Origin of the sequence: Dechloromonas sp. ARDL1 (assembly GCF_051122455.1) — a bacterium.
In the GTDB taxonomy this organism is placed as follows: domain Bacteria; phylum Pseudomonadota; class Gammaproteobacteria; order Burkholderiales; family Rhodocyclaceae; genus Azonexus.
This window is the reverse complement of sequence record NZ_CP168939.1, coordinates 2,930,399-2,983,932: the sequence shown is the minus strand read 5'-3', so window position 1 is coordinate 2,983,932 and position 53,534 is coordinate 2,930,399. Positions and strand designations below refer to the sequence as shown.

At 59.6% G+C, this 53,534-nt stretch carries 66 protein-coding genes and 2 pseudogenes (1 of these 68 cut by a window edge); 41 read left to right on the top strand and 27 right to left on the bottom strand.

Annotated features, from left to right (window positions below):
* Nucleotides 1–10 precede the first annotated feature (10 nt).
* Together AB6Q56_RS14780 and AB6Q56_RS14775 are read right to left on the bottom strand one after the other, a co-directional pair.
* The gene (locus AB6Q56_RS14780; protein ID WP_434513842.1) at nt 11–1,009 is read right to left on the bottom strand and encodes a PstS family phosphate ABC transporter substrate-binding protein; all 999 of its coding nucleotides are present in this window, start codon (nt 1,007–1,009) and stop codon (nt 11–13) included.
* A 106-nt stretch (nt 1,010–1,115) separates the two neighbouring features.
* Nucleotides 1,116–1,721, bottom strand: a complete 606-nt coding sequence (locus tag AB6Q56_RS14775) for a hypothetical protein (RefSeq protein ID WP_434513841.1) — start codon at nt 1,719–1,721, stop codon at nt 1,116–1,118.
* Between the two features lie 130 nt (nt 1,722–1,851).
* Between AB6Q56_RS14775 and rpiA the strand changes: the two genes are divergently transcribed.
* The gene (gene rpiA / locus AB6Q56_RS14770; protein WP_434513840.1) at nt 1,852–2,520 is read left to right on the top strand and encodes a ribose-5-phosphate isomerase RpiA; all 669 of its coding nucleotides are present in this window, start codon (nt 1,852–1,854) and stop codon (nt 2,518–2,520) included.
* 61 nt (nt 2,521–2,581) lie between these two features.
* Nucleotides 2,582–3,112, top strand: a complete 531-nt coding sequence (locus tag AB6Q56_RS14765; protein WP_434513839.1) for a hypothetical protein — start codon at nt 2,582–2,584, stop codon at nt 3,110–3,112.
* 119 nt (nt 3,113–3,231) lie between these two features.
* Here AB6Q56_RS14765 and purT read toward each other — a convergent pair whose 3' ends face one another.
* On the bottom strand, nt 3,232–4,431 hold the full coding sequence (purT, locus tag AB6Q56_RS14760; protein WP_434513838.1) for a formate-dependent phosphoribosylglycinamide formyltransferase: 1,200 nt from the start codon (nt 4,429–4,431) through the stop codon (nt 3,232–3,234).
* A gap of 98 nt (nt 4,432–4,529) precedes the next feature.
* Here purT and AB6Q56_RS14755 point away from each other — a divergent pair, with 98 nt between their 5' ends.
* From AB6Q56_RS14755 to AB6Q56_RS14745, 3 genes are all read left to right on the top strand, one after another.
* Complete coding sequence (locus tag AB6Q56_RS14755) at nt 4,530–6,173, top strand: ArnT family glycosyltransferase (RefSeq protein WP_434513837.1); 1,644 nt, start codon at nt 4,530–4,532, stop codon at nt 6,171–6,173.
* Nucleotides 6,170–7,030 (top strand): phosphatase PAP2 family protein, encoded by an 861-nt coding sequence (locus AB6Q56_RS14750; RefSeq protein WP_434513836.1) that lies wholly within the window; start codon nt 6,170–6,172, stop codon nt 7,028–7,030. Before AB6Q56_RS14755 ends, AB6Q56_RS14750 begins: the two co-directional genes overlap by 4 nt.
* 137 nt (nt 7,031–7,167) lie before the next feature.
* Entirely contained in the window at nt 7,168–7,446 is a 279-nt protein-coding gene (locus AB6Q56_RS14745; protein ID WP_434517164.1) for a YnfA family protein, read from the top strand.
* A 41-nt stretch (nt 7,447–7,487) separates the two neighbouring features.
* Here AB6Q56_RS14745 and AB6Q56_RS14740 read toward each other — a convergent pair whose 3' ends face one another.
* A complete protein-coding gene (locus tag AB6Q56_RS14740; RefSeq protein ID WP_434513835.1) occupies nt 7,488–8,816 on the bottom strand; it encodes a heavy metal sensor histidine kinase in 1,329 nt (442 codons plus the stop codon).
* Nucleotides 8,813–9,495 (bottom strand): annotated as a pseudogene (locus tag AB6Q56_RS14735) (heavy metal response regulator transcription factor). The gene AB6Q56_RS14740 and the pseudogene AB6Q56_RS14735 overlap by 4 nt, the downstream one beginning before the upstream one ends.
* A gap of 145 nt (nt 9,496–9,640) precedes the next feature.
* Between AB6Q56_RS14735 and AB6Q56_RS14730 the strand changes: the two are divergent.
* The 13 genes and pseudogenes from AB6Q56_RS14730 to AB6Q56_RS14670 all read left to right on the top strand — a co-directional run bounded on the left by AB6Q56_RS14730 (nt 9,641) and on the right by AB6Q56_RS14670 (nt 23,472).
* A complete protein-coding gene (locus tag AB6Q56_RS14730) occupies nt 9,641–10,015 on the top strand; it encodes a hypothetical protein (protein WP_434513834.1) in 375 nt (124 codons plus the stop codon).
* Nucleotides 10,016–10,150: 135 nt separating this feature from the next.
* Complete coding sequence (locus AB6Q56_RS14725; protein WP_434513833.1) at nt 10,151–10,495, top strand: DUF2946 family protein; 345 nt, start codon at nt 10,151–10,153, stop codon at nt 10,493–10,495.
* Between the two features lie 124 nt (nt 10,496–10,619).
* The gene (locus AB6Q56_RS14720) at nt 10,620–11,939 is read left to right on the top strand and encodes a TolC family protein (RefSeq protein ID WP_434513832.1); all 1,320 of its coding nucleotides are present in this window, start codon (nt 10,620–10,622) and stop codon (nt 11,937–11,939) included.
* Nucleotides 11,940–11,954: 15 nt separating this feature from the next.
* Nucleotides 11,955–13,556, top strand: a complete 1,602-nt coding sequence (locus AB6Q56_RS14715; RefSeq protein WP_434517163.1) for an efflux RND transporter periplasmic adaptor subunit — start codon at nt 11,955–11,957, stop codon at nt 13,554–13,556.
* A 16-nt stretch (nt 13,557–13,572) separates the two neighbouring features.
* Nucleotides 13,573–16,773, top strand: a complete 3,201-nt coding sequence (locus tag AB6Q56_RS14710; RefSeq protein ID WP_434513831.1) for a CusA/CzcA family heavy metal efflux RND transporter — start codon at nt 13,573–13,575, stop codon at nt 16,771–16,773.
* Between the two features lie 69 nt (nt 16,774–16,842).
* A complete protein-coding gene (locus AB6Q56_RS14705; protein WP_434513830.1) occupies nt 16,843–17,142 on the top strand; it encodes a zinc ribbon domain-containing protein in 300 nt (99 codons plus the stop codon).
* 236 nt (nt 17,143–17,378) lie between these two features.
* Nucleotides 17,379–18,323 carry a cation diffusion facilitator family transporter gene (locus tag AB6Q56_RS14700; RefSeq protein ID WP_434513829.1) on the top strand — a complete coding sequence of 315 codons (945 nt, stop codon included), beginning with the start codon at nt 17,379–17,381 and terminating at the stop codon, nt 18,321–18,323.
* Nucleotides 18,324–18,351: 28 nt separating this feature from the next.
* Nucleotides 18,352–18,777 (top strand): hypothetical protein, encoded by a 426-nt coding sequence (locus AB6Q56_RS14695; protein ID WP_434513828.1) that lies wholly within the window; start codon nt 18,352–18,354, stop codon nt 18,775–18,777.
* 98 nt (nt 18,778–18,875) lie between these two features.
* Entirely contained in the window at nt 18,876–19,697 is an 822-nt protein-coding gene (locus tag AB6Q56_RS14690) for a UDP-2,3-diacylglucosamine diphosphatase (protein ID WP_434513827.1), read from the top strand.
* Nucleotide 19,698: 1 nt separating this feature from the next.
* Nucleotides 19,699–19,851, top strand: a pseudogene (locus AB6Q56_RS14685) (glycosyltransferase); the annotation flags it as partial.
* Nucleotides 19,852–19,961: 110 nt separating this feature from the next.
* Nucleotides 19,962–21,458 carry an IS21 family transposase gene (gene istA, locus AB6Q56_RS14680; protein ID WP_217021633.1) on the top strand — a complete coding sequence of 499 codons (1,497 nt, stop codon included), beginning with the start codon at nt 19,962–19,964 and terminating at the stop codon, nt 21,456–21,458.
* On the top strand, nt 21,451–22,248 hold the full coding sequence (gene istB, locus AB6Q56_RS14675) for an IS21-like element helper ATPase IstB (protein WP_217021629.1): 798 nt from the start codon (nt 21,451–21,453) through the stop codon (nt 22,246–22,248). Before istA ends, istB begins: the two co-directional genes overlap by 8 nt.
* 114 nt (nt 22,249–22,362) lie before the next feature.
* Nucleotides 22,363–23,472 carry a glycosyltransferase gene (locus tag AB6Q56_RS14670; RefSeq protein ID WP_434513826.1) on the top strand — a complete coding sequence of 370 codons (1,110 nt, stop codon included), beginning with the start codon at nt 22,363–22,365 and terminating at the stop codon, nt 23,470–23,472.
* A gap of 66 nt (nt 23,473–23,538) precedes the next feature.
* Here the strand turns inward: AB6Q56_RS14670 and AB6Q56_RS14665 are convergent, their stop codons facing one another.
* A complete protein-coding gene (locus AB6Q56_RS14665; protein WP_434513825.1) occupies nt 23,539–24,855 on the bottom strand; it encodes a carbohydrate porin in 1,317 nt (438 codons plus the stop codon).
* A 119-nt stretch (nt 24,856–24,974) separates the two neighbouring features.
* Between AB6Q56_RS14665 and AB6Q56_RS14660 the strand changes: the two genes are divergently transcribed.
* On the top strand, nt 24,975–26,108 hold the full coding sequence (locus AB6Q56_RS14660; protein WP_434513824.1) for a glycosyltransferase family 4 protein: 1,134 nt from the start codon (nt 24,975–24,977) through the stop codon (nt 26,106–26,108).
* Here AB6Q56_RS14660 and AB6Q56_RS14655 read toward each other — a convergent pair.
* On the bottom strand, nt 26,105–26,716 hold the full coding sequence (locus AB6Q56_RS14655) for a hypothetical protein (protein ID WP_434513823.1): 612 nt from the start codon (nt 26,714–26,716) through the stop codon (nt 26,105–26,107). The two genes, AB6Q56_RS14660 and AB6Q56_RS14655, sit on opposite strands and share 4 nt — an antisense overlap.
* 328 nt (nt 26,717–27,044) lie before the next feature.
* Between AB6Q56_RS14655 and AB6Q56_RS14650 the strand changes: the two genes are divergently transcribed.
* Complete coding sequence (locus AB6Q56_RS14650; RefSeq protein WP_434513822.1) at nt 27,045–28,220, top strand: tyrosine-type recombinase/integrase; 1,176 nt, start codon at nt 27,045–27,047, stop codon at nt 28,218–28,220.
* On the opposite strand, the gene AB6Q56_RS14645 is transcribed toward AB6Q56_RS14650, so the two are convergent.
* The 20 genes from AB6Q56_RS14645 to AB6Q56_RS14550 form a co-directional block, all read right to left on the bottom strand.
* Nucleotides 28,168–28,446, bottom strand: a complete 279-nt coding sequence (locus tag AB6Q56_RS14645) for a helix-turn-helix domain-containing protein (protein ID WP_434513821.1) — start codon at nt 28,444–28,446, stop codon at nt 28,168–28,170. The genes AB6Q56_RS14650 and AB6Q56_RS14645 overlap by 53 nt on opposite strands.
* A gap of 121 nt (nt 28,447–28,567) precedes the next feature.
* Entirely contained in the window at nt 28,568–28,825 is a 258-nt protein-coding gene (locus AB6Q56_RS14640; RefSeq protein WP_434513820.1) for a hypothetical protein, read from the bottom strand.
* Nucleotides 28,822–29,382, bottom strand: a complete 561-nt coding sequence (locus AB6Q56_RS14635) for a hypothetical protein (RefSeq protein ID WP_434513819.1) — start codon at nt 29,380–29,382, stop codon at nt 28,822–28,824. The genes AB6Q56_RS14640 and AB6Q56_RS14635 overlap by 4 nt, the downstream gene beginning before the upstream one ends.
* A 1-nt stretch (nt 29,383) precedes the next feature.
* The gene (locus AB6Q56_RS14630; RefSeq protein ID WP_434513818.1) at nt 29,384–30,385 is read right to left on the bottom strand and encodes a hypothetical protein; all 1,002 of its coding nucleotides are present in this window, start codon (nt 30,383–30,385) and stop codon (nt 29,384–29,386) included.
* Nucleotides 30,382–30,840, bottom strand: coding sequence for a hypothetical protein (locus tag AB6Q56_RS14625; RefSeq protein ID WP_434513817.1), 459 nt, complete (start codon nt 30,838–30,840; stop codon nt 30,382–30,384). Before AB6Q56_RS14625 ends, AB6Q56_RS14630 begins: the two co-directional genes overlap by 4 nt.
* A complete protein-coding gene (locus tag AB6Q56_RS14620; RefSeq protein WP_434513816.1) occupies nt 30,837–31,139 on the bottom strand; it encodes a hypothetical protein in 303 nt (100 codons plus the stop codon). The genes AB6Q56_RS14625 and AB6Q56_RS14620 overlap by 4 nt, the downstream gene beginning before the upstream one ends.
* Nucleotides 31,136–31,654 (bottom strand): hypothetical protein, encoded by a 519-nt coding sequence (locus AB6Q56_RS14615; protein ID WP_434513815.1) that lies wholly within the window; start codon nt 31,652–31,654, stop codon nt 31,136–31,138. Before AB6Q56_RS14615 ends, AB6Q56_RS14620 begins: the two co-directional genes overlap by 4 nt.
* A complete protein-coding gene (locus AB6Q56_RS14610; RefSeq protein WP_434517193.1) occupies nt 31,651–31,923 on the bottom strand; it encodes a hypothetical protein in 273 nt (90 codons plus the stop codon). Before AB6Q56_RS14610 ends, AB6Q56_RS14615 begins: the two co-directional genes overlap by 4 nt.
* Nucleotides 31,924–31,970: 47 nt before the next feature.
* A complete protein-coding gene (locus AB6Q56_RS14605) occupies nt 31,971–32,159 on the bottom strand; it encodes a hypothetical protein (RefSeq protein ID WP_434513814.1) in 189 nt (62 codons plus the stop codon).
* Entirely contained in the window at nt 32,156–32,827 is a 672-nt protein-coding gene (locus AB6Q56_RS14600) for a 3'-5' exonuclease (protein WP_434513813.1), read from the bottom strand. Before AB6Q56_RS14600 ends, AB6Q56_RS14605 begins: the two co-directional genes overlap by 4 nt.
* Entirely contained in the window at nt 32,824–33,669 is an 846-nt protein-coding gene (locus AB6Q56_RS14595) for a hypothetical protein (protein WP_434513812.1), read from the bottom strand. The genes AB6Q56_RS14600 and AB6Q56_RS14595 overlap by 4 nt, the downstream gene beginning before the upstream one ends.
* A gap of 2 nt (nt 33,670–33,671) precedes the next feature.
* Nucleotides 33,672–34,184 carry a hypothetical protein gene (locus AB6Q56_RS14590; protein ID WP_434513811.1) on the bottom strand — a complete coding sequence of 171 codons (513 nt, stop codon included), beginning with the start codon at nt 34,182–34,184 and terminating at the stop codon, nt 33,672–33,674.
* Nucleotides 34,185–34,272: 88 nt separating this feature from the next.
* A complete protein-coding gene (locus AB6Q56_RS14585) occupies nt 34,273–35,358 on the bottom strand; it encodes a RecT family recombinase (protein WP_434513810.1) in 1,086 nt (361 codons plus the stop codon).
* A gap of 11 nt (nt 35,359–35,369) precedes the next feature.
* Nucleotides 35,370–36,386 (bottom strand): YqaJ viral recombinase family protein, encoded by a 1,017-nt coding sequence (locus AB6Q56_RS14580; RefSeq protein WP_434513809.1) that lies wholly within the window; start codon nt 36,384–36,386, stop codon nt 35,370–35,372.
* The gene (locus AB6Q56_RS14575) at nt 36,383–36,559 is read right to left on the bottom strand and encodes a hypothetical protein (protein ID WP_434513808.1); all 177 of its coding nucleotides are present in this window, start codon (nt 36,557–36,559) and stop codon (nt 36,383–36,385) included. The genes AB6Q56_RS14580 and AB6Q56_RS14575 overlap by 4 nt, the downstream gene beginning before the upstream one ends.
* Nucleotides 36,556–36,780, bottom strand: coding sequence for a hypothetical protein (locus AB6Q56_RS14570; protein ID WP_434513807.1), 225 nt, complete (start codon nt 36,778–36,780; stop codon nt 36,556–36,558). Before AB6Q56_RS14570 ends, AB6Q56_RS14575 begins: the two co-directional genes overlap by 4 nt.
* Before the next feature lies 1 nt (nt 36,781).
* Entirely contained in the window at nt 36,782–37,033 is a 252-nt protein-coding gene (locus AB6Q56_RS14565) for a hypothetical protein (protein ID WP_434513806.1), read from the bottom strand.
* A complete protein-coding gene (locus tag AB6Q56_RS14560; protein ID WP_434513805.1) occupies nt 37,033–37,197 on the bottom strand; it encodes a hypothetical protein in 165 nt (54 codons plus the stop codon). The genes AB6Q56_RS14565 and AB6Q56_RS14560 overlap by 1 nt, the downstream gene beginning before the upstream one ends.
* A gap of 233 nt (nt 37,198–37,430) precedes the next feature.
* On the bottom strand, nt 37,431–38,555 hold the full coding sequence (locus AB6Q56_RS14555; protein ID WP_434513804.1) for a type II secretion system protein: 1,125 nt from the start codon (nt 38,553–38,555) through the stop codon (nt 37,431–37,433).
* Nucleotides 38,555–39,307 (bottom strand): S24 family peptidase, encoded by a 753-nt coding sequence (locus tag AB6Q56_RS14550; RefSeq protein WP_434513803.1) that lies wholly within the window; start codon nt 39,305–39,307, stop codon nt 38,555–38,557. Before AB6Q56_RS14550 ends, AB6Q56_RS14555 begins: the two co-directional genes overlap by 1 nt.
* A 76-nt stretch (nt 39,308–39,383) precedes the next feature.
* On the opposite strand from AB6Q56_RS14550, the gene AB6Q56_RS14545 reads away from it, so the two are divergent.
* From AB6Q56_RS14545 to AB6Q56_RS14445, 21 genes are all read left to right on the top strand, one after another.
* A complete protein-coding gene (locus tag AB6Q56_RS14545; protein WP_434513802.1) occupies nt 39,384–39,575 on the top strand; it encodes a helix-turn-helix domain-containing protein in 192 nt (63 codons plus the stop codon).
* 91 nt (nt 39,576–39,666) lie between these two features.
* Nucleotides 39,667–39,894 carry a hypothetical protein gene (locus AB6Q56_RS14540; RefSeq protein WP_434513801.1) on the top strand — a complete coding sequence of 76 codons (228 nt, stop codon included), beginning with the start codon at nt 39,667–39,669 and terminating at the stop codon, nt 39,892–39,894.
* Complete coding sequence (locus AB6Q56_RS14535; protein ID WP_434513800.1) at nt 39,891–40,118, top strand: hypothetical protein; 228 nt, start codon at nt 39,891–39,893, stop codon at nt 40,116–40,118. The genes AB6Q56_RS14540 and AB6Q56_RS14535 overlap by 4 nt, the downstream gene beginning before the upstream one ends.
* 108 nt (nt 40,119–40,226) lie before the next feature.
* A complete protein-coding gene (locus AB6Q56_RS14530) occupies nt 40,227–41,324 on the top strand; it encodes a DNA cytosine methyltransferase (protein WP_434513799.1) in 1,098 nt (365 codons plus the stop codon).
* Nucleotides 41,325–41,333: 9 nt separating this feature from the next.
* Entirely contained in the window at nt 41,334–42,179 is an 846-nt protein-coding gene (locus AB6Q56_RS14525; protein WP_434513798.1) for a YdaU family protein, read from the top strand.
* Nucleotides 42,169–42,699 (top strand): hypothetical protein, encoded by a 531-nt coding sequence (locus AB6Q56_RS14520; RefSeq protein ID WP_434513797.1) that lies wholly within the window; start codon nt 42,169–42,171, stop codon nt 42,697–42,699. The genes AB6Q56_RS14525 and AB6Q56_RS14520 overlap by 11 nt, the downstream gene beginning before the upstream one ends.
* The gene (locus AB6Q56_RS14515) at nt 42,696–42,878 is read left to right on the top strand and encodes a hypothetical protein (RefSeq protein ID WP_434513796.1); all 183 of its coding nucleotides are present in this window, start codon (nt 42,696–42,698) and stop codon (nt 42,876–42,878) included. Before AB6Q56_RS14520 ends, AB6Q56_RS14515 begins: the two co-directional genes overlap by 4 nt.
* Complete coding sequence (locus AB6Q56_RS14510; protein ID WP_434513795.1) at nt 42,878–43,333, top strand: RusA family crossover junction endodeoxyribonuclease; 456 nt, start codon at nt 42,878–42,880, stop codon at nt 43,331–43,333. Before AB6Q56_RS14515 ends, AB6Q56_RS14510 begins: the two co-directional genes overlap by 1 nt.
* Nucleotides 43,330–43,857 (top strand): terminase small subunit, encoded by a 528-nt coding sequence (locus AB6Q56_RS14505; RefSeq protein ID WP_434513794.1) that lies wholly within the window; start codon nt 43,330–43,332, stop codon nt 43,855–43,857. Before AB6Q56_RS14510 ends, AB6Q56_RS14505 begins: the two co-directional genes overlap by 4 nt.
* Nucleotides 43,854–44,201 (top strand): hypothetical protein, encoded by a 348-nt coding sequence (locus tag AB6Q56_RS14500; protein WP_434513793.1) that lies wholly within the window; start codon nt 43,854–43,856, stop codon nt 44,199–44,201. Before AB6Q56_RS14505 ends, AB6Q56_RS14500 begins: the two co-directional genes overlap by 4 nt.
* Nucleotides 44,201–45,553, top strand: coding sequence for a phage terminase large subunit (locus AB6Q56_RS14495; protein ID WP_434513792.1), 1,353 nt, complete (start codon nt 44,201–44,203; stop codon nt 45,551–45,553). The genes AB6Q56_RS14500 and AB6Q56_RS14495 overlap by 1 nt, the downstream gene beginning before the upstream one ends.
* Nucleotides 45,553–45,906 carry a hypothetical protein gene (locus tag AB6Q56_RS14490; RefSeq protein WP_434513791.1) on the top strand — a complete coding sequence of 118 codons (354 nt, stop codon included), beginning with the start codon at nt 45,553–45,555 and terminating at the stop codon, nt 45,904–45,906. The genes AB6Q56_RS14495 and AB6Q56_RS14490 overlap by 1 nt, the downstream gene beginning before the upstream one ends.
* Nucleotides 45,907–46,012: 106 nt before the next feature.
* The gene (locus AB6Q56_RS14485; RefSeq protein WP_434513790.1) at nt 46,013–48,253 is read left to right on the top strand and encodes a portal protein; all 2,241 of its coding nucleotides are present in this window, start codon (nt 46,013–46,015) and stop codon (nt 48,251–48,253) included.
* Nucleotides 48,250–48,492, top strand: a complete 243-nt coding sequence (locus tag AB6Q56_RS14480; RefSeq protein WP_434513789.1) for a hypothetical protein — start codon at nt 48,250–48,252, stop codon at nt 48,490–48,492. The genes AB6Q56_RS14485 and AB6Q56_RS14480 overlap by 4 nt, the downstream gene beginning before the upstream one ends.
* Complete coding sequence (locus AB6Q56_RS14475; protein WP_434513788.1) at nt 48,489–48,833, top strand: hypothetical protein; 345 nt, start codon at nt 48,489–48,491, stop codon at nt 48,831–48,833. The genes AB6Q56_RS14480 and AB6Q56_RS14475 overlap by 4 nt, the downstream gene beginning before the upstream one ends.
* Nucleotides 48,833–49,198: a DUF1353 domain-containing protein gene (locus AB6Q56_RS14470; protein ID WP_434513787.1), complete on the top strand. Its 366-nt coding sequence runs from the start codon at nt 48,833–48,835 to the stop codon at nt 49,196–49,198. The genes AB6Q56_RS14475 and AB6Q56_RS14470 overlap by 1 nt, the downstream gene beginning before the upstream one ends.
* Nucleotides 49,195–49,572: a hypothetical protein gene (locus AB6Q56_RS14465; RefSeq protein ID WP_434513786.1), complete on the top strand. Its 378-nt coding sequence runs from the start codon at nt 49,195–49,197 to the stop codon at nt 49,570–49,572. Before AB6Q56_RS14470 ends, AB6Q56_RS14465 begins: the two co-directional genes overlap by 4 nt.
* Nucleotides 49,572–51,362: a hypothetical protein gene (locus AB6Q56_RS14460; protein ID WP_434513785.1), complete on the top strand. Its 1,791-nt coding sequence runs from the start codon at nt 49,572–49,574 to the stop codon at nt 51,360–51,362. Before AB6Q56_RS14465 ends, AB6Q56_RS14460 begins: the two co-directional genes overlap by 1 nt.
* Before the next feature lie 5 nt (nt 51,363–51,367).
* Complete coding sequence (locus AB6Q56_RS14455) at nt 51,368–52,876, top strand: hypothetical protein (protein ID WP_434513784.1); 1,509 nt, start codon at nt 51,368–51,370, stop codon at nt 52,874–52,876.
* Between the two features lie 9 nt (nt 52,877–52,885).
* Nucleotides 52,886–53,365, top strand: a complete 480-nt coding sequence (locus tag AB6Q56_RS14450) for a hypothetical protein (protein ID WP_434513783.1) — start codon at nt 52,886–52,888, stop codon at nt 53,363–53,365.
* On the top strand, nt 53,331–53,534 hold the start of the coding sequence (locus AB6Q56_RS14445; RefSeq protein ID WP_434513782.1) for a hypothetical protein. 258 nt of this gene lie beyond the right edge of the window; only the first 204 of its 462 coding nucleotides appear in the window; the start codon lies at nt 53,331–53,333; the stop codon falls past the right edge of the window. The genes AB6Q56_RS14450 and AB6Q56_RS14445 overlap by 35 nt, the downstream gene beginning before the upstream one ends.

The following is a 53,534-nucleotide window of genomic DNA, read 5'->3' as shown; positions in this document are numbered from 1 at the left end:
GAAACAGGAATCAGAGCTTGGCTTCGCGCTTCATCAGTTCTTCGATGGTGATGCCGACTTCGTTCTTGCCGCCGAACACGGAGCCGTACTTCTTCTTGGCCACGTGCTCCAGGTTGCCGGTGTAGGCGGCGGCAGGCAGCGGAACGTACTTCACTTCCTTGGTCAGCTTGGCGGCGTTCTTCATGTAGAACTCGATGAATTCCTTCACTTCCGGCTTATCGAGCGACTTGGCCTTGATATAGACGAAGATCGGGCGCGACAGCGGCTGGTAGGTGGACTTGATCACCGACTCTTCCGACGGCTCGACGGCGGCGTTGGTCTTCGGATTGACGATGGGCAGGGCCTTCAGGCGGGCCTTGTTCTCGGCGTAGTAGGCGTAGCCAAAGTAGCCGATAGCATTGACGTCGCGCGAGACGCCCTGGACCAGCACGTTGTCGTCTTCGGATGCGGTGTAGTCGCCGCGCGAGGACTTGGCCTTGCCGACGACGGCTTCGGTGAAGTACTCGAAAGTACCGGAGTCGGCACCGGCGCCGAACAGCTTGATCGGGGCGTCGGGCCAGGCCGGGTTGACCTGGTTCCACTTGGTGATCTTGCCCTGGGCGGCGGGTTCCCACATGGCCTTCAGTTCAGCGACCGTGGCCTGCTTCAGGAAAGTGTTCTTCGGGTTGATGACGACGGTCAGCGCATCGAAGGCGACCGGCATTTCGACGTACTGCACGCCGGCGGCCTTGCAGTCTTCCATTTCCTTGGCCGTGATCGGGCGCGAGGCGTTGGAAATATCGGTTTCGTCGCGGCAGAACTTCTTGAAACCGCCGCCGGTGCCCGAAATGCCGACGGTGACCTTGACGACGTTCTTCTTCGCTTTCTGGAATTCCTCGGCGACAGCCTCGGTGATCGGATAGACGGTCGAGGAGCCATCGATCTTGATGACCTGGGCCTGGGCAGCCTGGGCGCCGAACATGGCGACACCGGCAACGGCCAGGGCGGAAACGAGCTTGGAATACTGCATGGGGATACTCCTGCACGGGTTGGGTTTGCTGATGTGTGCAGGTTACCGGCCGATTATTACAGCCATGTGACAGGCTGTAATAATCGGGATTTCTACGCCTCCCAGCTTACTTTTTCGGGCGTCCCGTCTTGATGCGCTCGATGCGGCCCATCACGGCCTTCAATTCGCTATCGTTGAGCGCAGCGAGCAGGGCGATGCCGCCGCGCAGCAGTTCGCTCTTCTTGACTTCATTGCCCAGTGCGGCCAGTCGCTTCTTCAATTCGCCGATACGGGCATGTTCTGCCTCGGGCATGGCATAGCTGTCGCGCACCAGCTTGATCTTCTTGGCCTTGGGCACTTTGTCGGCCTTGCCTTTTTTTGGCACTGCCTGCTGCATGACCTTCGGTTGGTCGTACTTGATCGCCTGCGCCTTGACCAAGGCATCGGCCAGGACCTTCTGGTGCTTGGCGACTGTTTCCTCCACGACGTTGGGTTTGCGCGATACGCGGGGCTTGCTCGCAGTGGGGGCGGCGGGCGTCTTTGCCGGTTTGGCTGCCGTCCGGGGGGCTTGGGTGGCGATGGGGCGGGGCGCGGGCTCGGCGTTTGCCCGAGGGGGGGGAGCGCTTGCCGCTGCCGGGGCAGCGGCCTTGGTGGCCGGGCGGGGCACCTGTTTTTTCGGCGCCTTGCTCGTGTTCGTTGGCTTGGTCGGTGCTTTCTTGATGGTGTCGTTCATCGTGCCTTCTCTCTGAAAAACGGTATGGCTAGTTTAGCGATTCGAGTTGTCCGTAGCGTTAAGCTTTTGTGACCGTTTGGTATTCCGGTGGCGGGGTAAAATGCGCTCCAAAATCATCAGGAGCGACAGCATGACCCAGGACGAACTCAAGCAGGCGGTGGCCCAGGCCGCCGCCGATTACGTGGCGCAGACGGCGCCGGCCGGCAGCATCATTGGTGTCGGTACCGGCTCGACGGCCAACTTCTTCATTGATGCGCTGGCGGCCATCAAGGACCGCTACAAAGGCGCCGTGGCCAGTTCCGAAGCCACCCGCAAGCGTCTAGAAAGCCACGGTATTACCGTTTTCGACCTCAACGACGTGAGCGACATCCCGGTTTATGTCGACGGCGCCGACGAGATCGACGGTGGCCTGAACATGATCAAGGGCGGCGGCGGCGCGCTGACGCGCGAAAAGATCGTCGCCGCAGTGGCTCGCGAGTTCGTTTGCATCTGCGATGCCTCCAAGCTGGTCGAGGTGATGGGCAAGTTCCCGCTGCCGGTCGAGGTTATTCCCATGGCGCGCGCCCATGTCGCCCGCGAACTGGCCAAGCTGGGCGGTATGCCGGTGCTGCGCGAAGGCTTCGTCACCGACAACGGCAATGTGATTCTCGACGTGCAGGGTTTGTCGATCACCGACCCGAAGGGTCTGGAGGTGCAGATCAACCAGATCACCGGTGTCGTCACCAACGGCCTGTTCGCCGTCCGCCCGGCCAACCTGCTGTTGCTCGGCACTCCGGATGGTGTGCGGTCGATTCGTTAGTCATCGTCCGGTCATCGTTTTTCTTTAGGCTGCCCGACGCGTTCATTTTCAGGAGATTCCCGTGTTGTTATCCGCACAAGAAATTTCTCTGGCCCGTGAACGCATGCTGAGCAACATGCTGGCGCTTTCTGTCGCCTGTATCGACTCGGCGCACCAGTTGTTGGTTGCCACAACGGCAGTGGGCCGTTCCGGTTTGCAACAGGGAGGGGCGCATTGCTCGCAACTGCTTGGGCTCTCTCCAGATATGGCCGCACAGCGCTCTACCGCCTTCGTGCTGGACCAGGCAGTACGGGCTGGTGCGCTGTTCGAGGAGGCCCTGTTGGTCGCCAGTGAAACGCAAAAGGTGGTGATTCGATGCAGCGAGACACAGGTGCGCATTCTGGATGCCATGGCAGTCGCCGCGATTGAGCGCCTCCGGAAAACCTCCCCGTGGGAGGCGGAGCCAGCGCTGGATGCCTTGACGGAATCCTTGGCCACGACCGAACGAGCGCTGCATCGGTTGAGCGGGGCCGCCATCGAGACGGTCGCGCATCTGGAGGGCGAGATGCGCGGTAAGCCTGGCGCCGCACCCGGTGGCAGGCTTTCGAGCTGACGGAAGCGCCAAGCGGCTCATCACCATCGGCATTGCCGCGGGAAAAGCCGCCTGTTGTTGTACGACAAAGATTTCAGCTGTGCCGGAGCCGGGCAGCCTGGCGGCTGGCCGGCTCTTTTTCACGCCTTGACAGGGCGCACCTTGCTGGCGGCCAGCTTGGCGCGTTCGCGGGCCTGCTCGGTGTCGTTGCCGTTGGCCACGGCAACGCCCATGCGGCGCTTGGCGAAGGATTCCGGCTTGCCGAACAGGCGCAGGTCGCTGCGCGGCACGGCCAGTGCTTCGGCCAGGCCTTCGAAGGCGATGCCCTTTTCTTCCATGCCGCCATAGACCACAGCCGAGGCACCCGGCTCGCGCAGCGCGGTGTCGACCGGCAGGCCGAGGATGGCGCGGGCGTGCAGTTCGAATTCCGAGAAGCGTTGCGAACAGAGGGTGACCAGCCCGGTGTCGTGCGGCCGTGGGCTGACTTCGGAGAACCACACCATATCGCCCTTGACGAACAGTTCGACGCCGAACAGGCCGCGCCCGCCCAGGTTGCCGGTGACGGCGGCGGCGATTTCCTGAGCCTGCTTGAGAGCGGCCGGAGTCATCGCCTGTGGCTGCCACGACTCGACGTAGTCGCCGCCGACCTGAACGTGGCCGATCGGTTCGCAGAAGTGAGTGACTACTTCGCCGGCTGTGTTGCGGGCGCGTACGGTGAGCAGGGTGATTTCGTAATCGAAGTCGATGAAGCCCTCGACGATGACCCGGCCCTGGTTGACCCGTCCGCCGCTCGCCGCGTAGTCCCAAGCCTTTTGCACATCATCCGGGCCGCGCAGCAGCGACTGCCCCTTGCCCGACGACGACATGGTCGGCTTGACGATGCAGGGGTAGCCGATGCCGTTGTCGATGGCGGCCTGCAGTTCGGCCAGCGAGTCGGCAAACTGATAAGGCGAGGTAGGCAGGCCGAGCTCCTCGGCAGCCAGCCGGCGGATGCCTTCGCGGTTCATGGTCAGCCTGGCGGCGCGGGCGGTGGGTATCACTTCAGCCAGTCTCTCCTTCTCGATCTCGACCAGCATGTCGGTGGCGATGGCCTCGATTTCCGGCACGATCAGGTGCGGCTTTTCCTGCTCGACCAGCCGGCGCAGCGCGGCACCGTCGGTCATCGAAATGACGTGGGCGCGGTGGGCGACCTGGTGACCGGGGGCGTTTTCGTAACGGTCGACGGCAATGACTTCGACGCCCAGGCGCTGCAGGGCGATGATGACTTCCTTGCCGAGTTCGCCGGCGCCGAGCAGCATGACGCGCAGGGCTGAAGGGGAGAGCGGGGTGCCGATTTTCATGAGATGTCCTTGCCGTGCTGTAAGCGGAAACGGGCGAATTTAGGCGTCGGGCATCGCATCGTCAAGCGGCGCCGGGGTGGTCGGCGGGCTGCCTTATAATGCTGGCCATGCGAGCCCATGCCCTCCCTTCCGCCATCGAGCGCTTCCTGCTGTCGCCGTTCAGCCTGTTACTGGCCGTGTTGATCGCTTTCGTGCTGAATGCCTACAGCCTGCCGCTGACCGACGTGGACGAGGGGGCATTCTCGGAGGCGACGCGCGAGATGATGGCGCGCGGCAACCTGGTGTCGCCGACGCTCAACGACGCGCCGCGCCACGACAAGCCGATCCTGATCTACTGGGCGCAGGCCGCGTCGGTCAGCGTGCTTGGCGTCAGCGAAATCGGTTTCCGGCTGCCGTCCATCGTCTTCGCCGTGCTGTGGATGCTCGCCCTCTACCGCTTCTGCGCCCGCCATGCCGACCGGCGGACGGCGCAGGTCGCATCGCTGGTCATGGTCTTGTCGTTGGCCGTCGGCTTCATCGCCAAGGCGGCGATTTCCGATGCCCTGCTCAACCTGTTCATCGCTCTGTCGATGTTCGGCATCTACGACTATTTTTGCGCCGAACGCGACGGCAAGCCGACGCGGCGCCTGCTTTATTACACCTACGCCATGCTTGGCCTCGGCTTCCTGACCAAGGGGCCGGTCGCCGTCTTCTTCCCGCTGCTGGTCAGCGGCCTGTTCTTCTTGTCGGCCGGCGCCTGGCGGGCCTGGCTGCGCGCCATCTTCTTCTGGCCGGGCTGGCTGGTTTTCCTGGCCATCGTCGTGCCTTGGCATGTGGCGGTTTTTCTCGATCAAGGCGACGCCTTTTTCCGTGGCTTCTATCTCAAGCACAACGTCAATCGCTACTCGAACACCTTCGAGGGGCACGGCGGCAAGTGGTATTACTACCTTGTCGTCGCTCCTTTTGTACTGATGCCCTTCTTCGGTTGGCTGCTGGCCATCGTCGCCAAGGTAGGCGGCCGGCTGCGCCGGACGCCGCTCGGCGCCAGGCGGGGCGACGGGCTGTTCGAACGCTTCCTGCTCATCTGGTTCGTCGTCGTCTTCGTCTTCTTCTCGTTTTCGGGTACGCAACTGCCGCATTACCTGCTCTACGGCTGTACGCCGGTTTTCATCCTGCTCGCTGCCTATCGGCCGGAAAACGAGCGGCGCTGGCTGGCTTACCTGCCGCTGATTCTCTTCGCGCTGGTTTTGGCGACCCTGCCGGAAATCCTTGCCTTGGCTGCCGGCAAGGCCGGCAAGCCGTTCGAGAAAACCCTGCTCGACGGCCTGGTACTGGCCTTTTCCGACGAAGCGCGCTGGCTGCTGCCGTTGCTGGCTGTCGTTTCCATTACCTTGGCGTTGTGGCGCAGCCTGCCGGTATGGCAGGGCGTGGTGCTGGCTGGCCTGCTGCAGGCGCTGATGGTTTCGGCAGTCATTGCGCCACGCGCCATCGCAGTCACGCAGGGGCCGATCCGTGAGGCGGCCCGCGTCGCCCAGGAGGCTGGCGGCAATGTCGTTGCCTGGCGCATCATCATGCCCAGCTTCAGCGTCTACCGGCAGGCGGCGACACCGACGCGCGTGCCGGTCGAAGGCGAACTGGTGCTTACCCGTACCGACCGCCAGCAAGAGGTGCAGGCCTTGCTGGCCCCAGGGCTGCGCATGACCAATCTATACCAGAAGAGTTTCGTCACACTGGCCCGCGTCGAGCGCGAGGAGCGGCCGTGAAGGACGACGCACTGCACGCCCGGCGTCCAGGCTTCGATGCCGGCCTGCTCGCCAGTTGCCTGCTGATGGCGATAGCGCTGGTCGGCGTCTGGTACGGCGGTAACTGGCAGGGTGGTTTCCTGGCCGGGCAGGCGGTCAGCAGCTATCTGCCGCCGGTTTTCTGGGAGTCATTGACCACGCTCGGCGATGCCCGCGTCCAGCTCGCCCTGGTGCTGCCCTTCTGTCTGCGTTATCCACGCGTGTTCTGGGCGCTGTTCCTGGGCGCATTGGTGGCTGCCGCCATCAGTCGCGGGCTCAAGGTGGCATTCTCCTTGCCCCGCCCGGCGGCCGTGTTCGATGCGGCACAGATCACCGTCATCGGTGCCAAGCTGACTGCGCACAGCTTTCCCTCCGGGCATACGGTATCGGCCTTCTCCTTCGTCGTCGCCTGGGTCGCACTGCTTGGCCGGCGTGCCGCGCCGCTGGTGCTGGTCGCCCTGCTGGCCGGATTCTCGCGCGTCGCGGTCGGCGCCCACTGGCCGGTCGATGTGCTGGCCGGCGCCATGGTCGGCCTGCTCGGCGGCTGGCTCGGCCTGCACCTGAGCAAGTATTTCCGTTGGGGGCTGGGCGTGCGCGCCCACTGGTTCCTGATCGTCCTTTCAGTCATTGCCGTGGCGACCTTGCCTTTCGATGGACAGGGCTATCCCGGCTCGCTGCCCTGGCGCATCGTCGCCTGCTTGTGGGGGCTGGGCGGGTTTGTCGCGGTTTATCTGCTGCCGCTGTACAAGAAGGGCTGGAGAGGGATCAATCGCGATTTGGCGGGGTTGTCTGCGGGAAGTGGAGAGAAGGCCGGCAAACTCGCCGGCGAATCTCGCTAGGTGGCGTTGATCGGGGTGAAACGGCTCAGGCGCACCGCTCGGCGCATGTGCAAGAATGGCATCCCGTCACGTTGGAGTGCTTCTTGGAACTGCTGCGTTTAAGCTTTTTGTTTGCCGTCACCGCACTGGCGGAAATCATGGGCTGCTATCTGCCGTGGCTTGTCCTTCGGCAGGGCAAGCCGCTCTACCTGCTGCTTCCCGCTGTCGTTGCATTGGCGCTGTTCGCCTGGCTTTTGACGCTGCATCCGGCTGCCGCAGGGAGAACTTACGCTGCCTATGGCGGCATGTATATTGCCGTCGCGCTGTTGTGGCTCAGATTCGTAGATGGTGTTTCGTTAACCCGCTGGGACATTTTGGGGGCGAGCATCGCGCTTGTCGGCATGGCCGTCATCGCTCTGCAGCCGGCGAGCAGCTGACAACCCAGGCAGGCGCCACGCCTGGCGGGGTGGCGATCACTTCATGCCAGACGTATGCCGATCTCGGTTTCGCCATGCCCCGATTTCGCGAATGCTTCCCCATCATGCATGCGGGCAATGGCGCTCACGATGGCGAGGCCCAGTCCGTGATTCTGGTGGCCCTGGCTGCGCGCGGTGTCGACACGAAAGAAACGGTTGAAGATATGGGGCAGGCTGGCGGCAGGAATCGGCTCCCCGCGATTGATGACCGAGAGTTCGACCTGCCCGTCCGCTTCCGGTCTGATCCGGATCACGATTGAGCTGCCGCGATAGGCATGGCGGGCGGCATTGTTCAGCAGGTTGGATAGTACGCGTCGCAGCAGCGCCGCATCGAACTTGCCGGACGCGTCGCCGTCGATGGACCATTGCAGGTCGGCTTCGAGCAATACGGCTTCGTAGTAGTCGGCTACTTCGGCGCACAGTTGGGCAAGGCTGGGAACGGGCGTCCGCCTGGCCTTGGCCCCCCTGTCGGCTTGCGACAGGAAGAGCATGTCATTGACGATGCCCGACAGACGGTGCATTTCTTCGAGATTCGAGCCGATGCAGTCACGCAGATTTTCATCGTCGTCGTGACTGCGCAAGGCCAATTCACTGCTGGCGATGATGTTCGCCAAAGGGGTTCTCAATTCGTGTGCCACGTCGGCATTGAAGCCTTCGAGCTGGCGATAGGCTTTTTCGAGCCGGTTCAGCAAATCGTTGAATTGATCGACGAGAACTTGCAGCTCGGCCGGGATTCCTTGGGTTTCCAGGCGTTTGTCGAGCGAGCGTATGGCGAGACTGCGCGTTTGCTCGGCCAAGGTCCGAATGGGGGAAAGTCCCAAGTAAACGATCAGATAGCCGCCCAGGGTGATCGCCGCACTGCCGATCAATGCGGCCGCCCAGAGGATGGCTGCGAGGCGGTCCAGAATCGCTTCGTCGGGGGCCGTGTCGAGCGCCAGTTCGGCAATCGAGAAATCGTTCTTGCGCGCTTTGTCGGGAAGCTCGAGCGAGTAAAAACGGGCTTTTGACGGCCACGATCCCGGTGTCGAAACGAAGTGAACCTCACCCGAACGATTGCGCAACCGAAGATGCAAGTCCCGGTTGATTTTCAGAAGATCGTCCAGGTCGTGTTCCAGGGTTCCCGGTCGCAAGTGCACCGGCGTTTCCTCGAACATGTGCCGAATTGCCGTACTGAATTTTTCGAGGCGCAGATCCTGTTGCGTTTCAAGATTGACCTTGACCGAGAAAAATACCCCGAGGCACAAGCAGCCGAGGACGCCCAGGCTCAGTGAGGCGAGCCAGCGGATAAGGCGCGCGCTCAGCGTCGCGTTGTTCCGATGGCCGAGCTTCATTCGCGCTTTTCGAGGACATAGCCCATGCCCCGTACGGTGTGCAGGAGTTGGTGGTCGAACGGGGTGTCCATCTTGGCACGAAGCCTTTTGATCGCGACCTCCACCACATTGGTATTGCTGTCGAAATTCATATCCCAGACCTGCTCGGCGATTTCGGTCCTGGACAATACTTCCCCCTGCTTTCTGAGAAACAGCGAAAGCAGCAGGAATTCCTTGGCGCTCAGGTCGATACGCTGGCCGCTCCTGGAAACCTTGCGGCGGGCCAGGTCCATTTCAAGATCGTGCAAGGTCAGAAGGTTTGACGGGGACTCCAGTTGATGCGAGCACGAGCGGCGCAGCAGCCCCTGAATCCGCGCGATCAATTCAGAAAAAGCGAACGGCTTGACCAGATAGTCGTCGGCGCCGGTCTGCAGTCCGTTGACCCGGTCTTCCACTTTTCCCAATGCGGTCAGCATCAAGACCGGCGTTTGCTTTTTTGTACGCAAGGCGGCCAGCATGGAGAGACCGTCCATGCCCGGCAGCATGGAGTCGAGAATGATGGCCGAATAATCGAATTCCAGACTCATGTGGAGTCCGGTTACCCGTCGTGGGCCAGGTCGACGACAAAACCCGCAGTGCCCAATCCCTTCTGCAGATACTGGGCAAGTTTCTGTTCATCCTCGACAACCAATAGCTTCATATCGTCCCAAATCGAAAGATGTCAATTTTGTAAACTTCCTGTCGGCGTTCTGTCAGTGCTCATTTTCTATAGTTCATCCATGCCGTTTCGTTATGCGGCATATCGCTAAACCGATGAACCGAACGATCAATGAAGGAGTTTTATCATGAACGTCAAACAAGCGCTTGCTTTCCCGGCTCTCTGTGCCGGACTGCTCCTGTCGGGCCAGGTATTGGCCGAATCCGTCATTCATGTCGGACCGGGTGGCTCGGTGAAATTCTATCCGGCGCACGATGCCGGTGGCAAAAGTGCCCAGCAGGTACAACAGGAGCTCGAAGCGTTCAAACGCAATCCGGTCAGTGCCGACGGCGTCTATCGCTATGTCGGTGGCGATCAGGGCTGGGTTATTGTTCCGCACGAATATGCCTACCGCGACGGGAAGTGGCAGCATGTCGACAAGCTTCCCCATAACACGCCGGCTCCCCGGCCGATGACGCCGGAAGAAAGGAAGCAGCGCGATGCCATGTACCCGCCCGGTTAATTAATGCGCTGCAAAGGGAAAGGCATGCCGCCTATCGACGAGGATCAGGGAGCACCTGATCGTCAGCGGCCTGTCTTTCCATGAGCAATCCGCCGCAGGCTTGCGGCTTGAACACCTTTCGGTCTCCTTGATTCCATGCGTCGCTGGCTCTCCATTTTCCTGCTGATCGTCTTGTCGCTCCAGATGTCGTGGGCGGTAGCGGCGAGCTATTGCCAGCACGAAGCGGGAGGGGCTCAGCACTTCGGTCACCATGAGCACACGCATCAGGCAGCGGGCGGCGAACAGCTTGCCGATGAAACGCCCTTGAGTGCGGACAATGATTGTCCGCTTTGCCATGCCGCCAGTGTCGCAGCCCTGCCTTCCTTTGGCGCCTCGTTGCCCGATGTCCTGACCGTGGCCGATTATCACCGGCGCGTCCGGCCCTTGCCTTCCATACCCGGTGAGCAGCCCGAACGTCCCAACTGGGATATCTCCGCCTGACCGGCGGGGCTTGGGGTTTTTTCCTGTCCTGAGCACTGCGGCCTGAGCCGCGCTCCCGTGCCATGCGCTTGTCGGATGGCGCCCCGCCGATTTCTCAACGTGTCTTTCATCACTGGAGAATCGGATGTATTCCAAAAAAAACGCTGCCGGGCTGGTATGCCGAACCTTGTTCGGACTCACGGTCTTTGCCAGCGCGCATCTCGCCGCACAAACGTTCGATGCGTTGCCGACGGCGCCCTCCCATGCACTGACCAGGGAGCCTGGCACTTCCTTGACCTTGCCGGCGGCGATTGATCTCGCCCTGGCATTTAATCCGGAATTGTCGGCCGCCGCCAACGAAGTGCGTGCAGTCGACGGGGCGGTTATCCAGGCGGGCATTGTGCCGAATCCGGAAATATCGACTTCCGTCGAGGATACGCAGAACAAGGCCACACGGACGACGACCATCCAGCTGAGCCAGCGGATCGAGCTCGGGGGCAAGCGTGCCGCTCGTATTGCTTCGGCCGAGCGGAGCCGCGATGTGGCGACCGCCGACCTGGCAGCCAAGCGGCTGGACGTGCGGGCCAGCGTGACCGGGGCTTTCTTCGACGTTCTGGTTGCCCAGGAGCGCATTCAGCAGGCCGAGGACTTGCTCGGCCTTGCCCGGCGCGTCAGTCTGGCGGCCTCGCGACGCGTGAGCGCCGGCAAGATTTCGCCTGTCGAAGAAACCAAAGCCCGTGTCGCCGAAGCCTCGGCGCTGGTGGAACTGAACCAGGCGCAACGAGAGTTGGTCGTAGCCCGCAAACGCCTGGCGGCAAGCTGGGGAAGTTCGAATCCCCGTTTCGCGCGGGTCGAAGGCCGTACCGACCTGCTGCCGGCACTTCTCTCCAGCGAAGAGATTGCTCAACGCCTGGGGGCGTCACCGGCGCTGCTCCGGGCGCGCCATGAGGCCGATCGTTTTTCTGCGCTCGCCGACCTGGAGCGTACCCGTCGGGTTCCCGACCTGACCGTCAGCCTGGGGTCGAAAATGGCCGAAGAGCTCGGCCGCAGCCAGACCGTCGTGGGGGTTTCGATACCCTTCCCGCTTTTCGATCGGAACCAGGGCAACGTGCTTGAGGCGCTACGCCGAGCCGACAAGGCACGCGACGAGCTGAGCGCGACCGAGGTTCGCTTGCGTGCGGATGTCACGCAAAACGAGGAGCGTCTGAAGGCGCTGGTCGTCGAGGCGGAGACCCTGCAAGGCGAGATCGTGCCGGGCGCGCGTAGCGCCTACGAGGCCGCCAGCAAGGGCTTCGAACTGGGGAAGTTCAGTTTTCTGGAGGTTCTGGACGCCCAACGCACCTTCTTCCAGGCACGAGCCCAATACCTGAGAAGTTTGTCCGATGCCCATCGGACCGCCGCCGAACTGGAGCGCGTCCTCGGTTCCGGCGATTCAGACCCGTCTGCAGCACCCCGCCGTCCGTAGGAGCATGCCGTGAAAATGAATTTCAAAAAGAACACCGTCAATCTCTCCCGAAAGCAAGGGTTCGCCATTGCCGCGATCCTGGCGGCCGGCATTGTCGCGGGTGCCTGGATACTCTTGGGCAGCGGTAGCGCGAAGCCGGCCAGCGAACAACATGAGCACGCCAGCCACGCCGAAGCCAAGGGGCATGCCGATGCCGAGCATCACGGCGGCAAGGCCGGTGATGGACACGATCACGCCCAAGGTCACGGGGATTCGGAACATCATGAGGAAGCGCCAAGGACGGGGCCGCATGGCGGCCGGCTTTTTGTCGAGGATGGTTTCGGCCTGGAATTGCTGCTTTCCGAAGATGGCGGCGAACCCAATTTCCGTGTCTGGTTGTTCCAGCAGGACAAGCCGCTTGCGCCCTCTGCGGCAAAAGTCTCGATGACCCTGACGCGACCGGGCGGTGAGAAGCAGGAGATTCTCTTCGCGGTCGAGAAGGATTATCTGAAGAGTACGAGTCAAATCGCGGAGCCGCATGTGTTTGAGGCATCCCTGTCGGTACTGATGGGCGGTACGCCGTTCCTCTTCATCGATAGCCGGGAAGAAGGAAAAATCGAACTGACGGACGAGCAAATCAAGGCCGCCGCCATCGGTATCCAGACGGCGATTCCGGCAAAAATCAAAACCGCCGCCCGGCTGCCCGGCGAAATCCGCTTCAACGAAGATCGCACCGCCCATGTCGTGCCGCGTCTGGCCGGGGTCGTCGAGAGCGTCCCTGCCAATCTCGGGCAGCAGGTCAAGCGCGGCCAGGTTCTCGCCGTAATCGCCAGTACCGGCCTTTCCGAGCAACGCAGCGAATTGTTGGCGGCCCAGAAGCGCCTTGCGTTAGCAAAATCGACCTACGAGCGCGAGAAGAAGCTCTGGGAAGAAAAGATCTCCGCCGAGCAGGATTATCTGCAAGCCCAGCAGGTTTTCAGGGAGGCTGAAATCGCCGTTGCCAACAGCCAGCAGAAACTGGTTGCGCTAGGCGCGGCTCCCTCGGTGTCCGGGAGTCTCAATCGCTACGAAATCCGCGCCCCCTTCGACGGCATGATTGTCGAGAAACACATTGCGCTGGGCGAAGCGGTGAAGGAAGACGCCAGTATTTTCACCATTTCCGACTTGTCTTCCGTATGGGCGGAGATCGTCGTTCCCGCCAAGGATTTGAGCGTCATCCGGGTTGGCGAAAAGGTTGTCGTCAAGGCGACCGCCTTCGACTCCAAGGCCGAAGGCAGCATCTCCTACGTCGGGGCATTGCTCGGGCAGGATACGCGCACCGCCAAGGCGCGGGTCACCTTGGCCAACCCGAAGATGGCCTGGCGTCCCGGGCTGTTCGTCAATGTCGACATCGTGTCCAGCGAGGCCGAGGTTCCCGTCAGCGTTCTCGCCGAAGCCATCCAGACGATTGACGACAAGCGTGTTGTCTTTATCCGGGTGCCTGATGGCTTCGTCGCGCAACCGGTGAGCTTGGGGCGTTCCGACGGCCAGTCCATCGAGGTGCTGAGCGGCTTGAAGGCCGGGACGCCGTATGCCGCCTCGGGCAGCTTTGTCCTGAAGTCGGAACTCGGCAAGGGTAGTGCCGAGCACAGCCACTGAGGCGAGGGAGAACGACATGTTTGAACGCATCATTCGCCTTGCCATCGAGCATCGCTGGCTGGTCTTGCTTGCCGCGCTCGGCATGGCCGGGCTGGGTATCTATAACTACCAGCGCCTGCCGATTGACGCCGTACCCGATATCACCAATGTCCAGGTACAGATCAACACAGCAGCCCCGGGCTATTCGCCGCTGGAGGTCGAGCAGCGGGTGACCTTCCCGGTCGAGACCGTCATGGCCGGGCTGCCTCACCTGGAGCAGACCCGTTCGCTGTCGCGTTACGGCTTGTCGCAGGTCACGGTGATTTTCAAGGATGGCACCGACATCTATTTTGCCCGCCAACTGGTCAATCAGCGGATTCAGGAGGCCAAGGAAAAGCTCCCCGAGGGAATCGCACCGGCCATGGGGCCCATCTCGACAGGGCTGGGGGAAATCTATCTATGGACGGTGGAAGCGGAAGAGGGAGCCAGGAAGCCGGATGGCAATCCCTATACGCCGACCGATCTGCGTGAAATCCAGGACTGGATCATCAAGCCGCAACTGCGCAATGTAACCGGTGTGACCGAGATCAACTCGATTGGCGGCTTCGCCAAGGAGTATCAGGTGGCGCCCAGCCCGGAAAAGCTGGCCTCCTACGGCCTGACGCTGCAGGACGTGGTGGTCGCCATCGACCGGAATAACAGCAACGTCGGCGCCGGTTACATCGAGAAACGCGGCGAACAGTATCTGATTCGGGCGCCGGGCCAGGTGCGCGGGATCGAGGATATCCGCAACGTCATTCTCGGCAACGTCCAGGGCGTGCCGATCCGTATCCGCGACGTAGCCGAGGTCGGCATCGGCCGCGAGCTGCGTACCGGTGCCGCCACCGACAACGGGCGCGAAGTGGTTCTGGGTACCGTGTTCATGCTGATCGGCGAGAACAGTCGCACCGTCTCGCGGGCGGTCGACCAGAGAATGGCCGAAATCAACCGCAACCTGCCGGATGGGGTCAGGGCGGTCACCGTCTATGACCGTACCATCCTCGTGGACAAGGCGATCAATACCGTCAAGAAGAACCTCCTGGAGGGGGCTGTCCTGGTCATCGTCATCCTGTTCCTGTTCCTCGGCAATATCCGGGCGGCTGTCATCACCGCCATGGTCATCCCGCTGTCCATGCTGTTCACTTTTTCGGGGATGGTGAGCTACCGGATCAGTGCCAACCTGATGAGCCTCGGCGCGCTCGATTTCGGGATCATCATCGATGGCGCGGTTGTCATCGTCGAGAACTGTGTTCGCCGCCTGGCCCATGCCCAGGCGCAACAAGGGCGGCCGTTGTCGCGGAGCGAGCGCTTCCACGAAGTCTTTGCCGCGTCGAAAGAGGCGCGCCGGGCGCTGCTCTTCGGTCAACTCATCATCATGATCGTCTATCTGCCGATCTTCGCGCTCACCGGTGTCGAAGGAAAGATGTTCCACCCCATGGCTTTCACCGTGGTTACCGCGCTGGTCGGCGCCATGATTCTCTCCGTCACCTTCATCCCCGCGGCCGTCGCATTGTTCATCGGCGAAAAGGTCAGCGAAAAGGAAAACTTCCTGATGCGGGCCGCCAAGCGTTGGTATGAGCCCATCCTCGCCGCAGTCATGGTGAACAAGCCGGTGGTGCTGGTGTTCACGACGGTCATGGTTCTTCTTTCCGGCTTGCTCGCTACCCGCATGGGGAGCGAATTCGTCCCGAGCCTGAACGAGGGGGATTTGGCGATTCAGGCATTGCGTATCCCCGGAACGAGCCTTTCACAGTCGGTGGCCATGCAGCAGACTTTGGAGAAACGGCTCAAGGCGGAGTATCCGGAAATCGAGCGGATTTTCGCGCGAACCGGTACGGCCGAAATCGCCTCCGATCCAATGCCGCCCAATATCTCGGATGGCTACATCATGCTCAAGCCCGAAACGGAGTGGCCTGAACCGCGAAAATCACGCGATGAGCTGCTGGCGGCTATCCAGAAGACCGTCGGCAAGCTGCCGGGGAATACCTATGAGTTTTCCCAGCCGATCCAGTTGCGTTTCAACGAACTGATCTCCGGGGTGCGCAGCGATGTCGCCGTCAAGATATTCGGCGACGACATGGATGTGATGAACGAGACGGCTGGCAAGATTTCCACCGTGTTGGAAAAAATCCCCGGCGCTTCCGAGGTCAAGATCGAGCAGACGACGGGTTTGCCGATGCTGACCGTGAATATCGATCGGGAGAAAACGGCGCGTTACGGACTCAATATCGCCGATGTCCAGGACGCGGTCTCGACAGCGATTGGCGGTCGGGAGGCCGGAACCCTGTTCGAAGGCGACCGGCGCTTCGATATCGTCGTGCGCTTGCCGGATACGCTGCGTTCGGACCTCGAGTCCTTGAAGCGCCTGCCGATCGCCCTGCCGAAGGGCGGCAGCGCCGGAAACGGGATCGATGCACGCACGGCCTATATCCCGCTGGGCGAGATTGCCAGCCTCGACATCGCCCCGGGGCCGAACCAGGTCAGCCGGGAAAACGGCAAGCGTCGCATCGTCGTGAGCGCGAATGTGCGCGGCCGCGATATCGGTTCCTTCGTCGGCGAGGCACAGGCGCGTCTGGCCGAGGTCAAGATTCCCAGCGGCTACTGGACGGCCTGGGGCGGGACTTTCGAACAACTGGAATCGGCTACGAAACGCCTGCAGATCGTGGTGCCGGTGGCCTTGCTGCTGGTCTTCACGCTGCTGTTCGCCATGTTCGGGAACGTCAAGGATGGGCTGCTGGTATTCACCGGCATCCCGTTTGCGCTGACGGGCGGCGTGGTCGCGCTCTGGCTGCGGGACATCCCGCTCTCGATCTCGGCCGGCATCGGGTTCATCGCGCTGTCCGGCGTGGCCGTGCTGAACGGCCTGGTGATGATTTCCTTCATTCGCAATTTGCGCGAAGAGGGACGTGCGCTGGATGACGCGATTCACGAAGGGGCACTGACACGATTGCGCCCCGTGCTGATGACGGCCTTGGTTGCCTCGCTCGGTTTCGTCCCGATGGCGATTGCGACGGGTACCGGAGCGGAAGTCCAACGCCCGCTTGCCACCGTGGTGATCGGCGGAATTCTGTCGTCGACGGCGCTGACGCTGCTCGTATTGCCGCTTCTGTATCGCCTTGCTCACGGCAAGGACGTCGACGAGGAGGACTTCACGCAATCGAAGGACAACTCGGCCAGATCAGGTGTTTCCCAGACGTGAGCGGGCTATGCGCCGGATTCGGCGAAAAGCGTCGGTCACCCATTCATTCACGCAAATACGGAGGTTGTTATGGGATTTTTTGAAAAACTCTTGCGCGGATTTTCCGGCTCGTATCGTAGCGACCATCACGGCCGCGACGGGAGGCGCGGACACCATGGCTGGGGAAATGCTTACCCCTCGCATTCCGCACCAACCATCATTGGCCCTGCTGGCGACTCCTCGTGCCCAAAGTGCGGCTCCGCGACCGCCCCTGAAGGACGCTACTGTGCCCAATGCGGCACAAATCTGGCACCTGGGAACTGTGCGAGCTGCAATGCGAGCCTCGCCCCGGGCAGCAAGTTTTGCCCGAGTTGCGGCAAAGCGTGCTAACCCAGGACCGATGGCCATTCCGCGATGCTCCAGCACATGAGCCACAGCCATCTTGAGTTCCAGTTCCTCATCCTTTCCCTGGGGCTGATGCTGACGTTTCTGGTGCTTTACGGATGGGTTTGCTGGCGGGAAGGCCGGCGCGGCAAGCGCCCAAAATATTCAAGAAACCTTAGGCGTCGTCTTCAGGCCGCGAGACAGAAACTGAAGCGACGCCATATCGATAAAGGAGGGAGTACATGAGTGCGAACCACACCCACATGCACCCGAGTACCAAGAATGAACGCGCACTGCGCTGGGCACTGGCGCTGACCGGCAGCTTCCTGATTGCCGAAGTCGTGGGGGGCGTGCTGACCGGCAGCCTGGCCCTGATCTCGGATGCCGCGCATATGTTGACCGATGCGGGCGCCCTTGCCATCGCATTGGCGGCGATACGGATTGCGCGACGGCCGGTCGATGGTCGACGCACCTTTGGTTACCATCGCTTCGAGATTCTGGCGGCAGCCTTTAATGCGCTGCTGTTGTTTGCCGTGGCGCTCTACATTCTGGTCGAGGCATACCGACGATTCACCTCGCCACCTGAAATCCATTCGCTTGGGATGCTCGTGGTCGCCAGCATCGGCCTCGTTGTCAATCTGATCAGTATCCGCCTGCTGAGTGGAGGGCAGGGGGAGAGCCTCAACATGAAGGGCGCCTATCTCGAAGTATGGAGCGACCTTCTCGGGTCGGTCGGCGTGATCGCGGGGGCGCTGGCGATTCAGCTAACCGGCTGGTCCTGGGTGGATCCGCTGATCGCGGTGGCGATTGGTCTGTGGGTATTGCCGCGGACCTGGATTCTGCTGAAGGACAGTCTGAACATCCTGCTCGAAGGTGTGCCTGATGGCATCGAATTGGGTGCGGTGGAGCAAGCCATGCTGGCCGTGCCCGGCGTGCTCGGCATCCATGACCTGCATCTTTGGGCGCTGACGACCGGTAAGACCAACCTGACCGCTCATGTGATTTACGACCCGGCCTATGCCCGCGAGGAAGCTTTGATACCCACATTGCGGGCGCTGCTGGCTGACCGTTTCAAGGTGGTCCACATGACATTGCAGTGCGAAATCACGCCCTGCGCTCGTCCCGCCGAAGCTTGTGCCTACGTCGGCACGTCATCCGCGCAGCGCGATACGCCTGATTTCCATTAACCATTTTATCAACCGACATGGAGCTACCATGAATCATTCCGCGACCATTTACGCCTTACTCCTCGCTTGTTTCATCAATCCGGCCTCCGCTGCGGACGACCACAAGGGCCATGCCCACAACGGAAAACCGGGGGCAGTCCACGCCCATGAAGCCACGGCGCGCTATGGCGGCGTCGTATCGGTCATCAAGGACATCAACTACGAGCTGGTGGCCAAGCCTGATTCCCTCACGCTGTACGTGACCGATCATGAGCAGCCTGTCGATGTCCGGAATGCGTCGGCCACCCTGACCTTGCTGTCCGCGGCGGACAAGGCAGAAGTCCAATTGCTGCCTGCCGGAGACAAGTTCTTGCGCGCCGTGGGAACGTTCAAGGTGCAGGCCGGTACGAAGGCCGTCGCCTTGGTCAAATTTGGTAGCAAACCCGCGCAGCAAGTCCGGTTCGTCCTGAATTAGGTGCTGCAAGGGCATGCATCTTGCCCATCCACGGTTCTGCCATCAAACCGTAATCCGCCCGTAACCGACGAGTCACGGGCGGGGCGTATCTTGGGTGCATGCCCAAGGTCAGATCCGTCTTTCTTTCCGACATCCACCTCGGCACGCGGGCGTGCCAGGCGGAACGTCTTCTTGAATTCCTGCGCGAGCATCCGGCCGAGCAGACCTACCTGATCGGCGATATCGTCGATTTCTGGGCGATGAGCCGCAGCATCTGCTGGTCGCCGGCGCAGAACACGGTGGTCCAGAAGCTGCTGCGCCGGGCGCGGCATGGCGAGCGGGTGGTGTTCATTCCCGGCAACCACGACGAGGCGCTGCGCGACTATTGCGGCGTCGTCTTCGGCGACGTCGAGGTGGTGGACGAGTTTGTCCATGAAACGGCCGACGGTCGGCGCTTCCTGCTCATCCACGGCGACCAGTTCGACCAGGTGACGCGCCATCACCGTTGGGTGGCGGTGCTCGGCGACAAGGCCTACGAAATGCTGGTCCGCATCAATGTCTGGCTGTCCTGGGCACGGCGCAAGCTGGGCATTTCCGGCTACTGGTCGCTGGCCGGCTACGCCAAGCGCAAGGTCAAGACGGCGCTCAAATTCATTTTCGATTTCGAGGAATCGGCCATCCACCACGCCCGCGAACGTGGCCTGGACGGCGTGATCTGCGGCCACATCCACTGGGCGACGATTCGCGACATCGGCGGCCTGAGCTACGTGAATTGCGGCGATTGGGTCGACTCGTGCACGGCCATCGTCGAGCACTTCGACGGCCGGCTGGAACTGGTGAACTGGGGCGAGCGGGCCTCGCGCCGCCTGCCGGCAGCGGTGCCGCCAGCACCGGTCGACATGCCGCTCGCTGCCCGGCTTGAAGAAACAATGGAGGCGTGACATGCGTGTGCTGATGGTTTCCGATGTGTATTTTCCGCGCGTCAATGGCGTATCGACCTCGATCGAAACCTTCCGTCGCACGTTGGCGGCGCAAGGAATAGCGGTGAAACTGGTCGTGCCGCGTTACGGCGACGAGCCGGAAGAGCCGGGTGTTGACGCTCGTTGAAAACTGACCAGAAAAGCGGGGTTGTGCGCGCTGAAAATTGACCAGGGTGATTAACTCACCTGCTCATTTTTTGAGCAGGGTTTTTGGAGATGATCACCATGAAGGATCTGGGCAGGATTCGGCGGTTGTTTTACCGGGACGGCATGTCGCTGTCCGAGATTTCGCGGAAGACGGGGTATAGCCGGAATACCGTGAAGCGATGGTTGCGGACACCGGAAGGGACGGAGCCGAAGTATGAGCGGCAAAACCCGAACATCAAGATAGCGCCGTATGCGGCGCGCCTCATCAAAGCCCTGGAAACGGATGCCCGTCGGCCGAAACGGGATCGGCGGACAGCGCTGAAACTCTTTGGTGAATTGCAGGCTGCGGGATTTACCGGCACCTACTGTCGGGTCACCGAATTCATCCGGCGCTGGCGGGCCGATGGGGGTGCGGCGGTCAGCAAGGCCTTTGTACCGCTCCATTTCGAGCTGGGCGAAGCCTTTCAGTTTGACTGGAGCGAAGAGCATCTGGTCATTGGCGGGGTGTGGCGGAAGATACTCGCTTCGCACCTGAAGCTTTGTGCCAGTCGGGCGTTCGTCGTTCAGGCCTACCCGACGCAGGGTCACGAGATGCTGTTCGATGCGCACACGCGTTCGTTTGCTGCGTTGGGCGGCATTCCTCGGCGCGGCATCTACGACAACATGAAGACGGCGGTCGACAAGGTGCAGAAGGGCAAATCCCGCATCGTTAATGCGCGCTTCTCTGCGATGGCGTCCCACTACCTGTTCGATCCGGACTTCTGCAATGTCGCCAGCGGCTGGGAGAAAGGCGTTGTCGAGAAGAATGTCCAGGATAGCCGGCATCGGCTCTGGCAGGATGCCAGCAAGGAGCGGTTCGGTTCGTTCGCTGATCTGAATGTCTGGCTGCTCGAACGCTGTCGCAGCCTGTGGCAGGAATTGCGTCATCCCGAGTATGCCGATCTGACGGTGGCAGAGATGCTCGAACACGAGCAACCGAGTCTGATGCCGATGGTGGCGCCGTTCGATGGCTACGTCGAAACCCTGGGCAAGGTCTCCAGTACCTGTCTGGTGACACTGGATCGTAATCGCTACTCCGTGCCGTGCGAGTTGGTGGGGCAGGCGGTCAGCCTGCGGTTTTATCCGGAACGGATCGAGATTGTGGCGCACGATATGCGTGTTGCCAGGCATCCCCGTAGCTTCAGTCGCCAGCAAACCCTCTACGACTGGCAGCACTACATTCCGCTGATCGAACGCAAGCCGGGGGCCTTGCGAAATGGCGCGCCGTTTGCCGACATGCCGGAGCCCTTGCAACGATTGCGCGGTTTGCTTCTGCGCCGGGAAGGCGGCGATCGGGTGATGGCCAAGGTGCTGTCGGCGATTGCACAGTTCGGTCTGGAGGCCGTTCTGGTCGCGGTTGATCTGGTGCTGGAATCGGGTTTGCCCAGTGCGGAGCACATCGAGAACATGCTCAACCGGCTCAAATCCGGCCCCTTGCCGCCACCGGTGGAAACTGTGCTCACTGTCAGCGAAGTGCCGGTTGCCGATACTGGACGGTACGACCGGCTGCGTACGGAGGTGACTGATCATGCGTGAGCTGCTGAGCGAGTTTAAGGAACTTCGTTTGCATGGCATGGCAGGCGCCTGGGAGGAACTGTCGGCCAATGGCGGAATGGGGATTGAATCATCACGCTGGCTGATCGAGCATCTGCTTCAAGCCGAGCACACCGACCGGGTGATGCGTTCGATTGGCTATCAGATGCATGCCGCCCGCTTCCCGGTGCATCGGGATCTAGCTGGCTTCGACTTTGAGCAATCCAAGGTCGATCAGAAGCTGATCCGGCAACTGGCCGACCTCTCCTTTGCCGATGAGGCCCAGAACGTCGTGTTCATTGGCGGCACGGGCACCGGCAAGACACACCTCGCTACGGCGCTGGGCGTTTCGGGCATTGCGCATCACAGCAAACGCGTGCGCTTCTTCTCGACGGTCGACCTGGTCAATGCCCTGGAATTGGAGAAGGCTGCTGGCAAAGCCGGGCGGATTGCCTTGGGGCTGCTGCGCATGGACCTAGTCATTCTCGATGAGTTGGGCTACCTGCCATTCAGCCAGGCCGGCGGTGCCTTGCTGTTTCACCTACTGTCGAAACTCTACGAGCACACCAGCGTGATGATCACGACCAATCTGACCTTCGCCGAATGGCCGAGCGTGTTCGGCGACGCCAAGATGACCACGGCGCTGCTCGACCGGCTGACACATCACTGCCAAATCGTGGAGACCGGCAACGAGTCGTTCCGTTTCCGACACAGTACGGCCACCGCCAAGTCGAGGATCAAGGCACGAGAACAGAGCAAGCGGGGCGCTCCCCCCGAGGAAGGCGTGTTCTGATCGGGGCCGCGTTGGGAAATCCGTTCCGGACTTCGTCCTCCACGGCTTTCCCAACGCAATCATCGTGGCTCGAAAATCGGTTGTTCTGAGCTACACTTATCCACAAGCCAACCTATGTCAGGTGGCTATCACCCCTGGTCAAAATTCAACGCGCACAGGTGGTCAAATTTAAACGCGCGCCGACAGCCGGGCATCGTCCGGGTCGCCGGGCGTCCGGTTCCCGGCGATCCTGAGGACCGCATGGTCGGCTGGCGCGCCATGCACCGCGCTGTGCTGGCCGAGGCGGCGGATTGCGACCTGATCCATGTTCAGACGCCGTTCATTGCGCATTACGCCGGGCTGAAGGCAGGGCGGAGACTCGGCCGGCCGGTCGTGGCGACCTATCACACCTTGTTCGAGGAATACCTGCAGCACTACGCGCCCTTCCTGCCCGCCGCCTGGCTGCGCGCGCTGGCGCGGCGCTTCTCGCGTCGGCAGTGCAATGCGCTCGACGCGGTGATCGTGCCATCGACCGCCATGCGCCAGCGCCTCGAAGCCTATGGCGTGACGGCGCCGCTGCACGTGCTGCCTACCGGCATCCCGATGGCGCAGTTCGCCGACGGCAACGGCATGGACTTCCGCCTGCGTCATGGCATTGCCGAAGACCGGCCGCTGGCCTTGTTCGTCGGCCGCGTGGCGCATGAGAAAAATATCGGCTTCCTGCTTGAGGCGATGGTGCATGCCCGGCAGCGGCGTCCCGATTTATTGCTGATGATTGCCGGCGAGGGGCCGGCGATGGGCGATCTGCAGAAACAGGTGACGACGCTTGGCTTGACCGAATCAGTGCGCTTCGTCGGCTATCTTGACCGCCGGCAGGGGCTGCCCGACTGCTACGCGGCTGCCGATGTGTTCGTTTTTGCGTCGCGTACGGAAACCCAAGGCCTGGTCCTGCTAGAGGCCATGGCGGCGGGGCTGCCGGTGATCGCGCTGGCCGAGATGGGGACAATCGATATCCTGGCGCCCGGCCGCGGCGCCTTTTCGCCGCCTGGCGACAGCAAGGCCTTCGGTGAGACACTGGGACATTTCGTCGATCATCCCGCAGCCTGGCGGCATCTGGGCGACGAGGCACCGCTTTATGCGCGGGAATGGAGCGATGAGGCGATGGCCGGGCGTCTCGCCCAACTCTATCGCCAGCTGGCTGGGAAGCCGAGCGCTGCGTTGTCGCCGCTGACTGCTGCGGCCTGAGCTAACGACCCGCTTGCGGGCCAGCCGACACCTTTGCTGCGGGCTGGGCGGCCCCGCCCGTGCCGCTCAGAACTCGGCGTGCATGCGCAGCGAATAGATGTTCGCCGGGCCGCGGTCGGCGTTGTAGGCAGGATTCCCGATGTGCTGATAGTTGGCGGTCAGCCACAGGCCGGCCAGGGCCTTCCAGCTGTAGTAGGTTTCAAAGATGTGTTCGGGGCCGTAGGCCAGCTTGCCATCGCCGATGAAGAAGGAGAGTCCGCCCCGGGCCAGGTAGTCGCGGCGTTCGCTGGAAATGGTGTTGCGCATCCAGGCGATGCCGATGGTGTCGTCGGGCCGGTTCCAGCGCCCGCCCTTGAGCGACAGGCCGGTCGAGAAGGAGCCGTCGGCCTCGGTGAAGGCATAGGTTTCGGTGCGTCCGTCGGCATGCATGGCGCGCAGGAACCAGCCGAGATCGTCGGCAACTTCCTGCTCGAGGTTGATGCCGAAACCATATTTGATGCGTTCGCCGTTGCGCACGTGATTGATGGCCTGCGCGTCGACGCCGGGGTTGGCGGCAAGCCAGTCGCCGGCTTCGGTATAGGCGGCGAGCTTGGCACGGTTGCGGAAGGCGAGCAGGCGGACTTTGCCGGGACGCTCGGCGATCTTGTGCGCGTGCTCGATTTCGATCTGGTCGCCGTAGTGGCGCAGGATACGGAAGTCGACTTCGCTGCCGTTCGGCAGCTTGGGGCCGGTCATGCGCCCGAAGCGCAGCACCCAGTCGCCCTTGTACCACTCGGCGGCGAAGCCCCAGCCGAAGCCGCGCGCGTCGGCGGCGTAGTCGTAGGCGGTGTGCGCCATGTTGCTCCAGTTCATGAACTGGGTGCGCGGGTCCTTGGCGTAGGCGTTGTCGTCGAAGATGTCGAGGACGGAAAAGTTGCCGACCGTTAGCACGAAGCGATCCTTCGCGACGCGGCCTGCCATCTGGTTGAAATCGGATTCCTGGTATTCGGTTTCATCGCCCAGGCCCCAGGTCTGGCGAAGAAACAGGCGCTGGCGGTAGGCCCTGATGCTGTTGCCGGAAACGCGGGTCGCTTCCCCGTTGGAAAAACCACCCAGGCCGACCAGTCCGGACATTGGGTCGCCCTGGCCGGCCTCGACGTTGAGGTAGGCCTCGGCCCCCTTCCATAGCCGCGCGCCGAGAAAGGCGGTTGACGTGAAGGTGTAGCTGCTGTCGCCATCGCCGTTCAGGCTGTTCTTGTCGCCGTAGGACGAGCGGAAGCTTTTGAGTTTCTGCCCGATATACGTGGCCTGGCCCTTGAGCTGCCAGTCTTCGTGGACTTCTTCGGCGGCTTGAGCGATGGTTGCGATGCTCAGGGCGAGCAAAAGGGCGGAATGGGTGCGCATGGTGAAACGGAAAATCGCAAACCGCGAATTATAGGGTTTGAACGTGACAGCCGGGTGACGAATCCTGTCATCGGACTGTAGTGCTGGCTGGCTACGCTTTCGGACAACCGGGAGCCATCATGCCTACGTCGAATTCGCTCGAAATCGCCTTTGTCACCGAAACCTTTCCCCCTGAAATCAACGGCGTCGCCATGACGGTCGGCCGGCTGGTCGGCGGCTTGCGCGAGCGGGGCCATCGCGTGCGCGTAATCCGTCCACGCCAGGGACGGGGCGATATCGGCGGCGAGCATGAGCTGGCCCTACCAGGCCTGCCGCTTCCCGGTTATGCCGGCCTGCGCTTCGGATTGCCGGCGGGGGGGCGCTTGCATCGCGAATGGAAAAGGCTCCGGCCGGATCTGGTGCATGTGGTCACCGAGGGGCCGCTCGGCTGGTCTGCCGTCAATGTGGCGCGCCGGATCGGCATTCCGGTGACATCCGGCTTCCATACCAATTTCGACCGCTATAGCGTGCATTACGGACTGGGCTGGATGCGGCCGGCCGTTGCCGCCTATCTGCGCACCCTGCATCGGCGCACTTTGGCGACGATGGTGCCGACCGCGGCGCTGGCCGCCGACCTGGCCGGCGAGGGTTTGAACGGGGTGCGCGTCGTCGGTCGCGGTGTCGACACCCGGCTTTTCGACCCGCGACGGCGCGACATGGCATTGCGCGCCGAGTGGGGTGGCGGTGCCGACGTGCCGGTCTGCCTCTATGTCGGTCGGCTGGCGCCGGAAAAGAACCTGAACCTGGTCGAGCGCTCGTTCGCGGCGATTCGCCTGCAGCATCCCCGGGCCGTCATGGTCTGGGTGGGCGATGGTCCCTCCGCCCGACAGCTGGCGATCGATCATCCGGATCACCACTTCGCCGGCATGCGCACCGGTGCCGACCTGGCGGCACACTATGCCAGCGCCGATCTTTTCCTGTTTCCCAGCCTGACCGAAACCTACGGCAACGTGGTGGCCGAGGCGATGGCCAGCGGCTTGCCGGTTCTGGCCTACCGCAGCGCCGCTGCCGCCGAATTGATCGTCGACGGCGACAATGGGCGCCTGGTGGCGCCCGGCGATGGCGAGGCCTACATCAGGATTGCTGGCGAGATGGCGATGAGCGCAGAAAAGTGGCCGCGCATGGGCGTCGCCGCCCGCGCGTCGATGCATGCGCATCGCTGGTCGTCTGTCGTCGAACGTTTCGAGACGGTGGTGCGTGAAGCGATGTGTTAGGGCCTGTTCACCCTGAACACTTCGACGATCCCATCCTTGTCGGCGTTCAGGATGCGTTCCACCCGATCCTGCCAGAGTTCGCGGAAGAGCTGGCTTTCCGCCGCGCTGGCCGTGCCGAGGATGACATTCGGCAACAATTCGCCCAGGCGCGGGTCGCCTGCCACCTTGTGCAGACGTGTCACGCAATCCACCGCGACGCCGGTGTCGCGACGCGTGAGGCGGATGCCGGCGACGCCATGCACGCCGAAGGAAAGCAGGTTGCGCCGCCCGTACTGGCCGCCGAGCCCCTTGAATCCGCCGGCCGCCGCCGCCCCGGTGAGTAACGTCGCAATGCTGGCGATGACCCCGGCGACGCCTGCGTCGACCGTCTCCGGCAGGGCTACGGCGATGTCGCCGCGAACGGGTGTTTCCCGGCCGTAGAGGGCTTGCAGTCCAGCGATGGCAGCCAGCCAGGCGCCGGCCACCGTCGGGCAGGCGTGTCCGGCCAGTTTTACCGCATCGGCAAAGCTGTAATCGATCAGGCCGGCTTCGGCGGCCCCGAGCACTTCCGCCAGCGGATCGCGCAGGGTGATGACGGGAACTCGGGCAATGTAGTCGGGCAATCGCATGGCGGTCTCCTTTGGCCGGCATTGTTCCGCATTGCCGAAGGCGCCGCCTTGATGTGGATTGCCCGTGGTGATTACGCGCGCTGTATCAGTTCGATCTTGTAGCGGACGGGGTCATTCTGAATAAGTCGGTAAGTTACTGATTTAATGGCAAAACGCGAATTAGCGCCTTGCTGAAACCCGCCTCAAATACCCTGAAAATCGGTATCAGACGCCACAAAATGGCGTCTTAGCCGCCAGTTGACCGATAGAATAGCCGTCCGGTTATTTCGATTCAGGGGCGGACATGGCACGGGCCAGACAGAAACCATCCGGCAAATGGGAGATAGGTTTGCGGCATCCTTCCCTGCCTGGCGGTCGCAAGTATTTCACATTCGACACCGAAGCCGAAGCCAATGCCTACGGCGAACAATGGCACCTGATGAAGATGGCCAACATTGCCCCTCCGGATGAATTGCTGAAGCCTGCACCGGTTGCCAGCAAGTCATTGGGGTACGTCATCCGGATGTGGGCAAGCAGCGGCTTGGCGGCACCTTCACAGCAGTCTCCGCTTGGCTCGCTGATGTCCGAGGTCGGCGACGTGAAGTTGTCCGATGCAACCTATGCATGGCTGTCAGGCTATGTGCAGCAACTCAAGGTTAAGAATAACCTCGCGCCGAATTCGATCCGCCATCGCATCCAGGCGCTTGGCCGTGCGATCGATGAATACCTGCGCCACAATCCGGACGTGGTCATGCAGAACCCGGTGCGCCTGCTACCAAAGGGGTACAGCAGCTATACAGACATGGATAAGCGTCTGGCCGAGGCGAATGGCGGTAAGCACAAGATCGACGTGACACGGGATCGCCGGCTGCATGCTGGAGAAGAACAGAGGATCATTGCCGTGATGCAAGGTCATAAGCCAGAGGGGCGCCGATGCGCGCTGCACCTGCAAGGCGGTAATGCCCTGGTGACCATGTTCATCATGATCGTCTATTCAGGGCTGCGCCTTCGCGAGGCCTATACCCTGAAGCGCGGACAGATCGATCTGACGAACAAGGTGATGCGCGTTCAATGCTCTAAGCAGTGGCGCGGAAAGGTAGTATTCCGTGACGTTCCGATCAGGCCCGAGGTGCACAAGGCACTGACCGACTATCTAGCTACGCGGCATCTGTTGCCAACGGCCAACCTGTTCCCGTTCATGGAAGAAGAACCCGACATGACGCTGAAGAAGGTGACGCAGCGCTTATCGGAGCGCTTCAAGTCGGCATTCGACTTTGCCGGATGCCAAGGACTGAACGAGCACGACCTCCGGCACGAAGCGACTTGTCGCTGGCTAGAACTGCGTGATGCAAATGGGAATTGGGTTTTCCGGCTTGAAGAGATCAACCGGATCATGGGCTGGTCGGCAAACTCGACCATGGCCCAGCGCTACGCCAGTTTTCGTGGGACTGATCTGGCGCAGCGCATATGGGCTATTCATGATTCAAAGCCGGCAGCGCCGGAGGTTGCCGACGGCGCGGCTTGATGTCGGGAGAGCGGTTCATTACTGGCTGACGCTTCGCGCGGCGCTCCTGTGCTTCGGCCCTCGCTTTCTCGGCAAGATATGACAGCAGGTCAGAGCGGACGAACAGCCAACCACGGCCAAGCTTCAGACCCGGAATCTCACCGGACCGGGCCAGTTCTTCGACCTGTTCAGGTGTGCAGCGGAGAAGCTCTGAGCATTCCGCTGAATCGATGGTTTCGCCCATCATTTCAACAACTCCTTAACTGCATTCTCAACATCATCGGATGAGCACATCATTCCTGCAAAGAACCATCCGAAAGCGAATAGCGGAGAAAGAACGCAGAACGCCGTGACTTTTATCCACTTCATCACTTCCCATCGCTTTCTTTGATGGTGGAGATGGTGGCGTCCATGAAATCAAACAGAGTTTCAGGACTGTGCATCATCCAAATCGTGTCGACGATGCCGCCGCCGGGGCTATCGTTGGCAAACTGCAGCGCTTCACGAGACTTTTCCAACGCCTCAACCGCCAAGTCACGCTGGCGGTTCAGGGTGGCGATTTGCTTTTCGTATCGTTCGCAAAGCTCTGAAAGCGCAGTAATCGTCTTTCTAGCTTGTTCGCTCATTTCATCGCCTCCTTCACCTTCTCCGCGACATAGGCATCGAGTGCTTCGGTTGAGATCGGTGCCGTCAGCAAGGCTGCCAGCTTTGGGCGGTATATCTCGGCACGGGGGCCATTGTTCCAGTCCGTGCCATAAGATAGTCCAAAAACAGAATCAAACCATTGCTTCTCGCGTAGAACCGCCGCAGCCTGATCGGCTTCGAGTTCCTTAATCCGATCTGCTTGTTTCCGAGTTGTTTCATTAGCAGTTGCCTGCCCCTGCAAGTACGCGATGTGCAAGGCTTCAGGATCGGATTGGGCTTCGAGTTCGGCGATGCGGGCGCGGAGTTGTTCGATTTCAGAGGGTTTGTTATCGACAAAAGCCTCGACCATCCCCCAGACCTGCTCATACATCGGCCAGTCTGCAGCTACGCAAACATACTGTTGATCCTTCTTGCCGTCGTGAAGCCTACCGACACGGATGCAAGTGACCAGAGCATCGAACTTCATCTGCTTATCATCATTGAGGTACTTTTCGATGTCGGCGATTTTGAGCACCAAATATTTGTTGTAGCGTTCCATCTCACTCTCCCTTCATGAACTTGCGGTATTCGCTGCGCCGAACGCCATCAGTAAATTCGTATCTATAGAATCTGCTGCGGTCACAAAGATATTCAGCAAATTTGGCACAAGCCTCAGCGACTCGCTGCTCTGCCGTTGCGAGTTGGTCGTGTGAATTGCGGATATTCTTGATCCAATCGACGTAATTCCCTGTTCCCGGCATACGTGCTGCCATCTTCAGAGAATCGGAAAGCTGTTGCTCAAGCTTGATGCTGCGCTTCAACCGTTCGATTTCTTCCTGTGCAGCGACAAGTTGTTCTCCGCACTGCGTCAGGTTCAGCATGATTAGTTTGTTTTCTTCCTGCGCCGCAACGAGTTGGGCACGTAACTCCTCGTTATTTGCATCAAGCTGATTCATTAAATTAAGCCTGCGATCGGATTCTGTAGACTTATCAGCGAGTTGGGTGTGTAGCTCCGCAATGACCGATGCGTCAGTACCAACAAGCTCTTGAAGTCGCTCAATCTCTTCCTGCGCGGCGGCGAGTTGTGTTTCTACCGTCTTTAGCGCAGACCAAATGTTTTCCTTAGTCTCTTTCAGTACGGCAACCTCTTCCTCCAGCGGCTTAGTTGCCTTTGCCACGGCTGCGGCTACTTGGTCGGAGGTGAATACTGGAAAGGCTTCGCTGCCGTCATCGCCTTCTTTATTGCTTCGTGTTACTTCAAAGCCTTCGTCGTATTCAATATCCCCACGCCCTGAGTAATATTGACCAGCCCAAAAGCGTAGGTGAGCAACCGGCTCCCCGGCTTCCTTCAGCAATTCCGCCTTGTAGGCGGCGATTGCTGCTTCATCGCGGATCACAGCCTTCCCGTTGATTTCATCCGCAATCTTCTGCGCGGCATCAACATTCCAGTCTCCGCAACCCAGCCACTCACGGGCTTTCACGCCTGCTACATAAAGCTCAACGCTTACGTTAGTCGTCTTGACCTCGGCAAGCGCAAGGATTTGCTCTCTGCTAATGTTCATGCTGCCTCCTTCAGTCTTTCCAGTTCTGTGGCGATCCGTACCGTGTCGAGAATGTCCTGCGCCTGATCGAGCGTGAGCTTCAGCGCTTCCCGTTTGCAGGAGTCGATTGATTTCTTGGCTGCCTCGATGTCCGACTCGAAGAGCGGCGAGGCATATTCAAGCTTCTTTGCCAGTCGTTCGATTCCGGATGTGTCAGCTGACAGGCCGTGTCTCTGATTGGCGAGCTTGTGAAAATCGACGATCCCTTCCATAGCCGGCGCCATTTCGTACCACTCGCCGCGCATGCACTCGTTGAATACGGCCTTGCCCTGGATCACGTCGACCGTGCCGTCGCTCTCGATCTGGTGCAGGATGCGATCGAGCGGGTAATAGACGGCGGTGATCTTCCAGGGGCAGCACGCGAGGCGCAGATTTCCGGTCGTGCGGATGCGGCGCTTGCAGGTTTTGCGGCTCATTTTGAACCGCCTTCCAATTTGATCTTGATGCACGCGGCAAGGCCGCCTTTGTCGCCGTAGCAATCCTTCCATGCCGGCGTCTGTGTCGGCGCGTTGTCCAAGCGGTAATCGACGACCTCGCCGAACATGCGGTGCTTCTTGCCGTAGCCAAGGCTCAGAACGACGCGACGCCCGATGCGGCAGGTCCGGGAATTCCATCGAGGGCCTTCTTGGCGGAATTCCCACTCTTTGTCGCCGCGCGCGAACTGTTCGAAATACTCGCGTTTCAGCGGGATAAATAGCGGCTTCTCGTTGCTCACGCTGCACCGCCTTTCGCGCTGGCGATGGCGGCTTCTGCTTGGTTGATTGCTGGCATCAATTCAAGGCCGTACTGACCGGCCGAATCAACGGCTTTCATGTCGCGCAACATGACCTCCAGCGCCGCCAGCAGATCGTCGCGCTGCTTCTTGAGCCTGTCGATGATCTCAACCGGCATCGAATCTTCTTCGATCAGATCGTGGCGCACGGGCGGGAGCATGTTGTCGTTCCAGTTTCCTGCGTGCCACATATCCAGGATCTCAATTCCGCGGCTGACGGTCAGCTCACCCGCCTGCATGGCTCGGAGCATTTCGCGCATTTCGCGGAAGTCGGGGCGCTGCACGATCAGCTCGGCAGCCATAGCAATGGCGAAGCCAAGCTCTTTGGGTTCCGGCTGCTCGATGGTGTCATCACCACGGCGCCAGGCGTTGTAGCGGCGCAGGTAGGCCGCGCACTCGGCTGGGCTGGACGGAAGGAGGTGCGCATCGCTGCCGTCGAATTGTTTGTCAAAGCTCATGCTCTTTCCTCAATGCTCAGTGAAACGGTGACGCCCAGCGCCGCGCATTCAGCAGCGGCAGCCTTGAGCGATTCGATTGCGGCCTGTCTCACCTGGTCGAACAGGTCGGGCGTCGCACTGCGTTGGGTATTCGTGGCCAGCTCGGCTTTACGCTTGGCCGGCCGGGGTTTGATGCGCTGCCAGTCCTTCAGCTCCTCTAGCGCTTCGAGGGGAGCCGTGCCGGCCTTGACCGCGCGGCGCAGGCAATCCGGCCAGAGGCCGTGCTGCATGCTGACCGGATTCGTTAAAGGGCGTCGGCAGGCCTGGCAGCGCACTATCAGGACTCCTTGCTGAACGTGCTGACAACTTCGATGGGGAGGTACATGTCGCTGGCGCTAGTACCGGCTTCGCGGCGAATCCAGAGCGCGGCAGGTACCGACTCGTGGCTGTTGCGTTCGGTGAAGCGCCGGCAGTTCTTCGCGCTCGGGCACTTGCTTCCTTCGCAGGTGGTAAAGGTCGAGCTCATGACAACTCCCCGCGCAGCGCCTTAACAAGGTAGGGATCAACGTCGGGCTGGCGCAGCAGCCATGCCTTGTAGTCGATGGGAATGTTGGCGATTGCCTCTCCCTTGTGTTTGCCGAAGGTCATCACTGTTGGGATGCGGGCCTTTTCGCTGAAAAGCCACACGTCCTCCCAGGTGGTTTCCTGCGTTGCCCCCATCTTGTCGAGGACAACATCAAGAATGATCCGGCAGTTCTTCACGTCATCCAGCGCGGCGTGCGCGTTCTTGAGCTTGTCGCGGGCAGTGGCGCGCCGGAACAGGTAGATCATGGCCGACTGGCTGTGGCTGTCTGCCTCAGGGAACAGGTGGCGGCACAGCGCCAGGGTGCAGATGCGCTTGACTGGTGGCTCGCCGATCACCTTCCAGTCGTAGTCGACGTTGTGGCCGATGATGTACTCGATGCCGTTCGGCAACCGGAATTCTGAGGACGGCGGGCAATCGTCCAGATCCTCGTCGAGGATGTGGTGGGTGGCCAGCGCGCCGAGCTCGATGCGCTTGCTCGGCTTGAAACGCTGGCAATACTCGGATGTGATTCCAAGCGAGAACGGGTTGAGGATCGACAGGAACGCGGCCTCGATAACTTCGGGCTCGTTGATGCCGGTTGTTTCGGTGTCGAAAATGATGGCGGTCATGCCGCGCGTTCCTTGAACTCGACGGCTCGAATCTGCTTACGGGTGGCGACACCGACAGGAACCAGGGCGAAGACTTCGCCGCGCCCGGTGGCCTTCGCTGCGGACTTCGCGCGGGCGACGGCGCTCTCAGCCTTCATCAGCTTGGCCGGCTTGCGCTTCGGGGCGCAGACCAAATAACCGCGAGCGGCATCCTTCACGTCGACCGCTTCTTCGCCGGCCATCAGTTGCTCATTGAGTGCGTCGATCTGGATGCGGGCATGGCCGAGGTCAGACTGCAGCGTAGAAATGGCGCGCGATACCGATCCGACGCCATCCTCACCAACCATCTTCATCATGGTTCGTTCCCACAACATAACATCGTCGCGGTGGCTGTTTCGGTCAGCAATCAGCTTTTCGATCTCGCGATTGCGCTGGCCGATCTCTTCTTCGAGCGCTTCGATGCGCTGGTTCTTCTCGCCCAGATATTCGAGCATGCGGGTAGCGTCGAGCTCGAGTTCACTGATCCGGTTGCGCAGCTCGGAAACCTCCTGGCTTGCCGTGGTTGCAACAACCTTCGCCGCGTTGCAGCACTCCTTGTCGATCGGCATCTTCGGTTCAGTTGTCCGGTTTTTCCGGATAACTGCCATCTGTTCTTGAAATGACTTGTCGACCAGCTTGTATTCCTTTGCCGGCATGCCGTTGTCCATCTTCTTGGTGGGCGAGGTGCGATGCTCTACGCCGGTCATTTGCTTGAGCGCAAGTCCGACATGCGCCGGGCTGCGCCACTTGCCCTTGTCGGCCAGTTCGCTAGCAGTCATCCAGTCTTTAGCGACGGACAGGATTTCGATAATTTTCTCTTGCATGATCAAGCAGCCTCGCCAAACAGTTGCTGAACAGTTTCGACTTGCGGCTCGATCAGCGACATCTCGACTTCTTGCTGGATCATTTCGCACAGCCGCCCCAGTTCGGTAGGTTCCGGGTGGGCGATGACGCGGAACGAAACCGTTACCGTGCCGCCGTCCTGGCAGTCAAAGCGGAAGTTGTCGACCTGGCATTCCAGCATGGTGATGTCCTGCGCACCGCTGACGCCGTAGTGAATGATGGTGTTGTATCCGGCGAAGTCTTTGCCCCACTTGATGGCGCCCATTTCGGGAAACTTCAGGGCGGGAAGATGGCCGGGTTCGTCGATCAGATCGCCTTGAGTTTCGCCCTTCTTGTAGAGCGCCGACTTCAAAGACGGATCGAATTCGGACAAGACATCATTCGAAACCTTCACCTCAAATTTCAAATCCACAGCCATCTTGCGATCCTGGCCGTGGATTTCCGCGCGGGGATTCACGCTTGCGAGTTTTGCTTTTTGATGGGCAAGAGAAAACATTCGATTGGCTCCTTGTGGTGGTATTGGGTGGCCCCTACTGACGCGGGGTCAGGGTAGGAAGGGTTGCGCTTTCGGGGCCGAAACTTGGTTACTGCGCCTTGAACTCAGCCAGGCGGCGCTTGACGATGTGACTAAGTTCGTCGCGCTGGGTGGCGTTACCGACGTGCTGGATCAGGTCACAGGCGGCGTCGAAGTCATCTTTGTTCTCGGCTTTCTCCAGTGCGCTGGCGACTTCGGCGTAGTACATTGCTCCGCTTCCTTGCTCGACCTGGCGCAGTGCGGCGTCGTCCGGATCGATGACTTCACCGGTCGCGGTATCAACACCGTGAGCAGCGGCCTTTAGTTGCTGCAGGCGTGCCGTGTAAGCGGCGCCAGCCTTTGCCTTATCGTCGCCGGACAGCGCCTTGGCTTGCTCGGCAGCGGACAGCAGTTCGTCCGGCGTATTCGCGGCATTGAGGCCTGCGATTACTTGCTCAAGCGTGATGGAGCCCTTCTTCTTGCTGGCGCCAAGGTGGGATTTCAAGGCTTCGGTACGGGTGTTGCTCGGAGTAATCGGATCGCCGACCACTTCGGCATTGCCCATGTCGCGTAGCGGCAGCACTTCGAGTTCGTCATCGGAATAGACACCTAGGATTGCGCCCGGGGTATGGGCGCGCGCCCAGTTCTTGACCTGCAGATAACCGAGTTGCTGCTTCGGATTTGTCTTCCACAGCGGAGAGTTCTTGGTCGTTACGCTGGCGGCAGACAGGAATTCGTTCCAGGTGATTTCCTTCTCGCCCTTGATCACAGCGCCGACTCGGCAAGCCACGTTCGCGCCTTCGCCTTGGTATTCGTAGTGAAAGCGTCCAACGATGGCGCCGCAAGCCTGAACCACGGCATTTACCAGCTGCGCCTCGTATCCCAGCGTGCCATTGACGACGTGGGTCTTCTGCGCGACGGCGAATGGGTTCATTCCCCATTGCGCAGCCTGCATTACGACGGCCAGGCAGTCACCAGTCTTACCGGCCAGGTGGGCCGGAACGGTAACTTTTGCAGTCGCCATGATCTCGGCCAGCGACTGCATGGCACGGACCTTTTCAAAGTCCATCAGCAAACCTTGGCTTCCGAAATCTTGTTGCGGTACAAGTGCGCTGCTGGTTTCCTCGTGCAGCACTGCGACGTTATGTTGGTTCATGGTGTGAATCCTCATTTCAGGGTGAAGGTGCGGCCAGGTTCGCCACGGGTGGTGAAGGTGCGCTTTGCATCTTCGATAAACAGGGAGCGTTCGGCCGGATTGGCGCCGGGGCAGAGGTGGCCGACGAAGGCATCAAGATCGAACGTCGTGCGGCCCTTGCGGTTGCCCCATGTGGCGAGCTTCTTTCCGTCCGGACCAAGCAGCGTGTCGGCGTGGCCCATGAAGCGCTTGATCGCGATGGCGTTTTCTTCGGCGATCTGTTCAATCTGCGCCATGGTTGCCTTGCATTCGCGGAGCATCTGGATGCGGCGTATGGCTTCATCGTCCGCCTCGATCTCTTCCTTCTGCTTGGCCTGCGGATAGAGCAGCGCTACGTCGTCCTCGCTGCGCGGCTCTGGCGCTACATCCTTGGCGACGTGGGTATCCCACCATTCCTGAGCGCGGGAGAAGATTTCTTCTTCAAGATCGATGTCGCGCACCATGTGATAGATCGGTAATGCGCTATCGCCTGATCCTGAACCGACCAGCGCGGCCAAGTCCCAGCGCCGGCAACCGGTAAGCCCCATGTAGGTAGTGGTCTGAATCAGATAGCCGGTCGGCACTTGATCGGTTCCGGGCTCGCCCCATTCGCCAGAGGTGCGATAGACGAAAGAATCAACGGTCTTGGCTTCAAGGCCGCGATCAGTTCGAATTTCGCCCTTGTGGGCGGCGATCTTCGCGCCGGCCGGGATGACCAGGCGGTCGACGTGGCCGATGATGTTCTTGTACTTCGGATGGCGCAGCATCGGGTTGAAGCGCTGTACCCTGAAACCAGTCACGCGCTCGTATTCCTTAGCAACAAATTCTTCGTTGTGCTGGCCGAAGCGCAGGCGCATTGATTCGGAGTCGTCCGCCAGGCGTCCGGTCTTCTTCAGATACATCTCGACCGGTGAGCAGTACGGGCTGTAGCCGAGAACTGCGGCGATGTCGGATGCACCGAGGCCGGTCATACGCTCGGCCAAAAACATTGCGCGATCAGGTGCGTTCATTGCGTCACCTGTTCAACGTTGGTGATGGCATAGGAACCGCAGCCTTCGAAGTCGGAAGCAAAGCGAGCAGCGGCGGCAGCCTCGTCCTTCGTGTTCGCTTGGACGCGGATTTGATGGCTGTCGCCAATAGTCGGAGCGCAGGCGATGGCTTTTAAGGTAGCAATCCAGATCATGCCGCCCTCCGTGCTGCCTGTTCTTCAACGGCGATTTCGCGCAGGTACTCGTCGAACCAGGCGCAGCAGTTGGACTCAACAACGGCGCCGATGGCGTTCTTGGTTTCTTCACTGAGAACTTCGGTTACGTCCGTTCCGCCGATGTAGATGGTGTCGACATCACCGGCCGTGTCGAACTCAACCTCGAAGTCGACCCCGTGCATTTGAATGGTGCGTTGCATGTCAGGCTCCGGTTGCCTTGGCGATGGCGGCGCGGGCCTGTTCAACGATTGCGGACTTCAGGCATACGCTTTCGTCTGTAATCGCAATAAGAGCATCCAGCAACTCAGGCGCGGCGGCGATCAGTCTGGCGTCTTCGATACGATTTCCGATGTTTGCCGGACATTCGGCTATCAAGTAGCCCCCGTCCTTCATCGGGCCGTGCACTACGTTGCTGATTGCTTCCCACGGCCCAGGTGTGTGCTTGGTATCCATCACGCAATACCCAAGAAACCGATGCACAGAATAAAGAAGAGGAAGGCCAGGAAAATCCAGCCAACAACTTCCATGAAGCTCGGCACCATCTCGAGCTCATCAACGGAAAACGGAATATTCGGGAACGGGTCTTTGCGTTCGAATTTGTCGGCTGCGCGTTGCATGGTGAATCTCCCCTGATTCAACGCAGCGCCGGTTTCACTCTCCGGCTTCCGCCTGCACTGGCTGTCGCTTGTCGCCCTGTGGGCTGGCCGCCGGTGCTTGGCGTCGGTTTGGTTGCTGCGTTGATTAATTATTAGACATGTCGAAATAAAAGTAAACAACTATTTTCGGTTAGTCGAAATATGTGGGCGAAATAAAACCGCCTTTCGGCGGTCGTTTATTTGTCATGGATTTATCAGAATCCTGTTTTGGCTAGGTACTGCTGAAGTTCTCCGGTGCTGATCTGGCGCTTGATATCGTCGGTTGACGATCCGCCATCGCCATCGGGCCCCTGTGAATTGAAGGTGATTGCAATCCCTGTTGGTGGCGATGCTGCGCAAATACTTAAAGGACTGCCCGAGCCGATAGTAGAGGTGATTTGAGTTCCCCATGGATCATAAAATATTCCGGTTGGGGTGGTGACGTTGTAGCAACGATTGGGCGAGCCTGGAAAGGAATTCCCGGTTGTCGCTGCAACCGTAGCCCCCAGCATCGCGTCAAATGTTGCGTTCAATACCGCTCGCGCATCCTTCACGGTTCCGTTCTTGGTCAGTTGATCAAGCAAGTCATTCGGCGTCAGCGCAAGCAATAGGTCGTCGAAATCATTCGTCCCGCCTGCTATTTGGTCACGACGAACGAATGCGCCGTCATCGTCGGTGTTCGCCTGTTCGTCGGCACTGGTTGGCATGGCGATTCTCGTGCCTGACGGCGTGAAAGCACCAAGCCCGTTTTTGCCGTGGGAAACGATTACAACGACAGCTGCACATGGGTTGTAATTTCCAAGTGGGCAGAAGTTTGTTTGGTTGCCCGCTGGAGCAAGACCGACAGTTGTCGGCGTGCCAGAATGCACCGTGATGTAGCCGCGCATGCCTGCCGGCATTTGCACGCCTCCGGGCGCGGTAGGCGCTGTCGCCGATACGACGACTTGATAGGTATAGCGGTTGAAGTAGCCATCAGACGCGATGTCCTCATTCAGTCCCAGCGAAACGAATGGGACAATTCCGGTAACAACAACAGCCGGTGAGGTACCGACGGAAGCAGCGCCAGTACATACCCCGGGATTTGACGCCTCGACGCCATATCCAACAGATCCTGGCGCGAGCGTTCGAACTGCAGGGCAGGGAAGACGGCCGTTACGGGATATGAAGTTGGTCAGCGCCTGCTGAATAATTTCATGATTCTTCCGCGTGGTAGATAGCCTGACCGTTTCATATTGGGTTGTCAGGGCGGAAACGCCGACAGTGAGGACCAGGGACATGATGACGAAAACAATCGTCATCTCGACCAGAGAAAAACCCCCTGACAGGCGCCGCGTCTGCATCAGTAATCCTCACTTTTCCAAGCCTTCAGAACACGCCCAAAAACCTCGAAGTCCATGCCCGGCCGGATGGTCCAACTTTCGTAGGCCTTGTTTTCGGATATCGCCCTGATGCCTTCACCCGGTATGCGCTGAAGGCGCTTGATGAATCCTTCACCATCAACCCTGAAAAAGTAGATTCCATCGAAGTCGACTGTTTTAACTCCGGTATCAACAATAAGCGGGTCTCCCGGTTCGAACATTGGGCGCATCGAATCCCCGAACCCTGTAACGAGGCATAGGTTCGATGCTCCAGAATGGCTTTTCACGTTTTTTTGAAGCCATTCATGCGACACGCGCCAACTCTGAATAACGCCAGGCTGATCCCGTAACAGCACACCAACTCCCATTGATCCGCCTGTATTGAATTGGCGAATTTCTATGTCATCACTTGCTGGCTTTGAGTATGCCAGCGATATGACTTCCGGGGTATCTGGCGAAAGTGATATGGAGTGCTCATTGGCACCCGCTTCGTCTATTCGGTTCGATCTGCGTTCGCGTGGACCAATACCGTGCTGAAGCCATAAAACCTCAACCCCCAGCGCATACGCAATTGTCGGAAGCTGCGGCGAATCCTTGATGGTGCCGTTTTCTAACTCAGTGAGTGTGGACGCCGACTTGAGCCCTGCCGCGCGGCGAAGATCGGATTTTTTCCAGCCTAGCCTATCCCTTGCATCGATCAGGCGGTCACGTAGCGTAATCAGTTCTTTTTGCATGTTCGAATAGTCGCACTCTTGCATTTCGAAAGGGCGAAGCCTATTATTTCGACTAGTCGAAACGAAAGGCATTGGTATGGATTGGAAACAACTTGTTGCAGACATCAAGTCAGCAGGCATGACGCAAGAGCAAATCGCCTCCGAAATCGGCGTTTCTGTTGGGTCGCTCTCCGAATTGATCAACGGAAAAATCGGCGAGCCAAAATGGTCGCGCGGCGATGCGTTGATTGCGCTTCATCAACGGGTTTTCCAGCAGAAAGCCGCCTGATGCCATTGATATCTCCCCTCTGCGGCCACGTCGCCGCGCTTGGCCCCGGAATCCAACAGGAAACCGGGGCGTCTTTTTGAGGTAACCAGCCATGGCCCGCCCCAAAACCGAGTACCTGAACGAAATGAAGACCAGGGTTCCCGATCCTGTATTCGAAGGCGTCAAAGCCTTCCAGGAAGAGAACGGGTTTGATTCTGAGTCACGTGCCATTTCGAAGCTCCTTGAGATTGCCCTGTTCGGGACAGTTGGAACTTTGCCGACTGATCATCTCCAAAGCAGCCCCGGAGTGTCCCAATCTGGGCCATTAATTCGCGCATGAAAAAGTCCAAGCAAATCATGGAAGTAGCGCTTTCAACCCCGGAAGCGGCTGACCTCACAAGCAAGGCCGCACAAGCCGGGATGCCGACTGCTGAATTCCTTGGAATTCAAGTACTGGCGGGCGCTTACGGCAGTCAGCACCCCGAAGTTAAGGCGTTTCAGAAACGGGTCAGATTGGGAATTAATGGCCCAGAAACTCAGAAGCCACAGGAGGACGTGCAATGAGCGCGGCCGATATCGACGAACTGATCATGGCCGCGCTGTGCGTGTCGCCGTTTGTTGCGGTGATTGGATTGGCGGTCTGGGCGTTGGTGGCGGATAGGAAGGCGGTCAATGAATGAGCTGGCTCTACCTGCCCTCCACGGTATCGAGCTCTTTTCCGGGGTCGGAATGCTTGGTGAAGGACTGCGAGCCGGGCTCGACTATCTGGGCATCCCGTATCGCGCCGTTTGCCACGTTGAGCGGGAAGCTCACGCAGCCAGCGTCTTGGTTGCGCGCATAGAAGAAGGCTCCGTGGATGCAGCTCCTATCTGGTCCGACGTTACCACCTTCAATGCTCGACAGTGGCGTGGAAAAGTGGATTGCGTCGTTGCCGGATTCCCGTGCCAAGACCTATCTGTTGCCGGCCGGCGCGCAGGACTCGATGGCGACCGCTCCGGGCTTTTCTTCGAGGTCGTCCGCATTGCCGACGATTGCGGTGCGTGGCTCCTCGTTCTGGAGAACGTCGCAGGCATCGTTTCTGCCACCGCCTCCGTTATGGACCCGGAAGAAGGCGAGCTCGACGAACGTGCGGCCTCCCGAGTCTTGGGAGAACTGGCCGACCGCGGGTGGAATGCGGAATGGCTCACTCTTTCAGCGTCCGACGTGGGCGCCAGCCATGGACGCGCTCGATGGTTCTGCGTCGCGTGGCGAGAACTGGCCGACACCGGACACGATCGACATGGGCGGAGCGCCGAGGGCGTCACAGAACGGGACGAAGCATTCCGTATCACTGCACCACAAGATTTCAATGTGGCTGACTCCTCACGGCATGTCTGGGATGGAGCAGGAGACGGGCAAAGCTCGGGCCGGCGGGGAATTTGCGAAGCAGGTAACGCAGTGGCCGACCCCGACAGCTCAGGACAGCGAGCAGGCGGGCGGTGCTGGAACGATTCAGAGAGGAATGCGCGGGCACTCGCTGAACAGCGCGGCGATGCTGGCGTCGGCCTATTCGCCCCTGGCCCATCCGATCCGCGATGGTCTGCAATCATCGACCGACACCCCGAACTCGCGCCGGCACTTGAACCCACTTTTCGGCGCCTGGTTAATGGGCTGGCCTTTGACATGGGTGATAGCCGAGCCGCACGCCTCAAATGCGTGGGCAACGGAGTCGTGGCGCTCTGCGCTGCGGTCGCATCTGTCGTCCTTCTTCAACGAGCCGGGATTGCGTAGGAAAGCAGCATGAACTACTACGAACACCACCTCGGCGACTACGCCAAGGACACCGCGCACCTCTCAATGATCGAGCACGGCGCGTACCGCATTTTGCTGGATGCCTATTACACCCGCGAGGTTCCACTTCCTACGGATCGCCGTGCTTGCTACAAGCTGGCCAGGGCACAGAGCAAAGAAGAACGCGCCGCGGTCGATTACGTTATCGAAGAGTTCTTCATCGTTCAGGAAACAGGTATTCACCACGCCCGTTGCGATGCTGAAATTTTCCGATTCAAGGACAAGCAAGCGAAGGCAAAACGCAGCGCGGAGGCACGCTGGAATAAACAGCAACCGCAAAGCGAAGGCAATGCGAACGCATCTACGTACGCAATGCGAACGCATAGCGAAGGCAGTGCACCGCGCGCCCGTTCCAGTAGCCAGTCGCCAGTAGCCAGTAACCAGTCTACAAACCCTACTACCCAAAGCGTGTCGTGTACTCAACCGGTGAACGGCACGCGAAAAGGCGAGGTCTGCGGACTTCTTCGCAAAGCCGGAATGGCTGATGCCGCTCCGCATTACCTGCCAGACGACGTGTGGGAGCAAATCCTCGGCAAGCGAACGAACGAGGAAATCGTCGAGCTCGCTCTGGCGAAGATGGCCGCAAGGCCGAACCAGCGAACCGGGCTGAAGTACATCGCACCGGCACTGCTAGAAGACCCGATGCCGATCTCTGCAGCACCCCAGCGCCGAACCATCCACGACGAACGCGAGGCCGTATCGATGGCCTTGACCGGAAGGAAGCCAAGCCATGAACAACCGATTGCCAACGCAGAACCACGCGACATCACCGGGGAGTCTGTCCGTGTTGCCTGAGTTCTGGATCGAGAAGATTTTTTCGAAGTTCGAAGCCCGCTACGGTTCGATGTTCCATGACCGGTGGAAAGGCTGCGATCTGGCCAACGTCAAGGCGACATGGGCGGAAGAGCTAGCCCCGTTCGCCCAGCGTCCGGAGGCCATCGGCCATGCGCTGAAGGTGCTGGCGGTTGCCAAGTTTCCGCCGACCCTGCCCGAGTTCATCGAGGCTTGTCGGAATGCGCCCGAGGCGTATCAGCAGGCGCTGACCTACGTTCCAACGGCCGACGACCGCGAACGCGCCAAGGCGATGGCCAGCCATGCAGCGAAGTCGATCACCGGGAAAGCCGATGATTTCGACCCGCTGCTGTGGGCCAAGAAGCCGAAATCGCAGAAGGCCATGGATGCCGTGATCAGCGGTGCAAGTCGCTCCGACAAGCTGGCGGAAATTCTCGCCGATCTGCGGACGAACGGAATCTGCAACGCAGCCGGAAAGCTGCTCAAGCGCTACAAGGGCCAAGGCCAGTGGGTGACGGTATGAACTCGATCAAGTTCGGCAAGCTGACCATCTGCCTGGTGACCGTCTTAGGCCGGAAAACCTACGAGCTTTGGCACGACGACAAGCCCGATGCCCTTGGCCGCTTCGACAGCTTCAGCGAGGCGCGTGACGCCGCAAAGCGCGAAGAGAACCGCATGAACAGCGGGGATGGTAACGACTGATGGGACAACCGATCACCCTGACGCTGCCTTACCCGATCAGCGCGAACCGCTACTGGCGGACGTACATGCCGAAGGGCTTCAAGGCACCGGTCACCGTACCGAGCGCAGAGGCCAAGGCCTACAAGGCGCAGGTTTGCGGACTGGCAAAAATCGCTGGTGTCGGCAAGCCCATCGCAGGCCGTGTCGCTGTCGAAATCCGGCTTTACCCGAACCGTCCTCAGGACTGGCAGAAGCGCGTGAAGCGTGACCCGATGGCATGGGATGACACCGTTCAATGCCTCGACCTGGACAACGCGAACAAGGTGCTTTTCGACGCGCTCAAGGGCGTGGCTATCGACGACGACAAGTGGGTCCGTCGCATCGTCAGCGAGCGCATGGAGCCGGATGGTGAAGCTCGTGTCGAGATCACGATCACGCCGATTGAACCAGAAGTTAGGCAAGGGGGATTGCTGTGAGCCTGACACCGAAGCAGGAGAAGTTCGCGCAGGAGGTCGCTAGCGGAAAGAGCCAGGCGGATGCGTACCGTGCAGCGTTTGACTGCGCCCGGAGCAAACCGGAAACGATTCAATCGCATGCGTCGCGCTTGATGGCAGATGGCAAGGTTTCGGCAAGGGTGAAAGAGTTGCGCGAAATGATTGTCGACCGCTTAGCCATCAACAATGAGCGCATCCTTCGCGAAATTGCGCGGCTTGCATTGTTCGATCCTCGCAGCCTGTTCAATGACGACGGCACGCCGAAGCCGATCGCCGAACTGGACGACGATACGGCGGCGGCAATCGCTGGCCTCGAGGTGCTAGAGGAATTCGAAGGGTCCGGGAAAGAGCGCGTGTTTGTTGGCTACACGAAGAAGTACAAGATTGCCGACAAGAACGCCGCCCTTGAGAAGCTGTGTAAGCACCTCGGATTGTACGCACCGCAGAAGATCGAGCACTCCGGTGGCGTTGTCATCACTGCCTCGCCGCTGGACGAGAACATATGAAGATTCGCCCCTGGGTGAGCCCACAAGACCAGATGTGCAGCATCGGACGACATTCGTGGAGCGTGCCGCGCCTGTTTGAGCTTTCGCGCGAATTGCCGGTCATGGACGTGCCGCTCAATCACATGCACCTGTATTACACCTACGAAAAGCTCACGATTCGCGAGTTAGTGATGCACATGAAGGCCGTTCAGGATGCCGACCTTGATTGTCCGATCATCCTCGATGAAGACGGCGAGATTATGGACGGTCGTCATCGCCTCATGAAAGCGATGCTGACAGGCGCCGAGACAATCAAGGCGGTGCGGTTTGATGAAAATCCGTCTCCATGCCGGGTGAGCGACTGATGGCATTCAGACTGCACGCAAGGCAGGAAGAGGCCCAGAAGGTTCTGGCCGGCGATGCGACGCACATCATGCTGTTCGGTGGCAGCCGAAGCGGCAAGACATTCTTGCTGGTCCGCAACGTCGTTCTGCGGGCGCTCAAGGCGCCGAACTCACGTCACGCGATTTTGCGCTTCCGGTTTAATGCAATCAAGTCGTCTGTCGTGATGGACACCTTCCCGAAGGTGATGCAGATCGCGTTCCCTGGCGTCACGTACTCGCTGTCGAAAACCGATTGGTTCGTCAAGCTTCCAAACGGGTCAGAAATCTGGTTTGCCGGCCTGGACGACAAGGAACGTACCGAGAAGATTCTTGGCATGGAGTTCGCCACGATCTACCTGAACGAGTGCAGCCAGATTCCTTGGGCATCGGTCGGTATTGCAATCACGCGCCTTGCGCAAAAGGCCATGCAGGTCATTCAGAACCGCCAAGACAAGCCTCTGAAACCGCGCGTTTATTACGACTGCAACCCGCCTAGCAAGGCGCACTGGTCATATCGCGTGTTCATTGAGAAACGTGATCCGGATACGAAAATTCCGTTTGCCAACCAGGGCGATTACGCAGCATTCCAGATCAACCCAAAGGACAACGCAGAGAACTTGAGTGAAGGCTATCTGGAAACGTTGAATGGGCTTGGAGCAAGGTTGCGCCGTCGCTTTCTTGAAGGAAATTTTGCTGACGCTACGCCGAACGCTCTATTCCCTGAGGATGTGATTGATCGTTGGCGCGTTACTGATGGTGTGCTGCCTGACATGGTGCGCATCGTGGTCGGCGTCGATCCGTCAGGTTCTGGTGATGATGACAACGCGGACAATGACGCCATCGGCATTGTGGTTGGCGGATTGGGCACGGATGGCAATGCCTACCTGCTGGAAGATTGCACTGTGAAGGCGGGGCCGGCTACATGGGGAAAGGTCGCAACCTCTGCGTATGAACGGCACGATGCCGATGTGGTGGTCGGAGAGACGAACTACGGCGGGGCGATGGTCAAGCACGTCATCCAGACCGCAAGGCCGCGCACACCGTACAAGCAGGTGACGGCAACGCGCGGCAAGGTTGTTCGCGCCGAGCCCTTCAGCGCCCTATACGAGCAGGGAAAGGTTCGCCATGCCGGGCAGTTCCCTGATCTCGAAGACGAGCTGGCCGCCTTCACCACGAACGGTTACAGCCTTGGCGGATCGCCAAATCGTGCTGACGCCTTGGTGTGGGTGCTGACCGAGCTATTTCCCGGACTGGTCAAAAAGCAGGAAGAGAAGAAGCCGGCGACGGTCAATCGCGTTGTAAATCGCGGTTCTGGCGGATGGATGGGCGGCTGATGCTGGCGCATATCGACGTGATGCTGACGCGGTGGGCTAGGTGGTCAATCCGCAGCGAATCGAAGTCTGTCGGCTTTCCGAACAAGTCGCCAATGTTCCGCGATACACCTTCATCCGGCGTGTATGGATCGTCCGAGCCATTCAGCCTGAACCATTGCGACTTTGACGACGTTACCAAGGCCATTGAGGCTTTGCCGATCCTGCTCAAGCATTGCGTGATCGAGTATTACCTGCGGAATGGTGGCGCAGATGCAGTCGCCGGTCGGCTTGGGATCAAGAGGTCCGTGATGTTCAAGTACATCCACAGCGCCCATGAAATGATCGATGCATTCCTATGTATCAATACTGTTTGACTATCGATAGAATCGTGACTATAGTTCGAGCAAATCGATAGTATCCAGTCAATGCGCCCGGAGGCCACAAGTCTACCGGGCGTTTTTGCGTTCACGGGGCCGAAAAGTGGCGAGCACAGCAGACAAGAAAATCATTGAAGAGGCGATTAAACGCTTCAATGCCTGCGAAGAGGCTGAGTCTCGCCTGCGCGAACAGGCTCTTTCCGACCTGAAGTTTTCGCTCGGCGACCAGTGGCCGGATGAAATTCGCCGCGCCCGCGAAAACGATGTGAATGGCGCTCGCCCATGCTTGACTGTCGACAAGCTTGGGCAGTACGTTCGCCAGGTGGTGAATGATTCCCGCCAAAACAAGCCGAGCATTAAAGTTCGCCCGGTCGATTCCGGCGCTGATCCGGAAGTTGCTGACGTGATGCAGGGCGTCGTCCGCCACATTGAGGACAACAGCCGCGCCGACATTGCCTATGACTCGGCTATCGAATTCGCTGTGCGCGCTGGCTTCGGCTACATCCGCGTGGTGACCGATTACGCCGACGATGAATCATTCGATGTCGACGCGTTCATCAAGATGGTGCGCAATCCGTTTTCCGCCTACCTGGACAAGGACGCCCAGGAACTTGATGGCTCGGATTCGAGATATGGCTTCTTCTTCGATGACATGCCGCGCGATGCCTTTGAGGCAGAACATCCGGGCGCTGATGCATGCTCGTTCGATACCTCTGCCACGACCATGCACAACTCGTGGATCAAGGAAGACACGGTTCGCGTTTGCGAATACTTCCGCGTCGAGCATGACGAGAAGAATCACGTTCAGATCGAAACCGGAGAGGTGTTCAGTGAGGATGCGTATTGGGAGAGGTTCCAGGCCGCAGAGATTCGACCGGAGATCAAGAATCAGCGGATGATCAAGCGCCGCAAGGTGATGTGGTACAAGCTGACGGCGAATGAAATCCTTGATCGTCGCGAATTCCCGTCTCGCTTCATCCCGATTGTCCCGGTTTATGGTCACATCATCGATGTGGCCGGAGAGAAGCGAATCACCGGTCTGATCCACCCCGCGATCGACGGCCAGCGCATGTACAACTACAGCGTGTCGGCCTACGTCGAACGTGTGGCGCTGATGCCGAAAGCGCCGTTTGTTGCTGCCGAAGGCCAGTTGGAAGGCCACGAAAGCGAATGGGCGCAGGCCAATACGGCGAACATCCCGGTTCTGCAGTACAAGCCGGTTGATCTGGAAGGCAACGTATTGCCAGCGCCGCAGCGCCAGCCTGCCGCAGACGTGCCTTCTGGGTGGCTACAAGCCATGCAGGCAACCGAGCATGACATTCAATCAGCGCTCGGCATGTACAACGCCGCTGTAGGCGCTCCATCTAACGAGAAGTCAGGCCGGGCGATCATGGCCAGGCAGCGCGAGGCTGACAATTCGACATTCCATTTCATTGACAACCTGTCCCGGTCAATTCGGCACGTCGGCCGCATTCTTGTCGACATGATCCCGCGCATCTACGACACGCAGCGGATCGTCCGCATCATCGGTGAGGATGGTTCGGTTGAGAGTGCAGAGTTCAACCCTGATCTGTCCGCACCGATGGTTGAACGCCGCGATGCTTCCGGCAACGTGGTCAGCAAGGTCTATAACCCGACGCTCGGAAAATACGACGTGGCGATCACTGTGGGCCCGGCCTACACCACGAAACGCCAGGAAGCAGCCGACTTCATGACGCAGATCGCGCAGAGCAATCCGCAATTGCTGCCACTTATCGGAGACCTGATGTTCAAGGCGATGGACATGCCGTTTGCCGAGGAAATCGCAGAACGCATGCGTTCCATGCTGCCGCCAGAGATCAAGCAGCATGAAGAACAGGAAGGGCAGCAACAGCAAATACCGCCGCAGGTTCAGCAAGCCATGCAGATGGCTGGCCAGCAGATTGAGCAGCTTCAGCAAGCGCTCGGACAGGCGCAGCAGGCACTTGCAGCCGCCGAGGGAGACAACCAGACCGAACAGGCAAAGCTGCAGATCGAGGCGCGTAAACAGTCGGTCGAAGAGTACCGCGCAGAAACCGAGCGCATGAAGGTTCAGATCGAAGCCATGCAGCAGGAACACCAGGCCGAGCAGCCGGCAGGCGACAGCCAGAGTGATGCGCAGGAGTCCGCGATGCTGCAGGCGCTGATGCAGCGCGTCGAGCAGATCGCGCAAGCCATTGCGCAGCCCACACAGCAGCCCGTTCAGGTATTCGTCGATGGCGGCCAGAAGCCAGTCGTCAAGCGCAGCCGCGCCGTGAAGCAGGAAGACGGTTCATGGGCAATGGAAAGTTTCGAAGAACCCCTTGAATCAGAGATCGTGCAATGACACCTCATGAACAAGTCGGCGAGCTGGCAAAGACCGCGCCTCCTGTCGCCGTCACATCGATGACACTGGCCGGTTATTCAATGAATGACTGGGTTTTGACCCTGACGGCGATTTACACGTTGTTGCAGATTTTCATCGTTGTGCGTCGATTCCTTGTTTCGCGCCGTACGACTGACGCGATTCAAGAGAGCGACCCGCCGTGCGCTCGCGATTGTGAAGCGGCGAGGCGAAAGCAATGACATCGCTTCTGCAAATTCAGGTCGAGTTCACGCGCCTTGTGCCGCGCCTTGTCGACAAGGCTTTCGCGCTTGGCTTCGATGCCACGCTGGGCGATGCCTACCGAGATCCGCGCGTGCATGGAGCGCTCGGCGTGAAAATGGGCTACGGACATCCGAAAAGCGCTCACAAGCAGCGCCTTGCCATCGACATCAACCTTTTTCGCGACGGCAAATTTATGGAAGGGACAGAGGCGCATCGCGAACTCGGCGAGTGGTGGGAGCAACAGCACCCATTGGCACGCTGGGGCGGGCGCTTCAACGATGGAAACCACTACAGCTTCGAATACCAGGGAGTGAAGTAATGGCCGCATTCATGACCACGCTTGCCGTTGAGATGCTTGACGATCAAACGTGGAAACTTGCGCATCCGCTGGTCTATCAGTCTGATATCGCCGGGCTGATTACGGTACCCGATGGATTCGTGACTGACTTTGCATCGGTTCCGCGCATACCAATTGCCTACACCCTGGCCGGTGATACGGCTCATGCCGCCGCAGTGGTTCACGACTATTTGTATGGAAATCCGTCTGTGAAACGGCGTGTTGCTGATGCCGTATTCAAGGAAGCCATGGCCGTTTCCGGCGTTCCCTGGTGGCGCCGTCAGCTGATGTGGTCTGCTGTTCGCGTTTTTGGCGGATTTGTTCGAAGCGCGGGAGACAGGAAATGAACGAGTGGATTGTGCAGGATCGCAAAACGGGTGCTGTGGTTCATGTTTATCCAGCGGATGAGCCGACGGATTTTGCAGAGTACCCGTTTGCGCAATACAACCATGTTCTGAAAAAGCCTGACGAAGCGCCGGCCTCGGCGCGCGAAATATCCGGCGTGTCGTTTTTGCGCCGATTCACCCAAGATGAGCGCATTGCCATTCGTGAGGCCGCTAAAGCATCAGCCAAGCTGGATGACTATCTCAAATTGCTTGACGCTACTATCGCCCAGGGTGGTGTCGTCGATCTCGACGATCAAGATAACGCTGATGCCCTGGCGCTTCTGGAGTCTGTAGGGCTGATTGCAAATGGCCGTGCCGCCGAGGTGCTTGCCTAATGGCAAAAGTCTATTCGTGTGTGGTCTGGGGCGGGCTGACTGGGCATTCAGTCACAATTGCCGCAGCAACCGACCTCGTTACGAAGACTGATCATGGATTGCGCAACGGCAAGGGTGTGCAATTCACGTCTGGAACGTTGCCGACCGTTGCCGGTGCCGCGCTTGCTCTCAACACAACGTATTACGCGAAATGGATCAGCAGCAGCACCTTTGAGTTGTATTACGACAGTGCGCTGACAAGCAAGATTGATTTCACCTCTGCCGGCGCCGGCCTGATCCTGAAGTCCGCCATCTGGCAGGGGCTATCAACGGCGCAGAAAGCACGTTACGGCACGGCCGGCGCTGAACGTGCTTATGCGTCAAAGTCCGCGGCAAATTCGGTGCGCAGCACGAATTCAATACCCGGTGATGAAGATGTAATTGAGTTCATCGAAGCGTTTGATGATTTTGTCACTGCGGCGATGAACCTGTCGTATGGCTTGGCCGACACGACCCTTTGGACGTCGACGATGGACGGCGTTCGTACAGAAGCATTTCACGGCGGATTTCCCGGCCTTGGCTACACACTGACGACAACCGGAGCCGGCTGCTGGTACCACGGCGGCAACAACATCACGGTTGATGGACTTGAGTTCTGCAGAAACAACGCAACTTCGAGCGCTACTTTCTGCATAGCGCCGTCTGGCTCTAATTCATTTGTCGACAAATGCATCGTGAGGCAAACCGGCGCAGGGGGTAGCCAGGGTATTAACGTAGGCGGACCTTGCTCAATCAGAAACTGCGTCGTCATAGGCTTTTCTGGGAATTACGGCGGCATTTACTGGAACGGCAATAGCGGCTCGACCGTTGCGCACTGTCTTGTAGCGAAGTGTGGCGTCGGATTTACTGGGTCTGCTAGCTGCTCTGCATCTGTTTATAACAATGTGGCGGTAGGTAATACGCTCAACTGGGGGGCATCGCCAACATACACGTCGAACCGCTTCCGTGGAAACATCGGGCAAACCACAGACAAGATCGCAATCACTGTTTCTGTCGGCACAACGACGATGACGTGCGCAAGCGCCCCGCCGGTAGCTATAAACCAGCCGGTCATGTTCGATACTACCGGGACGCTTCCCACAGTCGGCGGAACGCCACTTGACCCGGCAAAGGTCTATTACGTCCGGTCGATCACAGGAAACAACATCACGATCGCCACGGCATACAACGGCGCGGCATTGACCTTTAGCGGTGCGGGAACGGGTTCCCACGCGCTGCGCCTTGTGTGGGCAACATACGAACCGGTAACGGCCTGGATCGATATGTCCGATCCAACGCTGGTGTTCAAGGACTACGCCAATAACGATTTCCGCCCAGCTGGAACCGGAGAAACGCCAGCTGCACAAGCCAAGATGGTGGATTACTCAATTGTCACGGCGCTGGTCGCTCTGTCGTCAGATATCGCCGACGCCGAGCGCCCGAACTACAACAACGGCGGCGCTGAGTATAAAGATGCTGGACCGTTCGAATATGACCGTGGTTACGGCTCAAGACCAGCCAGCGCAACGATCAGCCTGACAAACATCATCGCTGACTCTCGCGTCCTGATCACAAAAGCCAGCGATGGAACCATGCTTTACAACGATGTGCCGGGAACATCCCTGAGCTTCAACACAACGCACATTGGAGATTTCAATGTCGTGGTGCGAAAAGCCACTGCCTCTCCGTTCTATCGCGAATTCCAAGCCTCTGGAACGACTGTCGTCAACCAGACGACAACTATCAAATGCCTGCAACAACTTGACGAGTAATCGCTATGGCCATCAACGCATCTGACTTTACAATCGACTCTTCGGGCAATATTCGCCAAGCGACCGCGTTTGTTCCAGGAACGCATAGTCGCTACACCACGCTCGAGCTCCATGCGTGGCTGCAGGACTTGGCTGACAACTCCGCACCTGCTGGCGACGACCTTGTGTCCATCCTAGGCGGTAATCCATCGGAACTAGCCGGTAAGCGGAATGCCAGCCGCCCGATGGCGCTCACCCTGTTGCCGAACTTCAACATCAACGACGCAACGATGCAGTGGTTCAAGTTCGGGTCTATCGAGCAGAACAGCGGAGACGACCTGTACACTGGCCTCAAGGTGCTCGGTTCTCTGGTCGCATCAAGTCCGATCTACATTACGCAATCGAACGCGAAGATCACGAAATACTGGCAGGATGCGGACGCCGCGAACTTCCAGATTTTGGTTAAGGCGAAATCAGGCGGTGCGCTGATCGACTCCGGAAACATTGTCGTTTTCTCGCGCAAGTACGGCCAGACCTATAGCCATTTCGATGTGAATCTTGCGGCAGGCGGCGAACAGTCAGCGGCGCTGTCAACTGAACTTGACGGTAACGTCGACACGGCTACGATGACCCCTGCCGTCTGCGCGGGGTATTTCTCGACAGCCATCGGTGGAACGGCGGCGCCGGGTACTCAGAAAATCACGCTGGCCTACGGCGATACCACGCAAGACCTCGGCGGCGGTCAGGGGTCGCTGCTGCACAAAGGCACGATTACGCTCGATGGTTCGATCACGCTGGCCCAAGCCTATCAGGCGCTGATGTGGGCATGCTCGGAATCGTCCGGCATCACATTCAATACAACCCCGGGCTGGCGTTACCGAGTCCTTCCCGGGCAGTCATATGCCGAAAATCAGAAAGCTCCGTTCGGCTCGTTTGCCGGCGGCAAGTGGTTCGTCGCACAGGGCTGGTGGCTGACCGGCGTACAGGCCGCTGACTCCAAGAACTACCAGCTGATCTCACACACTGGCGTCACCGAAACGCCTCCGACTTCCGTTGCAATTCAGGTCTCCGGCGTCGTTGCTGGCGACTATGTATTGGTTGCACGTGACAACGGTTCCGGCGGATTCGCCAACGATACGACGCTGGCTTCCTCGGCTACAGCCGGTGCAACCTCCATCACGCTGACGGCGGCCCCGGCCGATACGCCCGTGGCGCCAGGCTCGCAGGCTTGCTATATCCGTATCAACGGCAACCGCCACACCTACACGTCGCGTTCTGGCAACACGATCAACGGCTTGTCACCAGCTGTTCCGGCAGGAGGCTACGCGTCCGGATTACCGGTGTTCATTCCATTCATTGACGCTGTGGCTGCTGGCACGTCGATCCAATCGGCAAACTTTCAATTCGGATCGAACTTCACGGCCCGCTATCGTGTTCGAAATGGCGGCGTATCGCCTATTGTGCCCTTCGAATCAACACTTTCCGTTACCAGTAACGGCGGCAGCGGTACGGCAGTACGAGGCTCTGACCAGTAAGGAGTTGGCATGGCCCTTACGTTCAACACTGCGACTTACACCATTGAAAGTACGGCTAGCATCATCGATTTGCCGTCTTTTCATGCTGAGTTGCGGGATTGGGAAGACTCAGAACAGGGAGCAATTCACCCGGTTACACATACATGGAAGGCGCTCAACTTGGGTGGCGGCGGATTCTTTTATCAAGCTGACCTGCTCGCGCCGTGGGTACTGAAGTTCCCGAACGCCGGAAATTACACGATCAATGGCAACCTGAATGCAACCATTGTTCCGGTTTCCGGAGTGTATGTGGAGAGAAAAACCAGCGCGGCCTACATTACAACGTCTATTGGTGGTAGTGGCCCGTCTGCTGCGGACATCGCTGCCGCTTTGCTGGCTGCGCTGAACGCGACGACGATTCCCGTGGATGCCAAGAAAATGAACGGGGCTACGGTAATAGGCGACGGATCGGTAAGTGATCCATGGAGAGGCGTTGGTGTTCCGGTCTAGCTCCTTCTCTCGGGGTTCATTCAACGTCAAATCATGGCGTTTTGATGGACATATCGAGAAGCCGAAAGATAACGGCTGGCTTGGTGGCGGATCAGGAATTTTTGACCACTTCCAGAGCGCTGAAGACAAGCGACTGGAGCGAGAACGACTCGGCATTATCCCCGCCGAG

Bases quoted from the DNA above. Each gene is read 5' to 3' on its own strand.
- istB (WP_217021629.1), top strand. From the start codon at position 21,451: ATGCGTGAGCTGCTGAGCGAGTTTAAGGAACTTCGTTTGCATGGCATG.
- AB6Q56_RS14530 (WP_434513799.1), top strand. From the start codon at position 40,227: ATGAATGAGCTGGCTCTACCTGCCCTCCACGGTATCGAGCTCTTTTCC.
- AB6Q56_RS14780 (WP_434513842.1), bottom strand. From the start codon at position 1,009: ATGCAGTATTCCAAGCTCGTTTCCGCCCTGGCCGTTGCCGGTGTCGCC.
- AB6Q56_RS14640 (WP_434513820.1), bottom strand. From the start codon at position 28,825: ATGAGCGAACAAGCTAGAAAGACGATTACTGCGCTTTCAGAGCTTTGC.
- AB6Q56_RS14585 (WP_434513810.1), bottom strand. From the start codon at position 35,358: ATGAACCAACATAACGTCGCAGTGCTGCACGAGGAAACCAGCAGCGCA.
- AB6Q56_RS14715 (WP_434517163.1), top strand. From the start codon at position 11,955: ATGAATTTCAAAAAGAACACCGTCAATCTCTCCCGAAAGCAAGGGTTC.
- AB6Q56_RS14635 (WP_434513819.1), bottom strand. From the start codon at position 29,382: ATGGAACGCTACAACAAATATTTGGTGCTCAAAATCGCCGACATCGAA.
- AB6Q56_RS14665 (WP_434513825.1), bottom strand. From the start codon at position 24,855: ATGCGCACCCATTCCGCCCTTTTGCTCGCCCTGAGCATCGCAACCATC.
- AB6Q56_RS14625 (WP_434513817.1), bottom strand. From the start codon at position 30,840: ATGAGCCGCAAAACCTGCAAGCGCCGCATCCGCACGACCGGAAATCTG.
- AB6Q56_RS14565 (WP_434513806.1), bottom strand. From the start codon at position 37,033: ATGGATACCAAGCACACACCTGGGCCGTGGGAAGCAATCAGCAACGTA.
- AB6Q56_RS14460 (WP_434513785.1), top strand. From the start codon at position 49,572: ATGGCAAAAGTCTATTCGTGTGTGGTCTGGGGCGGGCTGACTGGGCAT.
- AB6Q56_RS14455 (WP_434513784.1), top strand. From the start codon at position 51,368: ATGGCCATCAACGCATCTGACTTTACAATCGACTCTTCGGGCAATATT.
- AB6Q56_RS14465 (WP_434513786.1), top strand. From the start codon at position 49,195: ATGAACGAGTGGATTGTGCAGGATCGCAAAACGGGTGCTGTGGTTCAT.
- AB6Q56_RS14700 (WP_434513829.1), top strand. From the start codon at position 17,379: ATGAGTGCGAACCACACCCACATGCACCCGAGTACCAAGAATGAACGC.
- AB6Q56_RS14755 (WP_434513837.1), top strand. From the start codon at position 4,530: ATGCTGGCCATGCGAGCCCATGCCCTCCCTTCCGCCATCGAGCGCTTC.
- AB6Q56_RS14595 (WP_434513812.1), bottom strand. From the start codon at position 33,669: ATGCAAGAGAAAATTATCGAAATCCTGTCCGTCGCTAAAGACTGGATG.
- AB6Q56_RS14655 (WP_434513823.1), bottom strand. From the start codon at position 26,716: ATGCGATTGCCCGACTACATTGCCCGAGTTCCCGTCATCACCCTGCGC.
- AB6Q56_RS14615 (WP_434513815.1), bottom strand. From the start codon at position 31,654: ATGAGCTTTGACAAACAATTCGACGGCAGCGATGCGCACCTCCTTCCG.
- AB6Q56_RS14570 (WP_434513807.1), bottom strand. From the start codon at position 36,780: ATGCAACGCACCATTCAAATGCACGGGGTCGACTTCGAGGTTGAGTTC.
- rpiA (WP_434513840.1), top strand. From the start codon at position 1,852: ATGACCCAGGACGAACTCAAGCAGGCGGTGGCCCAGGCCGCCGCCGAT.
- AB6Q56_RS14580 (WP_434513809.1), bottom strand. From the start codon at position 36,386: ATGAACGCACCTGATCGCGCAATGTTTTTGGCCGAGCGTATGACCGGC.
- AB6Q56_RS14480 (WP_434513789.1), top strand. From the start codon at position 48,250: ATGACACCTCATGAACAAGTCGGCGAGCTGGCAAAGACCGCGCCTCCT.
- AB6Q56_RS14605 (WP_434513814.1), bottom strand. From the start codon at position 32,159: ATGAGCTCGACCTTTACCACCTGCGAAGGAAGCAAGTGCCCGAGCGCG.
- AB6Q56_RS14600 (WP_434513813.1), bottom strand. From the start codon at position 32,827: ATGACCGCCATCATTTTCGACACCGAAACAACCGGCATCAACGAGCCC.
- AB6Q56_RS14500 (WP_434513793.1), top strand. From the start codon at position 43,854: ATGAAGATTCGCCCCTGGGTGAGCCCACAAGACCAGATGTGCAGCATC.
- AB6Q56_RS14740 (WP_434513835.1), bottom strand. From the start codon at position 8,816: ATGAAGCTCGGCCATCGGAACAACGCGACGCTGAGCGCGCGCCTTATC.
- AB6Q56_RS14535 (WP_434513800.1), top strand. From the start codon at position 39,891: ATGAAAAAGTCCAAGCAAATCATGGAAGTAGCGCTTTCAACCCCGGAA.
- AB6Q56_RS14475 (WP_434513788.1), top strand. From the start codon at position 48,489: ATGACATCGCTTCTGCAAATTCAGGTCGAGTTCACGCGCCTTGTGCCG.
- AB6Q56_RS14490 (WP_434513791.1), top strand. From the start codon at position 45,553: ATGCTGGCGCATATCGACGTGATGCTGACGCGGTGGGCTAGGTGGTCA.
- AB6Q56_RS14525 (WP_434513798.1), top strand. From the start codon at position 41,334: ATGAACTACTACGAACACCACCTCGGCGACTACGCCAAGGACACCGCG.
- AB6Q56_RS14670 (WP_434513826.1), top strand. From the start codon at position 22,363: ATGTCAGGTGGCTATCACCCCTGGTCAAAATTCAACGCGCACAGGTGG.
- AB6Q56_RS14575 (WP_434513808.1), bottom strand. From the start codon at position 36,559: ATGATCTGGATTGCTACCTTAAAAGCCATCGCCTGCGCTCCGACTATT.
- AB6Q56_RS14630 (WP_434513818.1), bottom strand. From the start codon at position 30,385: ATGAACATTAGCAGAGAGCAAATCCTTGCGCTTGCCGAGGTCAAGACG.
- AB6Q56_RS14725 (WP_434513833.1), top strand. From the start codon at position 10,151: ATGCGTCGCTGGCTCTCCATTTTCCTGCTGATCGTCTTGTCGCTCCAG.
- AB6Q56_RS14515 (WP_434513796.1), top strand. From the start codon at position 42,696: ATGAACTCGATCAAGTTCGGCAAGCTGACCATCTGCCTGGTGACCGTC.
- AB6Q56_RS14660 (WP_434513824.1), top strand. From the start codon at position 24,975: ATGCCTACGTCGAATTCGCTCGAAATCGCCTTTGTCACCGAAACCTTT.
- AB6Q56_RS14710 (WP_434513831.1), top strand. From the start codon at position 13,573: ATGTTTGAACGCATCATTCGCCTTGCCATCGAGCATCGCTGGCTGGTC.
- AB6Q56_RS14470 (WP_434513787.1), top strand. From the start codon at position 48,833: ATGGCCGCATTCATGACCACGCTTGCCGTTGAGATGCTTGACGATCAA.
- istA (WP_217021633.1), top strand. From the start codon at position 19,962: ATGAAGGATCTGGGCAGGATTCGGCGGTTGTTTTACCGGGACGGCATG.
- AB6Q56_RS14610 (WP_434517193.1), bottom strand. From the start codon at position 31,923: ATGCAGCACGGCCTCTGGCCGGATTGCCTGCGCCGCGCGGTCAAGGCC.
- AB6Q56_RS14690 (WP_434513827.1), top strand. From the start codon at position 18,876: ATGCCCAAGGTCAGATCCGTCTTTCTTTCCGACATCCACCTCGGCACG.
- AB6Q56_RS14560 (WP_434513805.1), bottom strand. From the start codon at position 37,197: ATGCAACGCGCAGCCGACAAATTCGAACGCAAAGACCCGTTCCCGAAT.
- AB6Q56_RS14545 (WP_434513802.1), top strand. From the start codon at position 39,384: ATGGATTGGAAACAACTTGTTGCAGACATCAAGTCAGCAGGCATGACG.
- AB6Q56_RS14495 (WP_434513792.1), top strand. From the start codon at position 44,201: ATGGCATTCAGACTGCACGCAAGGCAGGAAGAGGCCCAGAAGGTTCTG.
- AB6Q56_RS14695 (WP_434513828.1), top strand. From the start codon at position 18,352: ATGAATCATTCCGCGACCATTTACGCCTTACTCCTCGCTTGTTTCATC.
- AB6Q56_RS14730 (WP_434513834.1), top strand. From the start codon at position 9,641: ATGAACGTCAAACAAGCGCTTGCTTTCCCGGCTCTCTGTGCCGGACTG.
- AB6Q56_RS14510 (WP_434513795.1), top strand. From the start codon at position 42,878: ATGGGACAACCGATCACCCTGACGCTGCCTTACCCGATCAGCGCGAAC.
- AB6Q56_RS14720 (WP_434513832.1), top strand. From the start codon at position 10,620: ATGTATTCCAAAAAAAACGCTGCCGGGCTGGTATGCCGAACCTTGTTC.
- AB6Q56_RS14775 (WP_434513841.1), bottom strand. From the start codon at position 1,721: ATGAACGACACCATCAAGAAAGCACCGACCAAGCCAACGAACACGAGC.
- AB6Q56_RS14745 (WP_434517164.1), top strand. From the start codon at position 7,168: ATGGGCTGCTATCTGCCGTGGCTTGTCCTTCGGCAGGGCAAGCCGCTC.
- AB6Q56_RS14550 (WP_434513803.1), bottom strand. From the start codon at position 39,307: ATGCAAAAAGAACTGATTACGCTACGTGACCGCCTGATCGATGCAAGG.
- purT (WP_434513838.1), bottom strand. From the start codon at position 4,431: ATGAAAATCGGCACCCCGCTCTCCCCTTCAGCCCTGCGCGTCATGCTG.
- AB6Q56_RS14590 (WP_434513811.1), bottom strand. From the start codon at position 34,184: ATGTTTTCTCTTGCCCATCAAAAAGCAAAACTCGCAAGCGTGAATCCC.
- AB6Q56_RS14705 (WP_434513830.1), top strand. From the start codon at position 16,843: ATGGGATTTTTTGAAAAACTCTTGCGCGGATTTTCCGGCTCGTATCGT.
- AB6Q56_RS14540 (WP_434513801.1), top strand. From the start codon at position 39,667: ATGGCCCGCCCCAAAACCGAGTACCTGAACGAAATGAAGACCAGGGTT.
- AB6Q56_RS14645 (WP_434513821.1), bottom strand. From the start codon at position 28,446: ATGATGGGCGAAACCATCGATTCAGCGGAATGCTCAGAGCTTCTCCGC.
- AB6Q56_RS14555 (WP_434513804.1), bottom strand. From the start codon at position 38,555: ATGCAGACGCGGCGCCTGTCAGGGGGTTTTTCTCTGGTCGAGATGACG.
- AB6Q56_RS14450 (WP_434513783.1), top strand. From the start codon at position 52,886: ATGGCCCTTACGTTCAACACTGCGACTTACACCATTGAAAGTACGGCT.